This is a genomic window from Pseudomonas sp. S2_F07 (assembly GCF_054668325.1).
Genome location: NZ_CP162758.1, coordinates 3,322,672 through 3,380,342 on the forward strand (window position 1 = coordinate 3,322,672; position 57,671 = coordinate 3,380,342).

Annotated in this window: 51 protein-coding genes, 1 tRNA gene and 1 pseudogene (2 of these 53 only partly in view); 29 read left to right on the forward strand and 24 right to left on the reverse strand. The window is 60.0% G+C overall.

Annotation, left to right across the window (positions count from 1 at the left end):
• Positions 1 to 1,345 carry the 3' portion of a bifunctional diguanylate cyclase/phosphodiesterase gene (locus AB4O40_RS15040; protein ID WP_056726631.1) on the forward strand. It extends 2,402 nt beyond the left edge of the window, so the window shows 1,345 of its 3,747 coding nt (coding positions 2,403–3,747); its start codon lies beyond the left edge, outside the window; its stop codon occupies positions 1,343 to 1,345.
• A gap of 15 nt (positions 1,346 to 1,360) precedes the next feature.
• Positions 1,361 to 1,437 (forward strand) — tRNA-Ile (locus AB4O40_RS15045).
• A 74-nt stretch (positions 1,438 to 1,511) separates the two neighbouring features.
• Here AB4O40_RS15045 and AB4O40_RS15050 read toward each other — a convergent pair.
• Positions 1,512 to 1,817 carry an XRE family transcriptional regulator gene (locus AB4O40_RS15050; protein ID WP_056726630.1) on the reverse strand — a complete coding sequence of 102 codons (306 nt, stop codon included), beginning with the start codon at positions 1,815 to 1,817 and terminating at the stop codon, positions 1,512 to 1,514.
• Positions 1,810 to 2,175, reverse strand: a complete 366-nt coding sequence (locus AB4O40_RS15055) for a type II toxin-antitoxin system RelE/ParE family toxin (RefSeq protein WP_056726629.1) — start codon at positions 2,173 to 2,175, stop codon at positions 1,810 to 1,812. The genes AB4O40_RS15050 and AB4O40_RS15055 overlap by 8 nt, the downstream gene beginning before the upstream one ends.
• Positions 2,176 to 2,754: 579 nt before the next feature.
• Here AB4O40_RS15055 and AB4O40_RS15060 point away from each other — a divergent pair.
• Positions 2,755 to 3,063 (forward strand): DUF3077 domain-containing protein, encoded by a 309-nt coding sequence (locus AB4O40_RS15060; RefSeq protein WP_046039457.1) that lies wholly within the window; start codon positions 2,755 to 2,757, stop codon positions 3,061 to 3,063.
• A 95-nt stretch (positions 3,064 to 3,158) separates the two neighbouring features.
• Here the strand turns inward: AB4O40_RS15060 and AB4O40_RS15065 are convergent, their stop codons facing one another.
• Both AB4O40_RS15065 and AB4O40_RS15070 read right to left on the reverse strand, forming a co-directional pair.
• Entirely contained in the window at positions 3,159 to 3,791 is a 633-nt protein-coding gene (locus AB4O40_RS15065; protein WP_460053938.1) for a zinc metalloprotease, read from the reverse strand.
• Positions 3,792 to 3,904: 113 nt separating this feature from the next.
• Complete coding sequence (locus AB4O40_RS15070) at positions 3,905 to 6,259, reverse strand: glucose/quinate/shikimate family membrane-bound PQQ-dependent dehydrogenase (RefSeq protein WP_460053936.1); 2,355 nt, start codon at positions 6,257 to 6,259, stop codon at positions 3,905 to 3,907.
• A gap of 185 nt (positions 6,260 to 6,444) precedes the next feature.
• Here AB4O40_RS15070 and AB4O40_RS15075 point away from each other — a divergent pair, with 185 nt between their 5' ends.
• The 10 genes from AB4O40_RS15075 (at position 6,445) to AB4O40_RS15120 (ending at position 17,423) form a co-directional block, all read left to right on the forward strand.
• On the forward strand, positions 6,445 to 6,906 hold the full coding sequence (locus tag AB4O40_RS15075; RefSeq protein ID WP_046039454.1) for an Lrp/AsnC family transcriptional regulator: 462 nt from the start codon (positions 6,445 to 6,447) through the stop codon (positions 6,904 to 6,906).
• A 222-nt stretch (positions 6,907 to 7,128) separates the two neighbouring features.
• A complete protein-coding gene (locus AB4O40_RS15080; RefSeq protein WP_414917954.1) occupies positions 7,129 to 8,811 on the forward strand; it encodes a flavin monoamine oxidase family protein in 1,683 nt (560 codons plus the stop codon).
• Between the two features lie 12 nt (positions 8,812 to 8,823).
• Entirely contained in the window at positions 8,824 to 9,618 is a 795-nt protein-coding gene (locus tag AB4O40_RS15085; protein ID WP_056726625.1) for a carbon-nitrogen hydrolase family protein, read from the forward strand.
• 38 nt (positions 9,619 to 9,656) lie between these two features.
• A complete protein-coding gene (gene pqqF, locus AB4O40_RS15090; protein ID WP_223541367.1) occupies positions 9,657 to 12,086 on the forward strand; it encodes a pyrroloquinoline quinone biosynthesis protein PqqF in 2,430 nt (809 codons plus the stop codon).
• Positions 12,087 to 12,243: 157 nt separating this feature from the next.
• Positions 12,244 to 12,318 (forward strand): pyrroloquinoline quinone precursor peptide PqqA, encoded by a 75-nt coding sequence (pqqA, locus tag AB4O40_RS15095; protein WP_003444522.1) that lies wholly within the window; start codon positions 12,244 to 12,246, stop codon positions 12,316 to 12,318.
• An 81-nt stretch (positions 12,319 to 12,399) separates the two neighbouring features.
• On the forward strand, positions 12,400 to 13,311 hold the full coding sequence (gene pqqB, locus AB4O40_RS15100; RefSeq protein ID WP_223541366.1) for a pyrroloquinoline quinone biosynthesis protein PqqB: 912 nt from the start codon (positions 12,400 to 12,402) through the stop codon (positions 13,309 to 13,311).
• Between the two features lie 151 nt (positions 13,312 to 13,462).
• Positions 13,463 to 14,215 carry a pyrroloquinoline-quinone synthase PqqC gene (pqqC, locus tag AB4O40_RS15105; protein ID WP_007993179.1) on the forward strand — a complete coding sequence of 251 codons (753 nt, stop codon included), beginning with the start codon at positions 13,463 to 13,465 and terminating at the stop codon, positions 14,213 to 14,215.
• Positions 14,212 to 14,487: a pyrroloquinoline quinone biosynthesis peptide chaperone PqqD gene (gene pqqD, locus AB4O40_RS15110; RefSeq protein ID WP_015097086.1), complete on the forward strand. Its 276-nt coding sequence runs from the start codon at positions 14,212 to 14,214 to the stop codon at positions 14,485 to 14,487. Before pqqC ends, pqqD begins: the two co-directional genes overlap by 4 nt.
• A gap of 7 nt (positions 14,488 to 14,494) precedes the next feature.
• The gene (gene pqqE, locus AB4O40_RS15115) at positions 14,495 to 15,631 is read left to right on the forward strand and encodes a pyrroloquinoline quinone biosynthesis protein PqqE (RefSeq protein WP_409078225.1); all 1,137 of its coding nucleotides are present in this window, start codon (positions 14,495 to 14,497) and stop codon (positions 15,629 to 15,631) included.
• Complete coding sequence (locus AB4O40_RS15120; protein ID WP_056726621.1) at positions 15,597 to 17,423, forward strand: S9 family peptidase; 1,827 nt, start codon at positions 15,597 to 15,599, stop codon at positions 17,421 to 17,423. The genes pqqE and AB4O40_RS15120 overlap by 35 nt, the downstream gene beginning before the upstream one ends.
• An 80-nt stretch (positions 17,424 to 17,503) precedes the next feature.
• Here AB4O40_RS15120 and AB4O40_RS15125 read toward each other — a convergent pair whose 3' ends face one another.
• From AB4O40_RS15125 to AB4O40_RS15140, 4 genes are all read right to left on the reverse strand, one after another.
• Positions 17,504 to 17,662 (reverse strand): YqaE/Pmp3 family membrane protein, encoded by a 159-nt coding sequence (locus tag AB4O40_RS15125; protein ID WP_003228885.1) that lies wholly within the window; start codon positions 17,660 to 17,662, stop codon positions 17,504 to 17,506.
• A gap of 83 nt (positions 17,663 to 17,745) precedes the next feature.
• Positions 17,746 to 18,066: a helix-turn-helix domain-containing protein gene (locus AB4O40_RS15130; protein WP_046039442.1), complete on the reverse strand. Its 321-nt coding sequence runs from the start codon at positions 18,064 to 18,066 to the stop codon at positions 17,746 to 17,748.
• Complete coding sequence (locus AB4O40_RS15135; protein WP_056726620.1) at positions 18,059 to 18,415, reverse strand: type II toxin-antitoxin system RelE/ParE family toxin; 357 nt, start codon at positions 18,413 to 18,415, stop codon at positions 18,059 to 18,061. The genes AB4O40_RS15130 and AB4O40_RS15135 overlap by 8 nt, the downstream gene beginning before the upstream one ends.
• 251 nt (positions 18,416 to 18,666) lie before the next feature.
• Complete coding sequence (locus tag AB4O40_RS15140; protein ID WP_056726619.1) at positions 18,667 to 19,950, reverse strand: aspartate aminotransferase family protein; 1,284 nt, start codon at positions 19,948 to 19,950, stop codon at positions 18,667 to 18,669.
• A gap of 169 nt (positions 19,951 to 20,119) precedes the next feature.
• Between AB4O40_RS15140 and AB4O40_RS15145 the strand changes: the two genes are divergently transcribed.
• A complete protein-coding gene (locus tag AB4O40_RS15145; RefSeq protein ID WP_056726618.1) occupies positions 20,120 to 21,049 on the forward strand; it encodes a LysR family transcriptional regulator in 930 nt (309 codons plus the stop codon).
• 227 nt (positions 21,050 to 21,276) lie between these two features.
• Here the strand turns inward: AB4O40_RS15145 and AB4O40_RS15150 are convergent, their stop codons facing one another.
• The 10 genes from AB4O40_RS15150 to bioB all read right to left on the reverse strand — a co-directional run bounded on the left by AB4O40_RS15150 (position 21,277) and on the right by bioB (position 33,723).
• A complete protein-coding gene (locus AB4O40_RS15150) occupies positions 21,277 to 23,055 on the reverse strand; it encodes an acyl-CoA dehydrogenase C-terminal domain-containing protein (RefSeq protein ID WP_056726617.1) in 1,779 nt (592 codons plus the stop codon).
• Between the two features lie 174 nt (positions 23,056 to 23,229).
• On the reverse strand, positions 23,230 to 25,026 hold the full coding sequence (locus AB4O40_RS15155) for an acyl-CoA dehydrogenase C-terminal domain-containing protein (protein WP_460053926.1): 1,797 nt from the start codon (positions 25,024 to 25,026) through the stop codon (positions 23,230 to 23,232).
• Positions 25,027 to 25,111: 85 nt separating this feature from the next.
• Positions 25,112 to 26,404 (reverse strand): GGDEF domain-containing protein, encoded by a 1,293-nt coding sequence (locus tag AB4O40_RS15160; RefSeq protein ID WP_460053924.1) that lies wholly within the window; start codon positions 26,402 to 26,404, stop codon positions 25,112 to 25,114.
• 198 nt (positions 26,405 to 26,602) lie between these two features.
• Complete coding sequence (locus AB4O40_RS15165) at positions 26,603 to 28,408, reverse strand: phenylacyl-CoA dehydrogenase (protein WP_095944826.1); 1,806 nt, start codon at positions 28,406 to 28,408, stop codon at positions 26,603 to 26,605.
• Positions 28,409 to 28,687: 279 nt separating this feature from the next.
• Complete coding sequence (locus AB4O40_RS15170; RefSeq protein ID WP_460053921.1) at positions 28,688 to 28,984, reverse strand: pyrroloquinoline quinone biosynthesis protein PqqE; 297 nt, start codon at positions 28,982 to 28,984, stop codon at positions 28,688 to 28,690.
• A 123-nt stretch (positions 28,985 to 29,107) separates the two neighbouring features.
• Positions 29,108 to 29,788 (reverse strand): dethiobiotin synthase, encoded by a 681-nt coding sequence (gene bioD, locus AB4O40_RS15175; protein WP_095944823.1) that lies wholly within the window; start codon positions 29,786 to 29,788, stop codon positions 29,108 to 29,110.
• Entirely contained in the window at positions 29,785 to 30,597 is an 813-nt protein-coding gene (gene bioC / locus AB4O40_RS15180; RefSeq protein ID WP_056726611.1) for a malonyl-ACP O-methyltransferase BioC, read from the reverse strand. The genes bioD and bioC overlap by 4 nt, the downstream gene beginning before the upstream one ends.
• Positions 30,590 to 31,321, reverse strand: a complete 732-nt coding sequence (locus AB4O40_RS15185; protein ID WP_056726610.1) for an alpha/beta fold hydrolase — start codon at positions 31,319 to 31,321, stop codon at positions 30,590 to 30,592. The genes bioC and AB4O40_RS15185 overlap by 8 nt, the downstream gene beginning before the upstream one ends.
• The gene (gene bioF, locus AB4O40_RS15190) at positions 31,314 to 32,492 is read right to left on the reverse strand and encodes an 8-amino-7-oxononanoate synthase (RefSeq protein WP_223541360.1); all 1,179 of its coding nucleotides are present in this window, start codon (positions 32,490 to 32,492) and stop codon (positions 31,314 to 31,316) included. The genes AB4O40_RS15185 and bioF overlap by 8 nt, the downstream gene beginning before the upstream one ends.
• A gap of 175 nt (positions 32,493 to 32,667) precedes the next feature.
• Positions 32,668 to 33,723 (reverse strand): biotin synthase BioB, encoded by a 1,056-nt coding sequence (gene bioB, locus AB4O40_RS15195; RefSeq protein WP_056726608.1) that lies wholly within the window; start codon positions 33,721 to 33,723, stop codon positions 32,668 to 32,670.
• 93 nt (positions 33,724 to 33,816) lie between these two features.
• On the opposite strand from bioB, the pseudogene AB4O40_RS15200 reads away from it, so the two are divergent.
• The 5 genes and pseudogenes from AB4O40_RS15200 (at position 33,817) to rarD (ending at position 39,604) form a co-directional block, all read left to right on the forward strand.
• Positions 33,817 to 34,565, forward strand: a pseudogene (locus AB4O40_RS15200) (phosphoribosyltransferase family protein).
• A gap of 63 nt (positions 34,566 to 34,628) precedes the next feature.
• A complete protein-coding gene (locus tag AB4O40_RS15205; RefSeq protein WP_056726606.1) occupies positions 34,629 to 35,393 on the forward strand; it encodes a TOBE domain-containing protein in 765 nt (254 codons plus the stop codon).
• A 66-nt stretch (positions 35,394 to 35,459) separates the two neighbouring features.
• Positions 35,460 to 37,361, forward strand: coding sequence for a PhoX family protein (locus AB4O40_RS15210; RefSeq protein ID WP_056726605.1), 1,902 nt, complete (start codon positions 35,460 to 35,462; stop codon positions 37,359 to 37,361).
• A gap of 208 nt (positions 37,362 to 37,569) precedes the next feature.
• Positions 37,570 to 38,544, forward strand: a complete 975-nt coding sequence (locus tag AB4O40_RS15215; protein WP_056726604.1) for a serine/threonine protein kinase — start codon at positions 37,570 to 37,572, stop codon at positions 38,542 to 38,544.
• Between the two features lie 172 nt (positions 38,545 to 38,716).
• Entirely contained in the window at positions 38,717 to 39,604 is an 888-nt protein-coding gene (gene rarD / locus AB4O40_RS15220) for an EamA family transporter RarD (RefSeq protein ID WP_056726603.1), read from the forward strand.
• A 215-nt stretch (positions 39,605 to 39,819) separates the two neighbouring features.
• Here the strand turns inward: rarD and AB4O40_RS15225 are convergent, their stop codons facing one another.
• Positions 39,820 to 40,338, reverse strand: coding sequence for a glycine cleavage system transcriptional repressor (locus tag AB4O40_RS15225; RefSeq protein ID WP_056726602.1), 519 nt, complete (start codon positions 40,336 to 40,338; stop codon positions 39,820 to 39,822).
• Between the two features lie 568 nt (positions 40,339 to 40,906).
• Between AB4O40_RS15225 and AB4O40_RS15230 the strand changes: the two genes are divergently transcribed.
• A complete protein-coding gene (locus AB4O40_RS15230) occupies positions 40,907 to 43,084 on the forward strand; it encodes a malate synthase G (RefSeq protein WP_460053915.1) in 2,178 nt (725 codons plus the stop codon).
• A gap of 73 nt (positions 43,085 to 43,157) precedes the next feature.
• On the opposite strand, the gene AB4O40_RS15235 is transcribed toward AB4O40_RS15230, so the two are convergent.
• Complete coding sequence (locus AB4O40_RS15235; RefSeq protein WP_056726600.1) at positions 43,158 to 44,069, reverse strand: EamA family transporter; 912 nt, start codon at positions 44,067 to 44,069, stop codon at positions 43,158 to 43,160.
• A gap of 364 nt (positions 44,070 to 44,433) precedes the next feature.
• Positions 44,434 to 44,892, reverse strand: a complete 459-nt coding sequence (locus AB4O40_RS15240) for a response regulator (RefSeq protein WP_460053912.1) — start codon at positions 44,890 to 44,892, stop codon at positions 44,434 to 44,436.
• 253 nt (positions 44,893 to 45,145) lie between these two features.
• Here AB4O40_RS15240 and AB4O40_RS15245 point away from each other — a divergent pair, with 253 nt between their 5' ends.
• From AB4O40_RS15245 to AB4O40_RS15285, 9 genes are all read left to right on the forward strand, one after another.
• Positions 45,146 to 47,086 carry a putative nucleotidyltransferase substrate binding domain-containing protein gene (locus AB4O40_RS15245; RefSeq protein WP_223541358.1) on the forward strand — a complete coding sequence of 647 codons (1,941 nt, stop codon included), beginning with the start codon at positions 45,146 to 45,148 and terminating at the stop codon, positions 47,084 to 47,086.
• The gene (locus tag AB4O40_RS15250) at positions 47,083 to 47,790 is read left to right on the forward strand and encodes a 3'-5' exonuclease (protein WP_223541357.1); all 708 of its coding nucleotides are present in this window, start codon (positions 47,083 to 47,085) and stop codon (positions 47,788 to 47,790) included. The genes AB4O40_RS15245 and AB4O40_RS15250 overlap by 4 nt, the downstream gene beginning before the upstream one ends.
• 154 nt (positions 47,791 to 47,944) lie before the next feature.
• Positions 47,945 to 48,463 (forward strand): RNA polymerase sigma factor, encoded by a 519-nt coding sequence (locus tag AB4O40_RS15255; protein WP_056726596.1) that lies wholly within the window; start codon positions 47,945 to 47,947, stop codon positions 48,461 to 48,463.
• On the forward strand, positions 48,460 to 49,434 hold the full coding sequence (locus AB4O40_RS15260; RefSeq protein ID WP_056726595.1) for a FecR family protein: 975 nt from the start codon (positions 48,460 to 48,462) through the stop codon (positions 49,432 to 49,434). The genes AB4O40_RS15255 and AB4O40_RS15260 overlap by 4 nt, the downstream gene beginning before the upstream one ends.
• Positions 49,435 to 49,635: 201 nt before the next feature.
• A complete protein-coding gene (locus tag AB4O40_RS15265) occupies positions 49,636 to 52,080 on the forward strand; it encodes a TonB-dependent siderophore receptor (protein ID WP_056726594.1) in 2,445 nt (814 codons plus the stop codon).
• 72 nt (positions 52,081 to 52,152) lie between these two features.
• Positions 52,153 to 53,283 carry a PepSY-associated TM helix domain-containing protein gene (locus tag AB4O40_RS15270; protein ID WP_223541356.1) on the forward strand — a complete coding sequence of 377 codons (1,131 nt, stop codon included), beginning with the start codon at positions 52,153 to 52,155 and terminating at the stop codon, positions 53,281 to 53,283.
• Entirely contained in the window at positions 53,280 to 53,459 is a 180-nt protein-coding gene (locus tag AB4O40_RS15275; RefSeq protein ID WP_223541355.1) for a hypothetical protein, read from the forward strand. The genes AB4O40_RS15270 and AB4O40_RS15275 overlap by 4 nt, the downstream gene beginning before the upstream one ends.
• Before the next feature lie 282 nt (positions 53,460 to 53,741).
• Entirely contained in the window at positions 53,742 to 55,040 is a 1,299-nt protein-coding gene (locus AB4O40_RS15280) for an MFS transporter (protein WP_223541354.1), read from the forward strand.
• 113 nt (positions 55,041 to 55,153) lie between these two features.
• Positions 55,154 to 55,783 carry a glutathione S-transferase family protein gene (locus tag AB4O40_RS15285; protein WP_056726591.1) on the forward strand — a complete coding sequence of 210 codons (630 nt, stop codon included), beginning with the start codon at positions 55,154 to 55,156 and terminating at the stop codon, positions 55,781 to 55,783.
• On the opposite strand, the gene AB4O40_RS15290 is transcribed toward AB4O40_RS15285, so the two are convergent.
• From AB4O40_RS15290 to creC, 3 genes are all read right to left on the reverse strand, one after another.
• Positions 55,780 to 55,968 carry a hypothetical protein gene (locus AB4O40_RS15290; protein WP_056726590.1) on the reverse strand — a complete coding sequence of 63 codons (189 nt, stop codon included), beginning with the start codon at positions 55,966 to 55,968 and terminating at the stop codon, positions 55,780 to 55,782. The two genes, AB4O40_RS15285 and AB4O40_RS15290, sit on opposite strands and share 4 nt — an antisense overlap.
• On the reverse strand, positions 55,965 to 57,335 hold the full coding sequence (gene creD / locus AB4O40_RS15295; RefSeq protein ID WP_056726589.1) for a cell envelope integrity protein CreD: 1,371 nt from the start codon (positions 57,333 to 57,335) through the stop codon (positions 55,965 to 55,967). The genes AB4O40_RS15290 and creD overlap by 4 nt, the downstream gene beginning before the upstream one ends.
• Positions 57,336 to 57,430: 95 nt before the next feature.
• Positions 57,431 to 57,671: the end of a two-component system sensor histidine kinase CreC gene (gene creC, locus AB4O40_RS15300; RefSeq protein ID WP_409078134.1), read on the reverse strand. Its footprint extends 1,178 nt past the window's final position; only the last 241 of its 1,419 coding nucleotides appear in the window; its start codon lies off the right edge, out of view; it ends in the stop codon at positions 57,431 to 57,433.

A 57,671-nucleotide genomic window follows, 5' to 3' on the forward strand; every position in this document is an offset into this window, starting at 1 on the left:
GGCCAAACTCGACTACCAGGCGCACCACGACCCGCTGACCGGCTTGCCGAACCGCACACTGTTCGAAAGCCGCCTGCTGACCGCGCTCAACAGCCAGCAGGAAAACGGTGGCCAGGGCGCGGTACTGTTCCTCGACCTCGACCGCTTCAAGCACATCAACGACAGCCTCGGCCACCCGGTCGGCGACCTGCTGCTCAAGGGCATCGCCGTGCGCCTCAAGGAGCAACTGCGTGATATCGACACTGTGGCGCGCCTGGGAGGTGACGAGTTCATTATCCTGCTGCCGGGCCTGCAACAATCCAGCGACGCCGACCACATCGCCAATAAACTGCTCAACTGTTTCGCCGCGCCATTCCAGGCCGGCGAACACGAGTTTTTCATCAGCGCCAGCATCGGCACCAGCCTCTATCCGAAAGATGGCTGCGACGTTGCCACACTGATCAAGAACGCCGACGCCGCGATGTACCGCTCCAAGGCCAAGGGCCGCAACCGCGTCGAAAGCTACACCCGCGACCTCACCGCCCAGGCCAGCGAACGCGTGGCGCTGGAACACGAACTGCGCCGCGCCATCGAGCGCAACGAATTGCACCTGTGCTACCAACCGAAAATCAGCCTCGAAGACTACAGCCTGGTCGGCGCCGAAGCCCTGATCCGCTGGCACCATCCGACCTTTGGCGACGTACCGCGGGAACACTTCATCCCGCTGGCCGAAGAAAACGGCATGATCCTGCAAATCGGCGACTGGGTGCTGGAAACCGCCTGCCGGCAGATGGCCGAATGGCACAGGCTGTACGAAAGCCCCGGTCCGCTGTCGGTCAACCTGGCCGGCGCCCAACTGCGCCAACCCAACCTGGTGGGCCGCATCGAACAGTTGCTCAAGGACAACGGCCTCAACCCCGGTTTCCTGCAACTGGAAATCACCGAAAACTTCATCATGAGCCAGGCCGAGGAAGCGCTGGCGGTGCTGCATCAACTCAAACAACTGGGCGTGCAACTGGCCATCGACGACTTCGGCACCGGCTACTCGTCCTTGAGCTACCTCAAGCGCCTGCCGCTGGACATCCTCAAGATCGACCAGTCCTTCGTCCGCGGCCTGCCGGACGATCCCCACGATGCCGCCATCGTACGCGCCATCATCGCCCTCGGCCGCAGCATGCAATTCACCGTGATTGCCGAAGGGGTCGAGACCCGGGCGCAACAGCAATTCCTCGCCGCCGAGGGCTGTGAACAAATCCAGGGCTACATCGTCAGCCTGCCCCTGCCCCCCGACGAATTCGCCGCGACGTTTCTTCGTACAACAGTAAAGGCTTTTTCGGATAGCACAGTCGCAAAACCGTCGCTATAATCCGCGACCTACTGAGGGCCTATAGCTCAGTTGGTTAGAGCAGAGGACTCATAATCCTTTGGTCCACGGTTCAAGTCCGTGTGGGCCCACCAAACAAGAAAGCCGCGCATTGCGCGGCTTTTGCGTATCTGAATAGCCCGAAACAGTAGAGCCATTTTTTAATCGTTCAGTTGGCAAAGTTTTCGATCTTTACCTGGCCCTCGGGGAAGGTGGCGATGATTTCCAACTCGCCACCCATGGCGCGGATGTAGTTGCGCAAAGTACTGATGTACATGTCCGTTCGCCGCTCCATCTTGGAGATCGCCGCCTGATTGACATGCAGTGTCCTGGCCAGTGTGTCCTGACTCAACGCTTGCGCCTGGCGCAACTCGTGCAGCGGCATTTGTGCTCGTAGCTTCTGATGCAAGGCCTCAACACGCGCTTGAGACTCTGGAGAGCGACGTGACACCAAATCAGCAAATTTTTTAGCCATTCTCATAGCCCTCTTTCTTCAATGTTTCCAAGTGCTCGTCGTAGAGACGTTCGGCCAGTGGCACGTGTTCCGTATACCAACGCTCCTGGCCGGTTTTATCACCGCCAATCAGCAGAATCGCACTGCGCCGTGGATCAAACGCGTACAGCACACGGTACGGCCTGCCAGCGTGCTGCACTCTTAACTCACGAAGGTTGCCATGCCGTGAACCCTTGATATCGCTGGTATGTGGAAAACCCAAGTGTGGGCCATCCTCGCCCAGCAACATCACTGTGGCCTGAACCGAGTCCTGTTCGAACTCGTTCAGGTGATCCCACCAGGCCTCAAATTCATCCGTGTATTCGACGTCCCATTTCATACAAATATGCCACCAAAGGAATATAACCTCAAAGGAATAAATGTATGAGCTTCAGAGGTGCCCAACCACTCTGACTCCTCTGTCAATTGTTAACGATGGTTACTCGCAGTAGGTTTGCCGTTTCGCCAATTGCTTCAGCGCCCTCATGACAACGTGGGAACCCAGCGCTTGGCTCAACTACTCAGAGGATGCACCGGCCTGGAAAATCGCTCGTCGCGCCAGTCTTCGTTTACAGAGGGTGTCGCAATATCGGATGACGTCCGTAAACCTTGTAGGCAAACTCCGAACCTTGCTTTTGGGCACTTTGCCGCCTTGTTGCGCTTTTCTTTGACGGGATAGTCTCCGGTCGTCGCTGACCATTCAGCGATCGGGCTTGGAAACCCGTCGGATCAAATCGCAGCAGAATCTACCACTACTCCAGTCGTTTTTTACGACTGCGAAACTGTGTTATGGCAGCTGTGCGTGGGACGCTTTCGGGCGTGCCGGTTTCCTTGATCCCCGGTTTTCCAACCTGCGTACAGCTGCCACCCATTCGCTTGGAAACGAACGTGGCGGCTTCTTGGATTAAGGAGTTACATCATGAGCAAAACCATCTCGCACGATCCTTCAGAACTGAAAACCATCGGCTTCACCCCCTTCCTATATCTCTCGGATCAACCACTGTTCCACGTCTGCCGTGACGTCCCCATCGCCGACGCTCTGGCCCAAGCCTCCGACCTGCTGTTCCTCGCCAAGTCCCTCACCGTGGACGCCGCCTACGCCCAAGATTCCGACCGTCACGCCTGGGCCGCGCATTACCTGACGACGATGAGCAAAGCGGTGATTGATGATGTGGTGAAGGTACTGACGCGCAAACCTGCTCAAACGAGAGCACAAGCAGATCAATAAAACACACAGAGCCTCAAAGCTCCCAAATAGGGACCGAGCGTTCCCTTTTTGGGGCTGATTAGAGCCAAATGCTTCGGCTATTCAGTTCAAACACATCATGAAGGCATGGCCTGCATGGCTAGCCGCCGCTCCAGCTCCTGCCCCGTCAGCATGCCCTCATACGTATCCGCCGGCCGTCCCCACTGCTCCACGATGACCATGCCGTCCACCAGCGCCACAGCCAATTCGGCAATCGTCTCGGCCTGATCTACTATGATTTTTTGCGTCCGCAGCCACAGCCGACCTGTCATCTCTTTAAGCTCCGCCGTTATCCGCTCACCCGACGCAGGATCAGTGTCCGGGTAGACGATATTTCGCAGCAGATGCTGAAGCTCCCTGATTTTTGCGTAATCCTGTTCCGCCCCCTGCTTGCCTTTGAGGATGGCGGTGGCCTTGGGCTTATCGACGCGTTTGGCGGCTGAAGGTTTTGAAGGCAGGGTCTGCGCCATTGAGCCAGCCAGGAGCACCATCATCCGGGCTTCCAGATGTTCCTTCATGGCTTCCATCGACGAAATCGGGCGCACCAAGGTAATGGAGGCCCCTCCCTGGTGCCGCAAATCCTTGCTCACTGTCAGGGTCACGCCGCCCGTTTCAAACCCCAGGGCGCGGGCCACCACGTAGTGCCCCATTTCGTGATGGGCGATCTGCAAGGCACGTTCCCGTACAGCAGCAGGTAGCTTCATTGTCATGTTCTTCGCCTCGCACCCTCGACTGCCTCAATCCTAGCCGATTTCCACACAGGCTCTTTCGCCCAAGAAAAAGCCGCGCAATGGCGCGGCTATCCTGACTGAAGTTTCAGCCCTTATTTGGGCAAGGCGTAGGCAATCACATAATCCCCACGATCCGTCGACTGACGCGCACCGCCCACCGTGAGCAGGATGTACTGCCTGCCGGTTTTCGGTGAAACGTAGGTCATCGGCCCGGACTGACTGCCCACCGGCAAGCGCGATTTCCAGATTTCGTTGCCGTTGCCGGTGTCGAAGGCGCGCAGGTAGAAGTCCTGGGTGCCGGCGAAGAACAGCAGGCCCGACTGGGTGGCCAGCGATGCGCCGAGGGTCGGCATGCCGATCGGGATCGGCAAGTGCATGCGGATGCCCAGCGGGCCGGTGTCCTGCACGGTGCCGACAGGAACTTGCCACATCAGTTTGTGGGTCTTGAGGTCGATGGCGGACATGGTGCCGAACGGTGGTTTCTGGCACGGAATACCGACCGCCGAGAGGAAACGTTCGCGCATGGCGCCGAACGGCGTGCCTTCCTGGGGTACCACGCCCATTTCGATACCGCTGGCCCCGGCTTTGATCTTGTCGCGCGGGATCATGTAGTTGGCCAGGCCCAGGCGCATGTCGTTGACGAACATGTAATTGGTGTTCGGATCAACCGAGACGCTGCCCCAGTTCATGCCGCCCAGCGAGCCCGGGAATTGCAGGGCGCGGTCCATGCCCGGTGGGGTGTAGACGCCTTCGTGGCGCATGCCTTTGAACTGGATGCGGCACATCAACTGATCAAACGGCGTGGCGCCCCACATGTCGGATTCGGTCAGGGTCTTGTTGCCGATTGACGGCATGTCCACCGAGAACGGCTGGGTTGGCGAGTAGCGTTCACCGGGCACCTTGCCTTGCGGCACCGGGCGCTCTTCGACGCGGGCAATCGGCACGCCGGTTTCGCGGTTGAGCAGGAAGATCTCGCCCTGCTTGGTGACTTGCGCCAGGGCTGGCTGGGTGCCGCCCTTATCGTCCGGCACGTCGTACAGCAGCGGCTGCGCCGGCAGGTCGAAGTCCCACAAGTCGTGGTGGGTGGTCTGGTAGTGCCAGCGTACCTGCCCGGTTTTCACATCGATGGCGACGATGGACGAACTCCACTTGTCGTCGAGCTCGGTGCGTTGACCGCCGAAGAAGTCCGGGGTGGCGTTGCCGGTTGGCAAGTAAACCAGACCGAGCTTGGCGTCGTAGGACATGGCCGACCACACATTCGGCGTACCACGGGTATAGGTCTCACCGGTCGGTGGGCGTTTGGTGGTGTTCGGGTTGCCCGGATCCCACGCCCACATCAGCTCACCGCTGCGCACGTCGTAGGCACGCACCACGCCCGGCGGTTCGCCAGTGGAATAGTTATCGGCCACGCGGCCGCCGACGATCACCACGTCTCCTGCGACCAACGGGGTCGAGGTTTGCTGGTAGTAACCGGGCTTCACTTCGCCCATGTCAGTGGTCAGATCGACAGTGCCGTGGTTACCGAACTCTTCGCAGGGCTTGCCGGTGTCGGCATTGATAGCGATCAGGCGCGCATCGCCGGTCGGCAGAAACAGACGTTTCGTACAGGCGGTTGGCTGATTGTCCGAAGACGCCGGAGTTTCGGAATAGCCCAGGCCACGGCAACGCTGCCAGTTGGGCGCGGTGCCTTGGGGGTCGAACTTCCAGCGCTGGGCGCCGGTGTCGGCATCCAGGGCGAAGACTTTGCCGTAGGCGGTGCAGGTGTAGACCGTGTCACCGATTTGCAGCGGAGTGTTCTGGTCTTCGGCGCCGGCACCGGTGCTTTGCGGGATGTCGCCGGTGCGGAAGGTCCAGGCGACCTGCAACTTGTCGATGTTGCCCTTGGTGATCTGGTCCAGCGCGGCAAAGCGGTTGCCGGCAGTGGTGTTGCCCCAGTGGGCCCAATCTTTCTGTTCGGTGCCCGGAGTGACCGGCGTTACCGTAGGTACGGTGGCGTTTTTGACCACATGGGTCGGCACGAACATGTAGGCCATCGTGGCAACGACGCCCACGCCCAGAATGCCAGCCAGACCGTAGGCGCCACGCCCACCGGTCGCGCCCGAAGCACGGACCAGGGTCGGATAGATCAACGCCACCACCAGACCGATCACGGCGAAGGTCAGTACCCGCGAGACCAGCGGCCAGTACTCGAGGCCCGCATCCCAAACGGCCCAGATCGCAGTGAGGAGCAATGCCACAGCATACAGCCAGGCGCCGAGCGGCTTGCGCCGGGCAATCATCAACCCGGACGCCAGCATTGCCAGCCCCATCAGCAGGAAATACCAGCTGCCACCCAGCGCGATCAGATAGCCACCGCCACCGGCCAGGCCGAGCCCGATCAGTGCAATCAGCACACCCAGCCCCGCCAGCAACCATTTGCTGCCGGCGGCAGCCCCAGAATTATTCATGTCGGAAATTTTCCCCATTTGTGACATGGGCGGAATAATGTACTACCTAGTTACTTATGGCAATTTGTCGCAGGCAAAAATGTCATGAACGGTATTGAGGCTAGATCAAATCGCCGTCGCGAGCGTCCTGCAGGAACTGCCTGTAACATGCTTGCGCACTGATCCATGCCCCTGGAGATAACCCCTTGCCTGACACTCGCACGCCCGTTCTCGATGAAATCGACCGCCAATTGATTGCCGCCCTGCAGATCAACGCCCGCGAGAGCGTGGCCATGCTCGCCCGACAACTGGGCATCGCCCGTACCACCGTCACTTCGCGCCTGGCGCGGCTGGAAAAGGCCAAGGTGATCACCGGTTACGGCGTGCGCCTCGGCCAGCGCGTGGTGGATGGCGGGTTGCAGGCGTATGTGGGGATCACTGTGCAACCGCGTTCCGGCAAGGAAGTGTTGCGACGCCTGAGCGCAATGGCGCAGGTGCAACAGCTGTGCGCGGTGAGTGGCGAATTTGATTATGTGGCGTGGTTGCGCACCGATTCGCCGGAGCAACTCGATCAGTTGCTGGATCAGATTGGCAGTGTGGATGGGGTGGAGAAGACCACGACGTCGATCATCTTGAGTAGCAAGATTGATCGGGGGCAGCCGGTTTGAGTTTTCAGGCCTGGGTTCATCCGTGACTGAACTGGCGCTATCGCGAGCAAGCTCGCTCCCACAGTGGTCAGTGTGCATTGATAGTTCGTCATATCGATCAAACAAACATCAAAATGACGACACTTTGCGTCTTAATAACGTGTTCTGCGCTCTCTAGAATGGCTGACATCTTTTCCTATACTCAGATGCGCATCCCGCGTCGGGTCGCCAGCAAGGTCAGCCATGAACAAGAACAATCGCCATCCTGCAGACGGTAAGAAACCAGTCACCATTTTCGGCCCGGATTTTCCTTTCGCCTTCGACGACTGGATCGAACACCCCGCCGGGCTGGGCAGTATTCCCGAGCATAATCACGGTGCCGAAGTGGCGATTGTCGGCGGCGGGATTGCCGGCCTGGTGGCGGCGTATGAGCTGATGAAGCTGGGCCTGAAACCGGTCGTCTACGAAGCTTCGAAAATGGGCGGCCGTCTGCGTTCCCAGGCGTTCAATGGCGCCGAAGGCATCATTGCCGAGCTGGGCGGGATGCGCTTCCCGGTGTCGTCCACCGCGTTCTATCACTACGTCGACAAACTGGGTCTGGAAACCAAACCTTTCCCTAACCCGCTGACACCCGCGTCGGGCAGCACGGTGATCGACCTCGAAGGCCAGACCCATTACGCACAGAAGCTGTCGGACCTTCCTGCACTGTTCCAGGAAGTGGCTGACGCCTGGGCCGATGCCCTGGAAGCCGGCTCGCAGTTCTCCGATATCCAGCAAGCCATCCGCGACCGTGATGTGCCACGTCTGAAAGAGTTGTGGAACACCCTGGTTCCGTTGTGGGACGACCGCACCTTCTACGATTTCGTCGCCACCTCCAAGGCGTTCGCCAAGCTCTCGTTCCATCACCGCGAAGTGTTCGGCCAGGTCGGTTTCGGTACCGGTGGCTGGGATTCGGACTTCCCCAACTCGATGCTGGAAATCTTCCGCGTGGTGATGACCAACTGCGACGATCACCAGCACCTGGTGGTTGGCGGTGTGGAACAGGTGCCCCAGGGCATCTGGCGTCATGTACCGGAGCGTTGCGCGCATTGGCCAGCGGGCACCAGCCTCAGCTCGCTGCACAACGGCGCACCGCGCACCGGCGTGAAGAAAATTGCCCACGCGCCGGGCGGCCGTTTCGCCGTCACCGACAACTGGGGCGACACCCGCGAATACGCGGCCGTGCTGACCACCTGCCAGAGCTGGCTGCTGACCACCCAGATCGAATGCGACGAAACCCTGTTCTCGCAAAAAATGTGGATGGCTTTGGACCGTACCCGCTACATGCAGTCGTCTAAAACTTTCGTGATGGTCGACCGCCCGTTCTGGAAGGACAAGGATCCGGAAACCGGCCGCGACCTGATGAGCATGACCCTCACCGACCGCCTGACCCGTGGCACCTACCTGTTCGACAACGGCGACGACAAGCCGGGGGTGATCTGCCTGTCGTACTCGTGGATGAGCGATGCGCTGAAAATGCTCCCGCAGCCCGTGGAAAAACGCGTGAAGCTGGCCTTGGATGCGTTGAAGAAGATCTACCCGAAGGTCGATATCGCCGCGCGGATCATCGGCGATCCGATCACCGTTTCGTGGGAAGCCGACCCGCATTTCCTCGGCGCGTTCAAAGGCGCCCTGCCCGGCCACTACCGCTACAACCAGCGCATGTACGCGCACTTCATGCAGGACGCCATGCCAGCCGAGCAGCGCGGGATTTTCATCGCCGGCGACGACGTTTCGTGGACGCCTGCCTGGGTTGAGGGCGCGGTACAGACCTCGCTCAACGCGGTATGGGGCATCATGAAGCACTTCGGCGGTGCAACTCACGCCGAGAATCCGGGTCCAGGAGATGTATTCAACGAGATCGGACCGATCGCCCTGCCCGAGTAAGAGGAATCCGAAATGCGCGTAGCCCTTTACCAATGTCCGCCGCTGCCTCTGGACGTCGCTGGCAACCTGCAACGCCTGCATCAGTTGGCGCTGGAAGCCAAAGGCGCCGACCTGCTGGTGCTGCCGGAGATGTTCCTGACCGGCTACAACATCGGCGTCGATGCCGTCAGCGTGCTGGCGGAGGTGCATAACGGTGAGTCGGCACAGCAGATTGCGCGCATTGCCAAGACTGCCGGGATCGCCATTTTGTATGGCTATCCCGAGCGCACCGAGGACGGGCAGATCTACAACGCCGTGCAGTTGATCGACGCTAACGGCGAGCGCATCTGCAATTACCGCAAGACCCATCTGTTCGGCGATCTGGATCACTCGATGTTCAGTGCAGGTTCCGATGAGTTTCCCGTCGTTGAACTCAACGGCTGGAAACTCGGTTTCCTGATCTGCTACGACCTGGAGTTTCCGGAAAACGCCCGACGCCTGGCCCTGGCCGGTGCCGAACTGATCCTGGTGCCGACCGCGAACATGATTCCGTTCGATTTCGTCGCCGATGTCACCGTGCGTTCCCGCGCCTTCGAAAACCAATGTTATGTGGCTTACGCCAACTACTGCGGCCATGAAGGCGATATCCACTATTGCGGTCAAAGCAGCATCGCTGCGCCGGATGGCAGCCGCATCGCTCAGGCAGGCCTTGATGAAGCATTGATCGTCGGCGAGCTGGATCGACAGTTGATGGTCGACTCCCGCGCCGCCAATCGCTACCTGATCGATCGTCGTCCCGAGCTTTACGGCGAGCTGAACAAGTCCTAATCCGCTAGCATTGGCACTTCACTGTTCTGGAAGTGCCCATGCCCGCGTTGAATCCCCTTCGCCCCCACACTGAAACTCTGGCCAACGGCCTGCGGGTGACGCTGCGTCATGCCCCGAATTTGAAGCGTTGCGCAGCAGCGTTACGGGTCGCCGCGGGTAGCCATGATGTGCCGCTGGCGTGGCCTGGCCTGGCGCATTTTCTTGAGCATTTGCTGTTTCTGGGGACTGAGCGTTTTCCTGCCGGGCAAGGGTTGATGGCCTACGTCCAGAGTCATGGCGGCCAGGTAAACGCGCGGACCAGCGAACGCACCACAGACTACTTTTTCGAACTGCCGCCCCAGGCGTTTGCCGGTGGGCTGGAGCGTTTGTCAGACATGCTCGCCCATCCGCGTATGAATCCGGACGACCAGCAGCGGGAACGGGAAGTGTTGCAGGCGGAGTTTGTCGCCTGGTCGCAGGATGCCGAGGCGCAGCAGCAGTTTGCGCTGTTCAATGGACTGGCCGAGGCTCATCCGCTAAGGGGTTTTCATGCTGGCAATCGCGACAGTCTGCCACTGCAACAACCGGAGTTTCAGCAGGCGCTGCAGGGTTTTTATCAGCGCTATTACCAGACCGGGCAAATGACCCTGAGCCTGGCCGGACCGCAGGGCCTCGATGAATTGAAAGCGATGGCAGAAGCCTTTGGCAGCGTCATTGCCAAAGGCGAAACAGTCACGCAGCAAGCGCCGATACCGCTGATGGATGCGCCAGATAAAAGTTATCAACAGGCTGACGAACGACGTCTGGACCTGCTGTTTGCCCTCGAAACACTGCCTGACAACTCTGCCGAAGCGTTGGCGTTCCTGTGCCATTGGCTGAACCAGGTAAAACCCGGCGGCTTGTTGGCGGACCTGCGCGAGCGCGGGCTGGCCGATCACCTGAAAGCCCAGCCGCTGTACCAGTTCGCCGGGCAAGCCTTGCTGCATATCGAATTCACCCTGCCTGCCACAGTCTCGGCAACAGGCATCCGCGGACGCCTGCTGGACTGGCTCGGTTTCTTTGCCGAGCAAGACTGGAACCGATTGCGCGAAGAGTACGCCACCCTGCTCCAGCGCCAGCAGCAAATCAGCAGTGCCTTGCAACTGGCCCGCCTGGACAGCGAACAACGCGAAGTCGGGTTATCCGAACCGGGTGTAACAGCCCTCAAGCAAATCCTTCAACAAATCGGCGCTGTGGATAACTTCAACGGCCCATGGCAATTGCCAGAACCTAATCCGTTCCTGTGCGCCGAAGCACCAACACCTAACGCCGGATTGATTCGCGGCCAGACCAGCGCCCACCGTGGCCTGCGCACGTTTGCCCAGGATCGCTCGCGCAGCCGTCGTGAACGCTCGCCGATGCAGTTCAGTCAGGCATGGCCGGACAACGGTGCTGAAGGTGCGATTTATCTGCGCTGGCGTCTGGACCCGGCCCCCGGCAGCCAGCTTCAATCACGGCTGGAAAACCACCTGCAACCGTTGCGCGAAGACGCGCGCCAGGCTGGTGTGGATATTTCCTTCAGTGCGTCGGGCAACGAATGGCTGCTCAAACTGAACGGGCTACAGGAGCCGATGCCCAGCGTCCTGGAGCATGTGCTCAAAGAACTGACAAAACCCGATGCCGCTGTCTCACAAGCCGAATCGACCAGCGTTGCGTTGATTCCGATTCGACAACTGCTCAAGGCATTGCCCGATCACTGCCTCGGGCACACCGCGAACTCGGACGACGTGCAGCCACTCTGGTCGAGTGCGCGCTGGGATGGGCTGGCCATCGGGTTATCGGCTCAGGCTCAGGCAGCCATGGGACTGGCCTTGAGCCGCATACCCGGCACGCCGGACAATCAACTGACGCCGCGCTCTTCTATCCTTGCACAGCACCTGTGGAGCAATGTCGATACCGCCTCCAGCGAGCACGCGTTGCTGCTGTTCTGTCCGACAGCCACCCAGGAATTGGCCGACGAAATTGCATGGCGTTTGCTCGCGCATGTCTGTCAGACGCCGTTCTACCAACGCCTGCGGGTGGAACTGCAACTCGGCTATGCGGTGTTCAGCGCCCTGCGGCAGATTCACGGACAAACCGGGTTGCTGTTCGGCGTGCAATCGCCAAGCGTTGCGCCGGTGGAGCTGCTGCAACACACCGAGCAATTCCTGAATCGATTGCCGGAACTGATCCACGCACTCGACGACACTAGCTTCAACGCTCAACGCCAGGCCCTGGCGGATCAGTTTTCCAGCGCTGCGCTCACTACGGCGCAAGCGGCCGAATTGCTTTGGCAGGGCAAGCTGGCCGGCCGTTCGTCGGATTATCTGACGCAATTGCCCGAGGCCATAGTGCGCATTGACCGGACCGCTCTACTGGCTGCGGCCCAACGCCTGAATCAGGCCGAAGGCGGCTGGCTGTGCCTTGCCAACAGCGCTTCGCCAGGCGCGCCATGGCAAGCGGCAAAATGATCATTACCGGGGCTGCAAGGAGCTTTCTCAAAGTTTCACGGGCAATTTCTTTGAAATTTTGAGTAACATAGCAACCTAACTATCTGGAACATCTCTGACTTGAGGTGGACTATACCTATAGATAGCGCTGTCCCACCTTACCTGAGGAGTTCAATTTATGGCCTGGACCAAACCTGCCTACACCGACCTGCGTATTGGCTTTGAAGTCACCATGTACTTCGCAAGCCGCTAATCTCAGCTTTGACAGAGATGCAGCACAACGCCTCGGTTATCCGAGGCGTTTTATTTTCAGCGTTGAAATGATGGAGCGTCCATGTTTGTCCAGATTCTAGGTTCCGCTGCTGGCGGCGGCTTCCCCCAGTGGAACTGCAACTGCGTGAACTGCGCGGGATTTCGCAACGGCAGCCTGCGGGCCAAGGCGCGGACGCAATCGTCCATCGCGATTTCCGACGACGGCGTGAACTGGGTGCTTTGCAACACTTCCCCGGACATCCGCGCCCAACTCCAGAGCTTCGCCCCGATGCAGCCGGGCCGCGCCCTGCGCGATACCGGGATCGGCGCGATCATCCTGATGGACAGCCAGATCGACCACACCACCGGCCTGCTCATGCTGCGCGAAGGCTGCCCGCATCAGGTCTGGTGCACCGACATGGTCCACGAAGACCTGAGCACCGGTTTCCCGCTGTTCACCATGCTCAACCACTGGAATGGCGGGCTGACCTGGAACCGGATCGAACTCGATCAAAGCTTCAGCGTACCGGCCTGCCCGAATTTGCGCTTCACCCCGCTGCCTTTGCGCAGTGCCGCGCCGCCCTACTCGCCACATCGCTTCGACCCGCATCCGGGCGACAACATCGGCCTGATCATCGAAGACCTCAACACCGGCGGCAAACTGTTCTACGCACCGGGCCTGGGCAAGGTGGATGCAGAACTTCTGGAAATCATGGCTGGCAGCCATTGCCTGCTGGTCGACGGCACGCTGTGGGACGACGATGAAATGCAGCGTCGCGGCGTTGGTACCCGCACCGGTCGCGAGATGGGACACCTGGCGCAGAACGGCCCCGGTGGGATGCTTGAAGTCCTTGAGCAATTGCCCAACCAGCGCAAGGTGCTTATCCACATCAACAATACCAACCCGATTCTCGATGAGGATTCGTCGGAACGGGCGGAGCTGGATCGGCGCCAGGTTGAAGTGGCGTATGACGGCATGAGTATTGTGTTGTAGCGGAGGGCCCCTTCGCGGGCAAGCCCGCTCCCACATTGGATCTGTGGCGTACACAACCCCTGTGGGAGCGGGCTTCTCGGATCGCCGCACCGCCGCGAAAGCGTCCGACCAGACACCCAAGATTTCAACGGTTGTACACCGGAGAACCGCAATGACCGACACCCCAATGTCCCCCGCCGAATTCGAAGCGGCCCTGCGCGCCAAGGGCGCCTATTACCACATCCATCACCCCTATCACGTGGCGATGTATGAAGGCCGGGCCACCCGCGAACAGATCCAGGGCTGGGTCGCCAACCGTTTCTACTATCAGGTGAACATCCCCCTGAAGGACGCGGCGATCCTCGCCAACTGCCCTGACCGCGAGATCCGCCGCGAATGGATTCAGCGCCTGCTCGACCACGACGGTGCGCCCGGTGAAGACGGCGGCATCGAAGCCTGGCTGCGCCTGGGCCAGGCCGTGGGCCTCGACCCGGACCAACTGCGCTCCCAGGAACTGGTGTTGCCCGGCGTGCGCTTCGCCGTGGACGCCTATGTCAATTTCGCCCGCCGCGCCAGTTGGCAGGAAGCCGCAAGCAGCTCGCTGACCGAACTGTTCGCCCCGCAGATCCACCAGTCGCGCCTGGACAGCTGGCCCCAGCATTACCCGTGGATCGACCCGGCCGGCTACGAGTATTTCCGCACGCGCCTGGGCCAGGCACGGCGTGATGTCGAGCATGGTCTGGCGATCACGCTGCAGCACTACACCACCCGTGAAGGCCAGGAGCGCATGCTGGAAATTCTCCAGTTCAAACTGGACATTCTTTGGAGCATGCTCGATGCCATGAGCATGGCCTACGAACTGAAACGCCCGCCGTACCACAGCGTGACCGGGGAACGGGTCTGGCACAAAGGAATCACCTTATGAGTTTCGATCGCAGCAAGACCCCGACCTGGCGCCCTGGCTATCGCTTCCAGTACGAACCGGCGCAAAAAGGCCATGTGCTGCTGTACCCGGAAGGCATGATCAAGCTCAACGAAAGTGCCGCGCTGATCGGCGGTTTGATTGACGGTGAACGGGATGTCGCGGCCATCATCAATGAGCTCGATCAGCAGTTCCCTGGCGTGCCCGAGCTCGGTGACGACATCGAGCAATTCATGGAGGTTGCCCGTGCGCAGCACTGGATCGAACTTGCCTGATTCATCGGTGCAAGTACCGCCCAAACCTGAAATCGGCCTGCCGCTGTGGCTGCTGGCCGAGCTGACCTATCGCTGCCCGCTGCAATGCCCGTATTGCTCCAACCCGCTGGATTTCGCCGAGCAAGGCAAAGAGCTGAGCACCGAGCAGTGGCTCAAGGTGTTTCGCGAAGCGCGGGAAATGGGCGCGGCGCAACTGGGCTTTTCCGGTGGCGAGCCGCTGGTGCGTCAGGACCTCGCCGAGTTGATTGCCGAGGCCCGAAAGCTGGGTTTCTACACCAACCTGATCACCTCCGGCATCGGCCTCACCGAGCAGAAAATCAGCGACTTCAAGAAGGCCGGGCTCGATCACATCCAGATCAGTTTCCAGGCCAGCGACGAGCAGGTGAACAATCTGCTGGCCGGTTCGAAAAAGGCCTTCGCGCAGAAACTGGAAATGGCCCGGGCGGTGAAAGCCCACGGCTATCCGATGGTGCTGAACTTCGTCACCCATCGGCACAACATCGACCAGATCGACCGCATCATCGAGCTGTGCATCGCCCTGGAGGCGGACTTCGTCGAGCTCGCCACATGCCAGTTCTACGGCTGGGCGCAACTCAATCGCGTTGGGCTTTTGCCGACCAAAGAACAACTGGTGCGCGCCGAACGCATCACCAACGAATACCGCGCCAAACTGGAAGCCGAAGGGCATCCGTGCAAGCTGATTTTCGTCACGCCGGACTATTACGAAGAACGCCCGAAAGCCTGCATGAATGGCTGGGGCAGTATTTTTCTGACGGTCACGCCAGACGGAACCGCCCTGCCCTGTCACGGTGCCCGACAGATGCCGGTGCAATTTCCCAACGTGCGCGACCACAGCATGCAGCACATCTGGTATGACTCGTTCGGCTTCAACCGCTTTCGCGGTTACGACTGGATGCCCGAGCCGTGCCGCTCTTGTGACGAGAAAGAAAAAGACTTCGGCGGCTGCCGCTGCCAGGCGTTCATGCTCACGGGGGACGCCAGCAACGCCGACCCGGTGTGCAGCAAGTCGCCACAACACGGCGTGATCCTCAAGGCCCGCGAAGAAGCCGAGAGCGCCACTCAGACCATCGACCAACTGGCCTTTCGCAATGAACGAAACTCACGCCTCATCGCCAAAAGCTGAACCTTTCAGCGCTGCCAAAGCCGTGGCCGCCGGTATCGACTTTGCCGAACTGCAGGTCGGGCGGCAGGGCCTGTTCTGGAACGAGTACCGCCCCGAAGACGCGGCGTGCCGGATCTGGCACTGGCGCGATGGTGCAGCGAAATGCCTGACGCCACCGGGGTTCAGCGCGCGCAGTCGGGTGTACGAATATGGCGGCGGCGCGTTTTGTCTGACGGACGACGGTATCGTTTTCGTCAACGAGGCCGACCAGCAGTTGTATCGGCAATCACTGCAAGACGAAGCGCCCGAAAGGCTGACCTCCGGTGCGTGCCGATATGGCGATCTGCAGTTCGCCAACGGACAAGTGCTGGCGGTCGAGGAGCATCGCGATCAACACCGGCTGGTGGCAATCGATCTGTTGGATGGCGCACGTCACCTGCTGGCCGAAGGTGCTGATTTCTACTCGGCGCCGACGCTGAGCCCTGATGCCCGGCGCCTGGCCTGGATCGAGTGGAGTCGTCCGGATCAGCCATGGACAGCGACACGTTTGATGGTTGCTGAAGGCCTCGCCAACGGTGGCTTTGCCGAGGCTCGTTGTGTGGCCGGCGACGGCGTTCAAGAGTCTGTGCAACAACCGCGGTTCGATGCCGACGGTCGCTTGTATTGCCTGACGGATCGCGCAGGTTACTGGCAGCCATGGAAAGAAACTGAAAAAGGCTTGAGCCCATTGCCAAGTGCGGCCGCCGACCACGGCCCCGCGCCTTGGCAACTCGGCGGCAGCACCTGGTTGCCGCTGGGCGACGACAGTTATCTGGCCAGTTGGACCGAGGGTGGCTTTGGCCGACTGGGCATAGGCGGCGATTCCAGCGCCGATTTCACCGGCGACTACAGCCGCTTTCGCCATCTCGCCGTGGATGAGCAGTTCATCTATTGCATCGCGGCGTCGCCCGTCAGCTCAACTGCCGTCATCGCCATTGACCGCCAGAGCCGGCAAGTGCAAGTACTGGCCGGCGGCATCGCACCGCTTGCTCCCGAACAGATCAGCCGCCCGCAAACCTTGCGCTACCCAAGTGGCTCAGGCGAAGCCCACGGCTTCTTCTACCCGGCGATGACCGGCGCGGCGAAACCGCCATTGGTGGTGTTCGTCCATGGCGGCCCGACCTCGGCGTGCTACCCGATGCTCGATCCGCGTATCCAGTACTGGGCACAGCGGGGCTTCGCCGTCGCCGACCTCAACTACCGCGGCAGCAGCGGCTATGGCCGGGCCTATCGCCAGGCACTGCACCTGAGTTGGGGCGACGTGGATGTGCAAGACGCTTGCGCCGTGGTGAGTTACCTCAACGACCGTGGCTTGATCGACGGCGAGAAGGCATTCATTCGCGGCGGCAGCGCTGGCGGCTATACCAGCCTGTGCGCCCTGGCTTTTCACAACGTGTTCCGCGCTGGCGCCAGCCTGTATGGGGTCAGCGACCCGGTGGCGCTGGGGCGCGCGACCCACAAATTCGAAAGCGACTATCTGGACTGGCTGATCGGCGATCCGCAACTGGATGCCGAACGCTACGCCGCCCGCACGCCGCTGCTGCATGCCGGCAACATCCGCGTGCCGATGATCTTCTTTCAAGGAGAACTGGATGCCGTGGTCGTCCCGCAACAAACCCGCGACATGGTCACGGCGCTGCAAGACAACGGTATCCTGGTCGAAGCGCATTACTACGCCGATGAACGCCATGGCTTTCGCAAGGCCGGTAACCAGGCCCATGCGCTGGAGCAGGAGTGGTTGTTTTATCGGCGGGTGATGGACTCAGTGAACTGAAGCCTGCGCTCATTGCCGAAACGGTGGCGCCTCAATCGCGAGCCCTGCTCGCGAAGGCGGTCTACCTGCCGACGTTCTACTCAGCGCTTGGCGATGATGTACACCGCATGCACGATCCCCGGAATGTAACCGCACAACGTCAGCAGAATATTCAGCCAGAACGCCCCGCCGAATCCTACTTGCAGAAACACACCCAGTGGCGGCAACAGGATGGCGATGATGATGCGAATGAAGTCCATGGGGCAGCTCCTGATTGGGGTGGACTCGTTCGAGCCCTACAGCTAATCGACCTGTACCGTTTGTCAGGGTTCAGCCCGATTTCTCAGGCGAGTATCTCCAGACCGTGTTTGCGCACGATACTCAGCAACTTCAGCGCCATGCCACTGGGGTGCTTATCCCCTGCTTCCCATTGCTTGACCGTGGAAGCACTGGTGTTCAGGTAGCGCGCAAACACAGGTTGACTGACATTGTTGCGCTCGCGCAATGCCTTGATCTCCTGCGCGGGAATCGCATCCGGCACCCTTGCAAGGCAGGATTCATCGAATTCACGCATGGTCGCTTTGCTGATTGCACCTATGGCATACAAGGCACTGGCCGATTCGTGGATCGATTCCGATAGCTCACTTTTGAATTTTTTACTCATTTGGTATCTCCACAAACTCCTTTGCATCCAGCAAACGCTGAATTTGCATTTCGGTCAGTCCACCATATGTCTTGGCCAACTCTCGCAAGTCGAGCAGATGCCTGGGACTGATATTGCTCTGATCTTTTTTTGCGTACAGGAACTGATAGACCCAATGAGCACCGCCCTTGGCCAGGATAATCGAGCGATGGCGGTTGGCATTCAAACGCTTCTTCCAGACCCCGCCACCCAAATTGTCAGCCTGACCATTGAGCATTTCGGTGAATGCCTCCCGGAGTTCGTCATCACCGATCCAGGCCTTGGCGGCCTGCATTGCGAAGCGCTTTGTCTTGAACAACCTTGGTGACATCGGCATCCCTTCCATAAAACATACCACCCAGTGGTATAGAAATCAAAACCAACGCGAAGGTAATACAGTTTCGCTGGCACCGGCACTCCCTGCCGATGCACGCTAGAAAGCCATTGATGTGCTAACCGCTCAAGCCGAAATTGCCTTTGGAAAAGGCCGGCCACAAAAAAACGCCCCACGCCAAAAGTGTCGGGCGTAGGGCGTGCGTATTACCGCGAGACGGTTCTGGAATGTGTGCAGGGCGCGCCGGATCAGACGGCAATCCCTTTGCGGCACTGCAATTGCGCGGTGCGTACTCGGGAGAAGGCACGCGCCAGGCGCAGGAGCATTTCATCGATGTTGGCGTTGCTGACATTGAGCGCAGGGGTAAAGCGCAGGCAGTCGGGTTGTGGTGCATTGAGCAACAAGCCTTCATACAGCGCGGCCTTGACCACCGCGTCGGCGGAATCGTCCGACAGCGTCAGCCCCCAAAGCAGCCCTTGTCCGCGCAACTCGCCGTGACCGTAACGATGGGCCAGACGCTCCAACCCTTCACGCAGGTGTTGACCGGCTTCTGCAATGTGTTTGAGGAAAACCTTGTCCTGCACGGTATCGAGCACCGCAAGTCCCGCCGCCGTCATCAACGCATTACCGTGATGAGTGCCTGTCACCTCGCCAATGTCGAAGCAGCAAGCCTTGCCCCTCGCCAGCAATGCGGCCAATGGCACCCCGCCGCCCAAGCCTTTGCCAAGCACGACGATATCCGCCGTGACGCCACAGGACTGTTCCGCGAGCAAGGTGCCACAACGGCCGATGCCGGTTTGCACTTCGTCAAGGATCAGCAAAATGCCGAGTTCACGGCACAAGCGTTCGACGCCCTTGAGGTAGTGCGCGGTGGCCGGGATCACGCCGGCTTCGCTCTGGATCGGCTCGAGCATGATCGCTACGGTCCGTTCATCCACGGCCGCATGCAACGCTGGCAGATCATTGAACGGGACACGACTGAAGCCTGGCAATTGCGGCTCGAAACGGTTGGCCAATGTCGAACTGTCCGACGCCGAAATCGTCCCCAGGCTGCGGCCATGGCAACCGTTGTTGGCCACGATGATGCGCGACGCACCACCGCGATGCTGTTGACCCCATTTGCGCGCCAGTTTGATCGCCGCCTCACAGGCTTCGCTGCCGGTATTGAGCAGGTAGGCCTGATCACTGCCGGTGCTGGCACACAGATGTTCGGCGAGGCTGAGCATGCCGCGATTGTGCAGGCCGAAACCCGGATTGATCAGCAACTGAGCCTGGGATGTGATTGCATTGACCAGTACCGAAGGGCTGTGACCAAGGCTGTTGGCCCCGCCGCCCTGGGAAAAATCCAGGTACGCACGGTCATCGCTGTCCCACAACCATGAACCCTGGCCACGCACAAATATCTGTTTCGGCCGCTCGACACTGGGCATCAAGTACTCGCTGGAAAGGTTATCGCCTTGGGATGGCAGGAAGGCGTCCATGACCAGATCATCAAGACTGGGTGGACTGCGGCGCAGACTGAACAGATTCATCTGACAAAACCTCTGATGAGGTTTTTTGCCTTACCTATGTAAATACCATCGAAGCAAAGGGTATTCATCGCACTCTGTGGCCCTGTAAGCCCTGTGAATGCGGTTAGACTAGGCTCAGGCGAGGCGTTCAGCCATTTCGATTTCCCAGCATTTTCGATAAGCATTACTTATGGATTTCAAGCAACTGCGTTATTTCGTCGCGGTTTACGAAGAAGGCCACGTGGGCCGGGCCGCCGAGCGTCTGTCCATCTCCCAGCCGGCGCTGTCCCAGCAAATCCGCCACCTCGAGCAAAACCTCGAGGTGAGCCTGTTCGAGCGCAGCAGCAAACGCCTGTTGCCGACCCTCGCGGCGCACACGCTGTACAACCACGCACTGCCTTTGCTCGATGGTCTGCAACGGGCACGGGAAGCGCTCGGCAACTTTAAGGGGCAGGCCCTGCGCACCCTGGCCATCGGTGTGTTGCAGACCGTGCACACCAGCCTCGTTCCGCAGATGCTCGAACGGGTGCGCAAGGCGCAGCCGCATCTGGTGGTGCAGATCTATGAACTGACCGGCCTGGAAATCGAGCGGCGACTGCTCAACGGTTCTCTGGATATCGGCATCGGCTACCTGCCGCCCCGCCAGCCTGGCTTGCATGGCGTGATGCTGTACGAAGATGAACTGACCCTGGTCATCCCGGCAGAGCATCCGCTGCGTGAATTCAAGAAAGTGTCCATGAGTCAGGCGGCCGAACTGCCGATGTTGCTGCTGGGCGAAGAATTTCAGATCAGGCAGATCTGGCAGGCACAGCTGACAAGCCTTGGTCGTCGCCCACAGGTGCAAGCCGAGTTGAACAACATGGCCGGCATCCTCGACAGCCTGCCCCACACGCGCCTGGCGACGGTATTGCCCGGTCGCTCGCAAAAGACCCATGGCAACCACGAACTGCTGTGGAAGCCCCTGAGCGAACCCCGGGTACCGCTGAAGGTCGGTCTGGTGTGTCGGGATGTGCAACGGCAGCAGGCCTCGCTGGCATTGCTGCGGACATTGCTGGAAGAGGTGATAAACGGCCCGGACGGGCGCTTGAACAGCGCGCAGGCTCTGGATGGGACAAGCTGAAAACTTTTCTTCAGGCAAAAGAAAACCCCGCCGAAGCGGGGCTTTGCAGACTGTTTCCCTGACATCCATTTCACTCCGCCGTCCTGGCAGAATCCTACGTGTCCCTGTTGTTGCTTTGCGCTTCCTGCGCTACGTCCATGAGAAGTAGATTAGCTGTGGATCCAATTTGCATCTATGGGAGAACAGCAGCACGTTATGTAAGAGAATGCTTACATAACGTTACTTCATCAGAATTGTCCTGCATCCAGCAGAAACAACGATTCGCTACCGGCCTTCACCGACGCGCTCAACGAGTGAATGCGCGGCAGCAGGCGGGCGAAATAGAAGCGAGCCGTACCCAATTTGCTGGCGTAGAAATCGTCTTGCGCTTCCTTGCCGAAAGCCGCCTTGGCCATCAGGGCCCACATGTAGGCGTATGCCACGTAACCGAACACCTGCAGATACTCGACCGACGCCGCGCCGATTTCGTTCGGATTGCTCTTCGCACGGTCAAGCAACCACGCGGTCAGTTCATCGAGGGTGGTTACGGCGTCGTTCAGTGGCTTGGTGAACTCGGCGAGGTCCGCGCTGGCGGTTGCCGTGAAGTGGCGAATCTCGTCGGCGAACAGATTGTAGAACGCCCCGCCGCTGCCCACGATCTTGCGTCCGACCAGGTCCAGCGCCTGAATGCCATTGGTGCCTTCGTAGATCTGGGTGATGCGCACGTCACGCACCAGCTGCTCCTGGCCCCACTCACGGATGTAACCGTGGCCGCCGAAGATCTGCTGGCCGTGTACGGTGGTTTCCAGGCCGAGGTCGGTCAGGAACGCCTTGGCCACCGGGGTCAGCAATGCCACCAGGTCTTCCGCACGCTTGCGGGTGGTTGCGTCTTCGCTGAACTTGGCGGTGTCCAGTTGCATCGCCACGTAGGTGGAGAACGCACGGCCACCTTCGTTCGAGGCTTTCATGGTCAGCAGCATGCGACGCACGTCCGGGTGGACGATGATCGGGTCAGCCACTTTGTCCTTGTTCTGCGCGCCCGTTGGCGAACGGCTTTGCAGACGGTCGCGGGCGTATTCCACGGCGTTCTGGTACGAGCGCTCGCCAGTGGCCAGGCCCTGGATACCGACGCCCAGACGCTCGTAGTTCATCATGGTGAACATCGCCGCCAAGCCCTTGTTCGGCTCGCCGACCAGGTAACCCACGGCTTCGTCGAAGTTCATCACGCAGGTCGCGGACGCCTGGATGCCCATCTTGTGTTCGATCGAACCACAATTCGCCGGGTTGCGCGCGCCCAGGCTGCCATCGGCATTGACCATGAACTTCGGCACCAGGAACAGCGAAATACCTTTCGGCCCCGCCGGTGCGTCCGGCAGTTTGGCCAGTACCAGGTGAATGATGTTCTCGGTCAGGTCGTGTTCGCCGCCGGTGATGAAGATTTTGGTGCCGCTGACTTTATAGGAACCGTCAGCCTGAGGCTCGGCCTTGGTACGGATGATCCCCAGGTCAGTACCGGCGTGCGGCTCGGTCAGGCACATGGAACCGGCCCATACACCGGCGTACATGTTTGGCAGGTACGCCGCTTTCAGCTCTTCGCTGGCGTGGGCGTTGATCGACAGGCAAGCACCGGCGGTCAGCATCGGGTACAGGCCGAACGACAGGCTCGCGGAGTTGACCATTTCTTCGACCTGCGCCGAAACCGCCTTGGGCATGCCCATGCCACCGTAGGTCGGATCGCCACCGACACCGACCCAACCGCCTTCAGCGTAGGTCTGATAAGCCTGTGGGAAGCCTGCCGGAGTGGTGACGGCACCGTCGGCCCAATGGCAACCTTCTTCGTCAGCGGCACGGCTCAGCGGTGCGATGCTTTTGCTGGTGACTTTGCCGGCTTCTTCCAGAATGGCTTCGACCGTTTCTGCATCCACGGTTTCAGCCAGTGCAGGCAGTTCGGCCCAGAGTTTGGCAACCTCGAAAACTTCATTGAGGACGAAGCGCATATCGCGCAGGGGCGCTTTGTAGTCAGCCATGGCAAACCTCGCAAGATCTATACAGATGATTCACAGGAAGAGTGTTTTCGTTGGGTCGAGTGTAACCCAACAACTTTTGCGACACATAGGGTCAACTCATGACTGTTTTGTTATTTTTAGTCATCAACAAAAAAGCCCGCGCAAGGCGAGCTTCTTTGTAACGGACTTTTATGACTAAAGCGCAAACAACTCCGCCGGCAACTGCATCAGGCAATCGCTACCCGCCTCTATGGCTGCCCGATGAGCGGCAGTGCGTGGCAGCAGACGCTTGAAGTAAAACTCGTTGGTCGCCAGTTTGCCCCGGCAGAAGTCGCCATCGCCGCTGCCGGCATCGAGTTGCGCCTGAGCCACCAGCGCCATGCGCAACCACAGGTAGCCAAGGATGATGTAACCGCTGTACATCAGATAATCCACCGACGCGGCACCGACTTCGTCCGGGTTTTTCATCGCCGCCATTCCGACCTTGGTGGTCAACTCACCCCACTGCTGGTTCAGTTGATTGAGCTGCGCCACATACCCGGCCAGTTGTGGATGCTCGGCGTTCGCCGCGCAGAACTTATGGACGATTTTGGTGAAGCCGCGCAGCAGCTTGCCCTGGCTGCCGAGTACCTTGCGCCCGAGCAAGTCCAGCGCCTGAATGCCGTTGGTGCCTTCATAGATCGGTGCGATCCGGCAGTCACGGACCAGTTGCTCCATGCCCCATTCGCGAATGAACCCGTGGCCGCCAAACACCTGCATGCCATGGTTGGTCACTTCCAGCCCGGTGTCGGTCATGAAGGCTTTGCAGATCGGCGTGAGGAACGCCAACAGGTCTTCGGCGTCCTGGCGCGCCGTTTCATCCGGGCACAGGTGTGCAACGTCGAGCAACTGCGCGGTGAAATAGGTCAGCGCGCGGTTGCCTTCGTTGAAGGCTTTCATGGTCAGCAACATCCGCCGCACATCAGGGTGCACGATGATCGGGTCGGCGGCTTTTTCCGGCGCTTTCGGGCCGGTCAGCGAGCGCATCTGCAAACGCTCGTTGGCGTACTTTATCGCGCCCTGGAAGCTCGCCTCCCCCAGACAAAGCCCTTGCATGCCAGTGCCCAGCCGCGCGTGGTTCATCATGGTAAACATGCAGTTGAGTCCCTTGTTCGGCTCGCCGATCAGGAAGCCCTTGGCCTCGTCGAAGTTCAGCACGCAGGTGGCCGAGGCCTTGATGCCCATTTTGTGTTCGATCGAGCCGCAGGACACGCCGTTGCGCTCGCCCGCTTCGCCCGTCGCATCGGGCAGGAACTTGGGCACGATGAACAGCGAAATGCCCTTGGTCCCGGCCGGTGCGTCCGGCAATTTGGCCAGCACCAGGTGAATGATGTTGGCGCTCATGTCGTGCTCGCCGGCGGAGATGAAGATCTTGCTGCCGGAGATCGCGTAGCTGCCATCGGCCGCAGGTACGGCGCGGGTCTTGATGATGCCCAGGTCAGTGCCGCAATGGGCTTCGGTCAGGCACATGGTGCCGGTCCATTGGCCAGCGGTAAGCTTCTTCAAATAGGTCTGCTTCTGCGCCTCGGTACCATGGGCGTGGATCGCCGACATCGCACCGTGGGTCAGGCCGGGGTACATGCCCCATGAGGTGTTGCTGGAACCCACCATCTCGCTGATCACCAGGCCCAGGGAGATCGGCAACCCTTGACCGCCGTAAACCGGATCCGCCGCCAGGCCATGCCAGCCGCCCTCGACATATTGGGCGAATGCCTGCTTGAAGCCCGCGGGGGTGGTGACCACGCCATTGTCGAAATGGCAGCCTTCTTCATCACCACTGCGGTTGAGCGGCGACAGCACGTTTTCGCAGAACTTCGCCCCTTCTTCGAGGATCGCATTGACCATGTCCGGGCTGGCATCGGTGGCCCCCAGCGCGGCGTAATTGCGGTGAAAGTCGAAGACGTGGTCGATCAGAAAGCGCATGTCGCGCAAGGGAGCTTTGTACTCGGGCATGGTCATTCTCCGTCGGCAGATTTCTCCAACCTACTGCTGCCGACCACGCCTCACAATCATTTTGCGCTCGCTGAATGCGCCATCATCACTCAACCGTAGCGGTGTCCATGCGCACGGCGCCACGGCGGTTCTGCCCGAACGCCATCACGCAGTTGCGCCCGGCGCCCTTGGCGCTGTAGAGCGCCTGGTCAGCGGACTTGAGTACCTCTTCGGGGGTGCGTTGGTCGATCCGCTCCGCAACACCGATACTGACCGTCACCGACACACTCGACGCACCGGAACCGGCACGCCGCTGACGCCCCTGACTATCGTCCTGCGGGCGATTTTCCTGATTGCGCAGCTGAATGTTGTAAGTGGCGATGGACTCGCGGATGACCTCCAGGTGCGGCAGGCACTCTTCGAGGGTCCTGCCTGCAAACACCAGGGCAAATTCCTCGCCGCCATAGCGATACGCCTTACCGCCACTGCCGATTTTCGACAGCTTGCTGGCCACCAGCCGCAGCACCTGGTCACCGACGTCGTGGCCGTGGGTGTCGTTGAATTTCTTGAAGTGGTCGACGTCGCTCATGGCCAACACGTAGTTGCGCCCCAACCGTTGCAGGCGTTCATTCAGCGCACGACGGCCCGGCAGTCCGGTCAGTTCGTCGCGGAAGGCCATTTGATAGGCTTCGTGGGCAACGGCGGCGGCGATCATCAGCATCACCTGGCTACACATGATGTTCAGCGTGAACGGCAGGATGAAGGTTTTCGGCAACATCCAGAACAACCCGAGCAGCCCCACCCATTGCGCGGCATGCAGCGGTCGCGGGTTGCGCCAGTATTGCCAGGCCAGCAGCAGGAACGCAGCGATGAACACCGGATAGGACAACTGGATCAGGCTCATCCAGGCGCCATGCAAGGCAGGCCAGCGTATCTCCGACAGCCAGATCAGTAGCGCGTGTGGATAACTTTGCTCAAGCCCCAGCGCTACGCTGCCGACCGCGAGCAAGACCGCGAAGCGCGCCACCATGTCCTGGAACAGATGGGTGCGTTCCTGCCATGCCGCGAACACGCCAAACAACAGCGGCAGCAGCAGGCAACACAAATGAAAGACCACGGCGGCATCGTCACGCACCTTGCCGTTGTCGCGGTAATAGTCGGTCTGGGTGTCGAGCAGGAAGTAGGCGATGTACACCGTGACCATCAGAAACAGTTCACGCTGGCGTCGGTACACCGCGCAATAGGCGCCCCCGAGCAACAACACCAGGGTGGGCAACACGTTGAACAGCGACGTGAAGAAGACGTTCAGATCCTTGATGTAAGCAGCCGCAAGCCCCGCCAGTAACAGCACTAATGACGGCAGGAAATGACTGAAACGTACAGCAGATGAGCGCGGCAAGGGTAAAGCTCCGACCCGTCAAATCAATAGATGGCAATGTGCCCACTACTGTAACGGCAGGAAGCCCGAGTTGCTGAGTGAATTACTGAGGTATTTTTCAAAGGCCGTTCCAACCATTCATTTCACCGGCAACCTTTAAAGCAAAAAAAGCCGCTGCTCCCGAAGGAGCAGCGGCTTTTTCAAGTACTTCGTTAAGGCTTAGTAGCCCAGGTCGAAGTTCTCTTCTTTCATGTCCATCAGGTTGTTGGCGCCCGACAGCATGGTTACGACGTGAGTGCGGGTACGCGGCAGGATGCGCTGGAAGTAGAAACGCGCAGTCTGCAGCTTGGCGGTGTAGAACGCCTCTTCGGAAGTGCCGGCAGCCAGTTTCTCGGCAGCCAGACGCGCCATGTCAGCCCAGAAGTAGGCCAGGCAGGCGTAACCGGAGTACATCAGGTAATCCACGGAGGCCGCGCCGACTTCTTCGCGGTCTTTCATGGCGGCCATACCGACCTTCATGGTCAGCTCGCCCCACTCCTTGTTCAGTGCGGCCAGCGGAGCGACGAACTCCTGGACCGCTTCGTTGCCTTCGTTGGTCTGGCAGAACTTGTGGACGATCTTGGTGAAACCTTTGAGGGCCTCGCCTTGGGTCATCAGCACTTTACGGCCCAGCAGGTCGAGTGCCTGGATACCGGTGGTGCCTTCGTACAGCATCGAGATGCGGCTGTCGCGGACGTTCTGCTCCATGCCCCACTCGGCGATGAAGCCGTGGCCACCGTAGATCTGCACGCCGTGGTTGGCCGATTCGAAACCGACTTCGGTCATGAAGGCTTTGGCGATTGGCGTCATGAACGCCAACAGTGCGTCGGCTTTCTTCTTCTCTTCTTCGTCCACACCGTACTTGACGATGTCGACCTGCTTGGCGGTGAAGTAAACCATTGCACGGTTGCCTTCGGCGAATGCCTTCATGGTCAACAGCATGCGGCGTACGTCAGGGTGCACGATGATCGGGTCAGCGGCTTTGTCCGGCGCTTTCGGGCCAGTCAGCGAGCGCATCTGCAGACGGTCGCGAGCGTATTTCAGGCCGCCCTGGAAACCGACTTCAGCGTGGGCCAGGCCTTGCAGCGCAGTACCCAGGCGTGCGGTGTTCATAAAGGTGAACATGCAGTTCAGGCCTTTGTTCGCCGGGCCGATCAGGAAACCGGTAGCGCCGTCGAAGTTCATCACGCAGGTAGCGTTGCCGTGGATGCCCATCTTGTGTTCCAGGGAACCGCAGGACACAGCGTTACGCGCGCCAACCGAACCATCGGCGTTCGGCATGAACTTCGGCACGATGAACAGGGAGATGCCTTTGGTGCCAGCCGGTGCATCCGGCAGGCGGGCCAGAACGATGTGGACGATGTTGTCGGCCATGTCGTGTTCACCGGCCGAGATGAAGATCTTGGTGCCGGAAACCTTGTAGGAACCGTCGGCCTGAGGCTCGGCCTTGGTGCGCAGCATGCCCAGGTCGGTGCCGCAGTGCGGCTCGGTCAGGCACATGGTGCCGGTCCACTCGCCGGAAACCAGCTTGGTCAGGTAAGCCTCTTGCTGTTCAGGGGTGCCGTGCTCGGAGATGGTGTTCATCGCACCGTGCGACAGGCCTGGGTACATGCCCCACGACCAGTTGGACTCGCCAACCATTTCGCTGATGGCCAGACCCAGGGACTCCGGCAGACCTTGGCCACCGTGCTCTACGTCGTGAGCAAGGCTCGGCCAGCCACCTTCGACGAATTGCTTGTAGGCTTCCTTGAAGCCAGTCGGGGTCTTAACGCCGGACTCGCTCCAGGTGCAGCCTTCGAGGTCGCCCACGCGGTTCAGCGGAGCCAGTACCTGCTCACAAAACTTGGCGCCTTCCTCAAGAATGGCGTCAACCATGTCCGGAGTTGCGTCGGCACAAGCCGGAAGGCTCTGATAGTGCGCTTCGTAGCCGAGCAACTCGTCACGAACGAAGCGAATATCACGCAAGGGGGCCTTGTAGTCAGGCATAGCGATAAACCTCTGCTGATGTAACCGGGAATGAACGACCGCATTGATTTGTTGTTGCGATCAAACAGTTGTTTGAAACATACGTTTACGCCCAAATCTTGTCAAGCGTCGATCTTTTGCCGTTCGTCATCGCAGGATTGGACACACAGGCACGCGACAACGCAGCCGCGCTCGCGAAGCAGCCCGCCGCACCGAAAAGATTAGTTGAACAAGAAAGACTTACGCAGAAAAACGCCGCGAACAGGCGCGGCGCTGGAGGGTGCAAATTTCTTTAAAGAATCAGGCGTAGGTATCGATCAACGTCCCGAGCACTTCGTCGGCTGCCTTGGCGATTTTCACGCCCAGCTCCGCCTGAATCTTGCCTTGGGCCATTTCGACCACGTTGCTGGCCAGGTCCGATTGCCGGCTGCGATCAACCGATCGCAGACGATCGGCCTGCGCCTCGGAGGACTGGCTGGTGACCGAACGCTCAATAGTGGTGTTGGCGATCTGCCCGGCGGCTTGATCGACGCGGTTCTGCCCTGTCTGAAGGGTGCTCAGACCGGCATAAAAAGCGGTGTTTCCTGAGATTTCCATGGGAAAACTCGTCCTTTCAAAGGATCAACAGCGGCCATTGAAGCAGAGTGGCCGGCAAAACACTCGACAAAAACACTAATGGCACAGTGCCCCATCATAGGCAAAGCCCGCATGCGACCAACCTCAGTCCAACAGGTCCAGTTGCAAGTGCTCGGCCACTGCCTCGGCCGTAACGGCCTTGAGTTTAGGCACACGCCCCAGGCACGGTGCCGGGATGCGCTCGGCAAGGGTGGCCAGGTTTTCTTCCAGCCGCGAGGTCTTGGGGTCGATAATGTTGGCCACCCAGCCCGCCAGTTGCAAACCGTCCCGGGCAATCGCCTCAGCGGTCAGCAAGGCATGGCTGATGCACCCCAGCCGCACGCCGACCACCAGGATCACCGGCAGCTTCAAAGCGATGGCCAGGTCCGACAGATTGTCCTGATCCGCCAAGGGTACGCGCCAGCCGCCAGCGCCTTCGATCAGGGTGAAGTCCGCCTGCATGCCCAGGATCTGCCGCATCGGCGTCAGCAACGACTGCACCGTCAGCGCCACGCCCGCCTCTCGCGCCGCCAGATGCGGGGCAATGGCCGGTTCGAAGGCCATCGGATTGACCTGCGTGTAGGTCAGCGGCAGCGAACACTCCGCCAGCAAGGCCAGCGCATCGGCGTTGCGCAGGCCCTTGGGCGTCACATCGCAACCGGACGCGACCGGCTTGCCCGCCGCCGTGCTCAATCCCGCCGAACGCGCCGCATGCAGCAGCCCCGCAGCGACCGTTGTTTTACCGACATCGGTATCCGTGCCGGCGATGAAATAGGCTGCGCTCATAAGGGCTTCTCCAAAACGGCGTACACCACTTGATAAGTCGCCGGCAGGCCCTGGGCTTGACGAAACTGTTCGTAAGCTTCAATCAGACCCAAAATCCGTGCCCGGCCGGTCAAGCCACCCGGCCGCCCGGGATTGAGATTGTGCGCACCCAACGCCTTGAGTTCATGGGTCAGGCTGCGCACATCCGGGTAATGCAGCACATGCGCAAGGTTTTGCAGACTGACCACATTCAAGGCGCTGGCCGCACACAACTGCTGATAAACACCAAACTCCCGGAAGCGGTTGACGTGCACCATGCCGTCGACTTCGCGCCAGCTGTCGCGCAATTCAAACAACGTCCCTACACACAGACTAGCAAACGCGAAAATGCCACCCGGTTTCAGTACTCGAAAGGCTTCACTGAGCACCGAGTCGAAGTCCGCGCACCACTGCACCGCCAGGCTGGAGAAGATCAGGTCGCAGGTCGAATCCTGCAGTGGCAAGCGCTCGGCATCGCCGGCCACGAAGTGTGTGGCGCCGCCCAATGGCCGGGCGTGGTTGAGCATGCCCTCGGCGATGTCCAGCGCCACACCGTGACTGCCCGGAAATTGCTCATCCAGGGCACGACTGAAATGCCCAGTGCCACAGCCAAGGTCCAGCCAGCGCTGCGGTACGAAGTCTTGCGGCATGCGCCCGAGCAATTGTCTGCCCACATCCCGCTGCAACTCGGCCACGCTGTCGTAGCTGGCCGCCGCGCGGGAGAATGAAGCGGCTACCTGACGTTTGTCAGGCAAGGCGCCGGGCAGGTTGGGAAGGGATAAATCAGTCATCGCCGGACTCATGCAAAAAGGCCTGGATCGCCCCCGCCACACCGTGGGGATCCTCCAGGAGAAACGCGTGGCTGGCCTGTTCAATCAGACCGATTTCGACATCCGGCAGCAATGCCAGTAACTCGCCCGCCGCTTCCACCGGCACCAGCCCGTCGAGGCCGGCGAACAGATGCAGTTGCGGACCGCGGAACGATTGCAGAGCCTGTCGTGTATCCAGTTGTGCGAGCACCTGCAGGCCACTGAGCAGCACTGGCGCGGCGGTATTCGGGGCGCCGCCGAGCAACAACCGCGACAGTCCGCGGGAGTCTTCGGCGCCTTGGGCGCAGAGTAGTGAAAAGCGTTTCAAGGTCGCGCGCGGATCGGCTTCGCATCCCGCCAGAAACGCGTCGAAGGTTTCTCCGGGCATCGCGCTTGACCATTGATCATGGGCGACAAAAGAAGCGTTGCTGGCCAGGGTGAACACGCCACAGCAGCGATCGCCACGCCGGGCCGCCAACTCGCAAGCGAGCATGCCGCCCAATGACCAACCACCTAGCCAGACGTCTTGCGGCAAAGTCGAATCAAGCTCATCGAGCCACTCTTCAAGATCGCTCGACTCCAGCTCCGGCAACGGCTCTATCTCGACATGCAGGTGCTCATCCAGGCCACGCAAGGCCGCCGCCAGAGGCTCCAGCGGTGAAACGCCAAGGCCCCAGCCGGGCAGCAGAATCAAACGATCACGCATGGCTTGGCTCCGGCTTCAGTTGCTGAAAACAATCGGCCAGTCCATTTAACAATAGCTGTACCTGGGCTTCGCTGTGGGCAGCCGTCAGCGTGACCCGCAGCCGGGCGCTGCCGGCGGGTACGGTCGGCGGGCGAATCGCGGTCACCATCAACCCGCGTTCACGCAACATCTGCGAAAGGCGCACCGCGCGCCCGGCGTCACCGATCATGATCGGCTGGATCGGCGTGAAGCTGTCCATGAGTTCCAGGCCAATCTGCTCGGCACCTTTGCGGAACTGGCGGATCAGCGTCTGCAAATGCTCGCGGCGCCAGTGTTCGCTGCGCAGCAGTTCCAGGCTTTTCAACGTGGCGCAGGCCAGCGCAGGTGGCTGACTGGTGGTGTAGATGTAGGGACGGGCGAACTGGATCAGGCTTTCGATCAGTTCTTCGCTGCCAGCCACAAAGGCACCCGCCGTACCGAACGCCTTGCCAAGGGTGCCGACCAGCACCGGAACGTCATCCTGGCTCAAGCCGAAGTGTTCGACGATGCCGCCACCGTTGGCGCCCAGCGGTCCAAAACCATGGGCATCGTCGACCATCAACCAGGCGCCTTTGGCCTTGGCCTCTCGGGCCAGCGCTGGCAAGTCGGCGATATCACCGTCCATGCTGAACACGCCGTCGGTGACCACCAGCGTATTGCCAGTGGCTTTTTCCAGGCGCTTGGCCAAACTCACCGGGTCGTTGTGCAGGTAACGATTGAACCGCGCGCCGGACAACAGCCCCGCGTCGAGCAGCGAAGCATGATTGAGCCGGTCTTCGAGCACCGTATCACCCTGCCCCACCAGCGCCGTGACCGCGCCGAGGTTGGCCATATAGCCGGTGGTGAACAGCAACGCGCGCGGGCGACCGGTCAGGTCGGCCAACGCTTCTTCCAGGGCATGGTGCGGGGAGCTATGGCCGATGACCAGATGGGATGCCCCTCCGCCCACCCCCCACTTCGACGCACCGGCACGCCAGGCTTCGATCACTTGCGGATGATTGGCCAGGCCCAGGTAGTCGTTGTTACAGAACGCCAGCAACGGCTGGCCATCGACCACTACTTGCGGCCCCTGCGGGCTTTCGAGCAGCGGGCGCTGGCGGTAGAGGTTTTCGGCACGACGGGCGGCAAGGCGTGCGGCGAGATCGAAAGACATGCAGGCCTCGACTATCAAATGACACATGTCCCCTGTGGGAGCGGGCTTGCTCCGGGCGGCGATCCGACGAATACGGACTGACATTCAACATTGATGTCGACTGGACTGACGCCTTCGCGAGCAAGCCCGCTCCCACAGGGGGTTTCGCACTCCTTCAGAGGAACCGGAGCGAATTTCAGATGGCCGCGTTATAGAACTGCTCGCTGCTCTTCTGCTCCACCAGGGCCTGCTCGATCGCCGCCTGATGCACCTCGTCGGCGTGCTCTTCGCGGGCTTCCGGCAGGATGCCCAGGCGAGAGAACAGTTGCATGTCCTTGTCAGCCTGCGGGTTGGCGGTGGTCAGCAGTTTTTCGCCGTAGAAAATCGAGTTGGCGCCGGCAAAGAACGCCAGGGCCTGCATCTGCTCGTTCATGGCTTCGCGGCCGGCGGACAGGCGCACGTGGGATTGCGGCATCAGGATGCGCGCGACGGCGAGCATGCGGATGAAGTCGAACGGGTCGACGTCATCGGCATTTTCCAGCGGCGTACCGGCGACTTTCACCAGCATGTTGATCGGCACCGACTCCGGATGCTCCGGCAGGTTGGCCAGCTGGATCAGCAGGTTGGCGCGGTCGTCCAGCGACTCGCCCATGCCGAGGATGCCACCGGAACAGATCTTCATCCCCGACTCACGCACATAGGCCAGGGTTTGCAGGCGCTCGCTATAGGTGCGGGTGGTGATGATGCTGCCGTAGAACTCCGGCGACGTATCGAGGTTGTGGTTGTAGTAGTCAAGGCCGGCCTTGGCCAGCGCTTCGGTCTGATCCTGATCCAGGCGACCGAGGGTCATGCAGGTTTCCAGGCCCAGGGCTTTCACGCCTTCAACCATCTTCAGAACATAAGGCATGTCCTTGGCCGACGGGTGCTTCCACGCCGCGCCCATGCAGAAGCGGGTCGAACCGATGGCCTTGGCGCGAGCGGCCTCTTCGAGGACCTTCTGCACTTCCATCAGTTTTTCTTTTTCCAGGCCGGTGTTGTAGTGACCGGACTGCGGACAATATTTGCAATCTTCCGGGCAGGCGCCGGTTTTGATCGACAGCAGGGTCGACACCTGGACGCGGTTGGCGTCGAAATGCGCACGGTGCACCGTCTGCGCCTGGAACAACAGGTCATTGAATGGCTGAACGAAGAGTGCTTTGACTTCGGCCAAAGTCCAGTCATGACGCAGGGTTGCAGTGGTGCTGGCGCTCATGGGCGTTTCCTTTGAATTATGCTTTGGCATGCGGCTGGGTAATGGAATGTCACAGCCGCTTCACAGATGTTTCGGCATATTTAAGGAAGAGCGATGCGCTGTCAACCACGATACGAAGGGCAGGTTTACATCTGGTCAAAAAACAAACAATCGTGCCTTTTGTGCGATGAACCGGCCGACGGTATCCCTCCTGTCTGCACAGCCTGCGAAATCGAGCTGCCCTGGCTCGGCGATCACTGTCTGGCCTGCGCCCTGCCGCTCCCGGCCCCGGGCCTCACCTGCGGCCATTGCCTGAAGCAGCCACCGGCCTTTGAACAGGTGATTGCGCCTTGGACCTACAGCTTTCCGGTAGACAGCCTGATCACCCGCTTCAAACACAACGCCAAGTGGCCGTTTGGCCGCCTGCTCGGCGAACTTCTTGCTCAATACCTGCAACATCGCTTCGAAGACGACCTGCCGCGCCCCCATGCGCTGATTCCGGTCCCGTTGGCCATCCGACGCCTGCGCCAGCGCGGGTTCAATCAGGCGGCGATGCTGGCTAACTGGCTAACTGGCTGAGTGCGAGTCTCGATATCCCTTGCGACGAACGGTTGCTGCTACGCCACCAGGACACCGACGCCCAACAGGCCTTGAACGCCCAAGCCCGCCGAAAGAACCTGTGCAACGCTTTCTCCCTGGCACCCGGCGCCGTCGTCAAAGGCTTGCACCTGGCGCTGGTCGACGATGTACTGACCACCGGCGCCACGGCCCAGGCCCTGGCTCGCCTGCTGATGGACGCCGGTGCGGCGAGGGTCGACGTCTATTGCCTGGCCCGTACGCCCAAACCCGGCGAAACACCCTGACTTGACTCGCGCGACCCAAGCGGCCAACTTCCTGACCATCGTCACCACTCAAAGCGACTTGTCATGTCTTTGCCCACCTTGCTGTCCCAGCACATCGTCCGCCGTCCGCAGCGCATCGCCCTGTTGCAGCACATCGCCGAACAAGGCTCGATCACCCGGGCGGCCAAAAGCGCGGGCATGAGCTACAAGGCCGCCTGGGATGCGATCGATGAGCTGAACAACCTGGCGCAGAAACCGCTGGTGGAGCGGATTGTCGGCGGCAAGGGCGGCGGCGGTGCGCGATTGTCCAACGAAGGCGAGCGGGTGTTGCGCCTGTACCAGAAGCTGCAAGCCTTGCAGACCCAGGTGCTGGAAGCCGCTGAAGACGCGAGCGATCTGGACCTGCTCGGGCGCCTGATGCTGCGCACGAGCGCGCGCAACCAGTTACACGGCAAGGTGGTGGCGATTGAACCTCAGGGGCGCAACGACCTGATTCGCCTTGAAGTCGCCGAAGGCCTGATCGTCACCGCGCAAATCACCCACGACAGCACCGAGCGCCTGGAGCTGCAAATCGGCACCGATGTCGTGGCATTGATCAAGGCCGGCTGGCTCGACGTACTGCAAACTGACACCGTCGAAACGCCTGGAAACAATTGCCTCAGGGGCATCATCGAAAAAGTCCTCGACGCCGACGACGGCCCCAGCGAAGTGCGCATCACCCTGGCCAACGGTCTGACCCTATGCGCCCTGGTCGAACCGAGTCTTCTGCAAGCATCGGAGTTGACCTGCGGCAAGCCGGTGCGCGTGGAGTTCTCGCCGTCCCGGGTTCTACTGGGCACGCCGCTTTAAGCAAACTGCAACAAAAGGTTCATTACTCATCTTTAAGGTGTCTGCAAAATCCGCAGGGAGCCTGAAATGAGCCTATTAGAAGAAAACCAGTCCACCGACCTCGAAAACATGGTCGGCCTCAGCCGTCGCGGCTTCATCAGCGCAGGTGCCCTGTGCGGCGCTGCGATGTTCCTCGGCGGCAATCTGCTGAGCCGCAGCGTAATGGCCGCCAGTGTCAGCGCCGGTAACAGCCAGTTGTTGGGCTTCGACAGCATTGCCGCCGCCACCAGCGACTCCATCACCTTGCCACCTGGCTACAAGTCCTCGGTACTGATCAGCTGGGGCCAGCCTCTGCACAAGGACGGTCCGGCGTTCGACCCGAGCGGCAACGGCAGCGCCGAACATCAGGAAGTCCAGTTCGGCGACAACAACGACGGCATGAGCCTGTTCGAATTTCCGGGCGAAAAAGACCGGGCGCTGATGGCGATCAACAACGAATACACCAACTACCGTTACCTCTACGCCCACGGCGGCATGCCGCAATCGGCCGAAGAAGTGCGCAAGGCGCTGGCCTGTGAAGGTGTGTCGGTGATTGAAGTGCAGCGCAAGAACGGCCAATGGCATTTCGTCCAGGGCTCGCGCTACAACCGCCGCATTCACGGCAACGCACCCATCACCCTGAGCGGCCCGGCCGCCGGACATGCCCTGCTCAAAACCAGCGCCGATCCACAGGGCAAGAATGTCCTGGGCACCTTCCAGAACTGCGCCAACGGCAAGACACCGTGGGGCACCTATCTGACCTGTGAAGAGAACTTCACCGACTGCTTCGGCAGCAGCAACGCCGAGCAGAAATTCGACCCGGCGCAAAAACGCTACGGCGTGGTGGCCACCAGCAAAGAGATCAACTGGCACCAGTACGACGAGCGCTTCGACATGGCCAAGAACCCCAACGAGCTGAACCGTCACGGCTGGGTGGTGGAGATCGATCCGTTCGATCCGAAGTCGACGCCGGTCAAACGCACGGCCCTGGGCCGCTTCAAACACGAAAACGCCGCCCTGGCCGAAACCGCCGACGGTCATGCCGTGGTGTACATGGGCGACGATGAGCGCGGTGAGTTCATCTACAAATTCGTCAGCCGCGACAAGATCGACCACAAGAACCCCAAGGCCAACCGCGACATCCTCGACCACGGCACCCTGTACGTAGCGCGTTTCGATGCCGGCGACGGCAACGTCGATCACCCGAAAGGCCAGGGCGAATGGATCGAACTGACCCATGGCAAAAACGGCATCGATGCCAGCAGCGGCTTTGCCGATCAGGCCGAAGTGCTGATCCACGCCCGCCTGGCTGCCAGTGTGGTGAAAGCCACCCGCATGGACCGCCCGGAATGGATCGTGGTCAGCCCCAAGGATGGCCAGGTTTACTGCACGCTGACCAACAACGCCAAACGCGGCGAAGACGGGCAACCGGTGGGCGGGCCGAACCCGCGCGAGAAGAACGTCTACGGGCAGATCCTGCGCTGGCGCACCGAGCGTGACGATCACGGCTCGAAAACCTTTGCCTGGGACCTGTTCGTCGTCGCCGGTAATCCGGGGGTTCACGCCGGCACACCCAAAGGCGGATCGTCGAACATCACGCCGCAGAACATGTTCAACAGCCCGGACGGCCTGGGCTTCGACAAGGCCGGACGCTTGTGGATTCTCACCGACGGCGATTCGAGCAACGCCGGAGACTTTGCCGGCATGGGCAACAACCAGATGCTCTGTGCCGACCCGGTAACCGGCGAGATTCGCCGCTTCATGGTTGGCCCGGTAGGTTGTGAAGTGACAGGGATCAGCTTCTCGCCGGACCAGAAGACCCTGTTTGTCGGGATCCAGCATCCGGGTGAAAACGGTGGTTCGACCTTTCCCGAGCATCTGCCCAATGGCAAGCCGCGGTCTTCGGTGATGGCGATTTCTCGGGAAGATGGCGGGATCGTCGGCGCCTGACAGGGCCTCTTCGCGGGCAAGCTCGCTCCCACTTTGGATTGTCGGCGTGCATGCGATCGGCGGCACACCAGAGATCTCCTGTGGGAGCGAGCTTGCTCGCGATGGCGTCAGCCCAGACACCACACATCTCAGTCCAACCACTAAAACCGCGCCGTCTGCGCTACCATGCCTGGCCGGACGCAGCAGCCTGCTGCGCGCAGGAGTCAGCATGGCCCACCCGTTTGAAACCCTCACCCCAGACCTCGTGCTCGATGCCGTTGAAAGCATCGGCTTTCTCAGCGACGCGCGCATCCTGGCCCTCAACAGCTACGAGAACCGCGTCTATCAGGTCGGTATCGAAGACGCCGAGCCGCTGATCGCCAAGTTCTACCGGCCGCAACGCTGGAGCAACGAAGCGATTCTGGAAGAGCACCAGTTCACCGCCGAACTCGCCGACTGCGAGGTGCCGGTCGTGGCGCCGTTGATCCACAACGGTGAAACCCTGCACGAACACAAAGGATTCCGCTTCACCCTGTTCCCCCGTCGTGGCGGCCGCGCACCGGAACCGGGCAACCTCGACCAGTTGTATCGCCTGGGCCAGTTGCTCGGACGCCTGCATGCGGTCGGCTCGACTCGGCCGTTCGAGCACCGTGAAGCGCTGGCGGTAAAGAACTTCGGCCATGACTCGCTGGCCACGTTGCTCGATGGCAACTTCATCCCCCGCAGCCTGCTACCGGCCTACGAATCGGTGGCCCGCGATTTGCTCAAGCGTGTGGAAGATGCCTACAGCAACACGCCGCACCAGAACATCCGCATGCACGGTGACTGCCACCCCGGCAACATGATGTGCCGTGACGAGATGTTCCATATCGTCGACCTCGACGACTGCCGCATGGGCCCAGCGGTGCAGGACATCTGGATGATGCTCGCCGGCGACCGTCAGGATTGCCTGAGCCAGTTGTCGGAACTGATGGACGGCTACAACGAGTTCCACGACTTCAACCCCCGTGAACTGGCCTTGATCGAACCGCTGCGCGCCTTGCGCCTGATGCACTACAGCGCCTGGCTCGCCCGCCGCTGGGAAGACCCGGCCTTCCCCCGCAGTTTCCCTTGGTTCGGTACCGAACGGTATTGGGGGGATCAGGTGTTGGCGTTGCGCGAGCAATTGGCGGCGCTCAATGAAGAGCCGTTGAAGCTGTTTTAATCGAAAATCAAAAGATCGTCCGAACGCGGCCCGAGCCTTCGGCAGCTCCTACAGGGCGAATATGTTTTCTCTGTAGGAGCTGCCGAAGGCTGCGATCTTTTTTCTGACACGACACATCTATACAACCACCTTACAATCCCTTCTTTGTTAGCTGCCTAAGCAAGGATTCTGCATGCAAGCCGCCAACCCGCGTCGCGGGTACATTCTAGGCCTGAGTGCCTACATCATCTGGGGACTTTTCCCCCTCTACTTCAAAGCCATCGCCAGTGTGCCCGCCGTGGAAATCATCATTCACCGGGTACTGTGGTCGGCGCTGTTCGGCGCCTTGTTGCTGATGGTCTGGAAGCATCCCGGCTGGTGGCGCGAACTGCGAGAAAACCCGCAGCGGCTGGCGATCCTGGCCCTGAGCGGTGCGCTGATCGCAGCCAACTGGCTGACCTACGTCTGGTCGGTGAACAACGGACGCATGCTGGAGGCCAGCCTGGGTTACTACATTAACCCCTTGGTGAACGTGTTGCTGGGCATGCTGATTCTTGGCGAACGGCTGCGGCGCATGCAATGGATTGCCGTCGGTCTGGCGGCTGTCGGTGTGGCGCAACAGGTCTGGCAAGTCGGCAGCCTGCCATGGGTGTCGCTGGTGCTGGCACTGACCTTCGGTTTCTATGGCCTGATTCGCAAGCAGGCGCCCGTCAAGGCGCTGCCGGGGCTGGTGGTGGAAACCTGGATGCTAGTGCCGATTGCACTTGGCTGGTTGCTGCTCAATCCGACGGCCAGCAGCGCCCAGGCCGAATTCTGGACCACGTCCCAGGCCTGGTGGCTGGTCGCCGCCGGCCCGATCACGCTGGTGCCGCTGGTCTGTTTCAACGCTGCTGCAAGGCATTTGCCCTACACGACACTGGGCTTTCTCCAGTATCTGGCCCCGACACTGGTGCTACTGCAAGCAGTCCTGCTGTTTGGCGAACACCTGTCGTCCAGCACCTTGGTAGCGTTCATGTTTATCTGGGCCGGCCTGGCGGTTTACAGCATCGATGCGTGGATAAGTTTGCGCCGCCGCAGCTGATCAAAAAACGCACAAAAGCCTGCAGGCCACGTCTTCCGTGGCCTGCATCATTCCTTCCCAAGGTTATCCACAGCGTGATCCCCGCCGTTTGTGCGCAAGTATCTGAAACTGCTGGTTTTTTGATCAGAACCTGAAAACCCCCGGTCGGCGTGGCCTGGCGATGTGTCTCTACAGGTTATCCACAGGCCGGTGCACGTTTAACTTGGATAACCTGATCAGGGTTCACTGCGCAGCACCAACTCGACCATCAGGTCGTCAGCCAGGGTTTCCAGGCGCGATTGCAGTACGTCCAGCGACAGCGTCAGCGGGACCGCGAGAATCGCTTCGGCATGGAACAGCGGCTCGCTGCTCATCGGTGCCGGACGCACTTCGGTGACCAGCCGTTCCAGATTCACCCCCTGCTCGCTCAGCAAGCGCGTAATGTCACGCACGATCCCCGGGCGATCATTGCCCACCAGTTCCATGGCAATCGGTTTCCAGGTGCAGGATTGTTCGATACCGCTTTCTGCGATCAATACGCGAATGCCATGAGCGGACAAGCTCTGCAAGGCATCGACCAGTTCGTCGTAGGCCTCGGCCGGCACCCCCACCCGAAGAATCCCGGCGAATTGTCCCGCCATACGCGACATGCGGCTTTCCAGCCAGTTGCCGCCGTGCTCGGCAATGCATTGGGCAATGCGCTCGACTTGCCCGGGTTTGTCCGGAGCAAAAACAGTGAGTACGAGGTGGTCCATGGCACAGCCCTCTTGTCATGACTTTTGTTATAGAGAACCAAGTATAGGCAAGGGTTGGATGGTGCCTGGGCAGATCCGAAATCAAAGGTGTATCGACTGGCCTCTTCGCGGGCAAGCCCGCTCCCACAGAGTCATGCGCTGTCCTTGTGGGAGCGGGCTTGCTCGCGAATGAAGGCACCGCCGATCTGACTGACCCAACAAATCGTGTACAACTTTTGATATTTAGCTGGAACAATCCAATAGTTTTTTGAGAACATCACGCTCCCCGACGTGACCGCAATGCGTCATGGGGTCGCAGAACGACGTAATTAGTCTAATTTTCACAACCGCAATTCATCATGTAGTATGCCGCAGCGCGCACTACATAACGTTGGATCGATGTCTGCCGCAGGCACGTTCGCAACCCTGAAAGCCCTGTCAGCAAGGCCCCAAGCCGTTGATTGGTCCCAACCCAGCCGCCTGTCATGGGCATGTACTGGTAGAGGGGTTTGTGGTTTAAATGGCCAAAGGCTTCATTGTTAAATTGAAGAGCTGAAAAGCGAAATAGCTGAGCAGAGTGAGGCAAGCAATGACTGAACACGTTCAAGTCGGTGGCCTGCAGGTCGCCAAAGTCCTGTTCGACTTCGTGAACAACGAAGCCATTCCCGGAACCGGCCTCACCGCCGATCAGTTCTGGGCCGGTGCCGACAAGGTCATTCATGACCTGGCGCCGAAGAACAAAGCCCTACTCGCCAAACGCGATGATTTCCAGGCTCGCATCGATGGCTGGCACCAATCCCGTGCCGGTCAAGCGCATGACGCCGTGGCCTATAAAGCCTTCCTGCAAGAGATCGGTTATCTGCTGCCAGAAGCGGCCGATTTCCAGGCAACGACGCAAAACGTCGACGAAGAAATCGCCCGCATGGCCGGCCCGCAGCTCGTGGTGCCGGTGATGAATGCCCGTTTCGCCCTCAATGCCTCGAACGCCCGTTGGGGTTCGCTGTATGACGCGCTCTACGGCACCGACGCCATCAGCGAAGCTGACGGCGCGGAAAAAGGCAAAGGCTACAACAAAGTTCGCGGCGACAAGGTCATCGCCTTCGCCCGTGCCTTCCTCGACGAAGCGGCGCCATTGGCGGCCGGCTCCCACGTCGATTCCACCGGCTACAAGATCGTTGACGGCAAACTGGTGGTCGCCCTTAAAGGCGGCAGCAACACCGGCCTGCGCAACGACGCACAACTGATCGGTTTCCAGGGCAATGCCTCTGCACCGACCGCGATCCTGCTGAAAAACAACGGCCTGCATTTCGAAATCCAGGTCGACGCCAACACCCCGGTCGGCCAGACCGACGCGGCCGGCGTCAAAGACATCCTGATGGAAGCCGCACTGACCACCATCATGGACTGCGAAGACTCGGTTGCCGCCGTCGACGCCGATGACAAAGTGGTGATCTACCGCAACTGGCTCGGCCTGATGAAGGGCGATCTGTCGGAAAACGTCGCCAAGGGCGGTCAGACCTTTACCCGTACCATGAACGCCGACCGTACCTACACCGCTGTCGATGGCAGTGAACTGAGCCTGCACGGTCGTTCGTTGCTGTTCGTGCGCAACGTCGGTCACCTGATGACCATCGATGCGATCCTGGACAAAGACGGTAACGAAGTGCCGGAAGGCATTCTCGATGGCTTGGTGACTTGCCTGGCATCGATGCACAACCTGAACGGCAACACTTCGCGCAAAAACACCCGCACCGGCTCGATCTACATCGTCAAGCCGAAGATGCACGGCCCGGAAGAAGCGGCGTTCACCAACGAGCTGTTCGGTCGCATCGAAGACGTGCTGGGCCTGCCGCTCAACACCCTCAAAGTCGGGATCATGGACGAGGAGCGTCGTACCACGATCAACCTCAAGGCCTGCATCAAGGCGGCGAGTGAGCGTGTGGTGTTCATCAACACCGGTTTCCTCGACCGCACCGGCGATGAAATCCACACCTCCATGGAAGCCGGCCCGATGGTGCGCAAGGCGGACATGAAGGCGGAAAAATGGATCGGCGCCTACGAGAACTCCAACGTCGATATCGGTCTGAGCACCGGCCTGCAAGGTCGCGCACAGATCGGTAAAGGCATGTGGGCCATGCCTGACCTGATGGCGGCGATGCTCGAACAGAAAATCGCTCACCCGATGGCCGGTGCCAACACCGCCTGGGTACCATCGCCGACCGCTGCTGCGCTGCACGCGCTGCACTACCACAAAGTTGACGTGTTCGCCCGTCAGGCCGAACTGGCCAAGCGTGCCCACGCTTCGGTGGACGACATCCTGACCATCCCGCTGGCGGTGAACCCGCAGTGGACCGCCGAACAGATCAAGAACGAACTGGACAACAACTCCCAGGGCATTCTCGGTTACGTAGTGCGCTGGATCGACCAGGGCGTCGGCTGTTCGAAAGTGCCGGACATCAACGACGTCGGCCTGATGGAAGACCGTGCCACGCTGCGTATTTCCAGCCAGCACATCGCCAACTGGCTGCGCCATGGCATCGTCACCGAAGACCAGGTCATGGAAAGCCTCAAGCGCATGGCGCCGGTGGTTGATCGTCAGAACGCCGGCGATGCGCTGTACCGTCCGCTGGCCCCGAACTTCGACAGCAACATTGCCTTCCAGGCGGCGGTTGAACTGGTGGTCGAAGGCACGAAGCAGCCGAACGGCTACACCGAGCCGGTCCTGCACCGTCGTCGTCGCGAGTTCAAGGCGAAGAACGGGTTGTAACCAGCTGTCTTCACAGCAATCCCCCGGTTGAAAAACCGGGGGATTTTTGTTTCAGCTTCCAGCAAATGCAGGGCTACCTCCTGTAACGCAACGCGTTTGCAGCGATGCAATGGCCTATTCTCGACGCATTCATGAACAAGGCAATTCCGAGGACCGTGATTACGAGAGCAAACAGTTTTTCGCCACCAATGGGTTCGTCGAGTACATACCACGAGGTCAAGATGCCCGATATCGGAACAATCACTGACAACGGTGCAACCTGGCTCGCCGGATACTTCTCAATCATTCGGTTCCACACCCAATACCCGAATACCGTCGCCACATAGGCCTGAAACAGGACAGATGCCAGCACCGGAGCGGTCATGTCCGTTAGCAACGACTGGAAAGGGGCTGCGCCTTTGACCCAGTAAGTCATCAGATATAGAGGAGGTGTTGCATACAGACTCGACCAAACGACAAAGGAAAATATATCAACAACTTTGCTTCTCTTGACCAACACATTGCAAAGACTCCAGAACAATGCGCCGAGCAATACCAGAAAAAGTCCAAAGCTTTCGGCATCGCCGTCCGTTACATGAATTATAAACATCAGCCCAACCAACGCCATGAGAATGCCAGCCACCTGTATTGCCGTCATTTTCTCGCCAAACAGAAGTACTCCCCAGATGACTGTGAAAAAAGCACTGAATTGCAAGAGCAAAGATGTCACGCCGGCACTGACACCAAGAAACATGCCATAGTTCATCAACCAGCACATTCCGACACCAAACAACAAACCGTAGACGATAGTTACAAATGTACTGATACCCTTGGGTTTGGGGAGGAAAAACACCAACGGTAATGCACAGAAAGTAAAACGCAATGCTGTCAATATGAAAGGATCGATACCGTCAAGACTGATACCAATTACCGTAAAATTGCTACCCCACATCACTGTCACACCGATAACAAGTACAAGATCGCGAAACTCCATTTTCTTTATCATATCGTCCTCATTGTGATACACAGCCACACAATCCAGGAAGAGTAATGACCTGACCTTTACCGGAGTTTTATCCACAGGAATTAGCCGAAGCCTGAATACACGACTGCCATCGGCATACTCAAGCCGCTAATATTTAAGAGTCAAACTGGCAACCTGGATAGTGCTACGACAGATTTTATTGAACCAAGCGCGACATCAAATAAATGCCTGCATTAGCCCTCAAGAACTGAACGATAACTGAAACACAGGAAGAAAAAACAAGCTATTTGTGAGTAGCTTTTTCGCGGGCCAGTTAGATAAGTTAAATTACAAATAAAAACCAACAAAACAACTCAAGCCTGTAATTAATAACTACAGGCTTGAGTTACTTAATGCCCAGCTCGCGTTTTACCAGTGTCACCAGATGGCTGGCATCAATCGGCTTGAGCAAAAAATCCACCACGCTCATATGCATCGCGGCGATCGCATCCTTCACGTCGGCGTCACCCGAGACAATGATGATCGGCAATGCCGCCCTTACCGATTCGCGTACCTGACGAATCAGTTCCAGACCGTCAATGTGGCCCATTCGCAAGTCGGTGATCATTAAACCGATCGAGGTTTTTTTGATCTCAGCCTCGGTCACCAGCATCTTGAGTGCCGCTTCTCCGCTGGCCGCCGTTATGCAGTTGATGCCCTCCAACGCGAGGATCTCTGACAGCAGTTCCCGGGCGTCTTTATCGTCGTCGACGATCAGCACTCGTTGCAGCGGCAGGTCAGGCTCCAGCATGACGGCACTCAGCGCTTCGCGCTCGGCGTTGCTCAAAATATCGTGGTCGGACATGGCGTTCTCTACATGTTCAATTCAATTCCCTAGCACAGTTAAGAGACATCGCTAAGCTGACCACCAATGTGCACTCCGGCAGATAATTTTCCAATAGGGGAGCAGAGAGGTTTTTCGCACACTTGCGTAGGCTTCTTCCGACATTTCAGGGCGCTAACCGCCTACCTAGACTTACGTCCAATGGGCACCCCGACCGTAGGGGTCGACCATGTCCATGTCACCCGACCACAACAATTCAAAAAAGACTGCGGTAATGGTTATGAGTAAAGCGGACGCCTTCACACAGGCAGGGAAAACCGCGGTGTTGCAGAACATCCAGGGCACGTTGCAATTCCTTCAGCGCTTCCCGCCCTTCAACCAGATGGAACACGCTCACCTGGCGTATCTGGTCGAGCAATGTCAACTGCGTTTTTATGCCCCCGGCGAGAGCATCATCAAACCCGCCGACGGGCCGGTCGAGCACTTCTATATCGTCAAGCAAGGCCGGGTCGTGGGCGAGCGTCCGCATACGGCAAAAGGTGGCACCGAAACGGTCTTCGAGATCACCACCGGCGAGTGTTTCCCCCTCGCGGCGTTGCTGGGTGAACGGGCGACCCGCACCGAGCACCTGGCCGGCGAAGACACCTTCTGCCTGCAACTGAACAAGCCGGCGTTCATCCGCCTGTTTTCGCTATCGGACACTTTCCGCAACTTCGCCCTGCGCTGCGTCAGCAGTCTGCTGGATCAGGTCAACCAACAAGTGCAGCAAAAAGCCGTGGAAACCCTCGGCACCCAATATTCGCTCAATACCCGTCTGGGCGAGTTGGCTATGCGTCACCCGGTGACATGCACCCCGCAGACACCATTGCGCGAAGCCGTGACGTTGATGCACGAACAACAGGTCGGCAGCATCGTGGTGGTCGACGAACACAAGGCGCCACTGGGGATTTTCACCCTGCGCGACCTGCGTCAGACCGTAGCCAACGGCAGCAGTGATTTCAACGAAGCCATCGAAGGGCACATGACCCGGGCGCCGTTCTTCCTGTCGCCGGATCACAGTGCATTCGACGCGGCGATTGCCATGACCGAGCGTCACATCGCCCATGTCTGCCTGGTCAAGGACCAGCGCTTGTGCGGCGTGGTTTCCGAGCGCGACCTGTTTTCCCTGCAACGGGTCGACCTGGTGCACCTGGCGCGCACTATCCGCAATGCCCAGAAAGTGGAAAACCTGGTGGCGCTGCGGGGCGAAATCGGTCAACTGGTCGAGCGCATGCTGGCCCACGGCGCGTCTTCGACGCAGATCACCCACATCATCACCTTGCTCAACGACCACACCGTGTGCCGGGTGATCGAACTGACCCTCGCCGAAAAAGGCGACCCCGGTGTGCCGTTCAGCTGGCTGTGTTTCGGCAGCGAAGGCCGTCGCGAGCAGACCCTGCACACCGATCAGGACAACGGCATTCTGTTCGAAGCCAGCGACGCGGCACAAGCCGCCGAGATTCGCGGCAAGCTGTTGCCCATTGCCCAGCAGATCAACCAGAGCCTGGCGCTGTGCGGCTTCACCTTGTGCAAGGGCAATATCATGGCCAGTAACCCCGAACTGTGCCTGTCCCGCGCCGAATGGGCGCGGCGCTTTGCGGCGTTTATCCGCGAGGCAACCCCGGAAAACCTGCTGGGTTCGAGCATTTATTTCGATTTGCGCGTGGTCTGGGGCAGCGAACAAGGCTGTGAGCAGTTGCGCCGGGGCATTCTCGACCAGGTCGGCGACAACCGCTTGTTCCAGCGCATGATGGCCGAGAATGCGCTGCGCAATCGACCGCCCGTAGGACGTTTCCGCGACTTCGTGCTGGCGCGCAAAAATGGCGAGAAGGCCACCCTGGACCTGAAGACCCAGGGCCTGGCACCCTTTGTCGACGGCGCCCGGTTGCTGGCCCTGGTCCACGGTATCGAAGCGAACAACACGCTGGAGCGCTTTCGCCAGTTGGTCGACAAGGAGGTCATTGATCCCCTGGACGGCGCCGCGTACGAAGAGGCCTATCACTTCATCCAGCAAACCCGCATGCAGCAACACCAACTACAGACCCGGGAGAATTTTCCTTACTCGAATCGGGTCGATCCCGACAGCCTCAATCATCTGGACCGACGCATCCTGCGTGAGTCCCTGCGCCAGGCACAACGCCTGCAAAGCAGCCTGGCCTTGCGGTATCAGTTATGAGCCTGTTTTCGTGGCTGCGCCCGCCGAGCCTCACCCTGCCCGCCCACCTGCAATATCGGCTGGAGCAATTACCGACGGCGGCCGACCTGACTGAGTCCAGCCTGCGCGAACAGCGCTGGGTGGTGCTCGATCTGGAAACCACCGGCTTGAACCTGAACAAGGACCACGTGGTGTCCATCGGCGCGGTGGTGATCGAGGACGGGGCCATCGACTTTCGCCAAATGTTCGAACGCACCCTGCAATATCCGCAAGTGAAACTCGGCCCCAGCGTGCTGATCCATGGCATTGGCCCCAGCGCCATTGCGGCGGGCAGCGAACCGGCAGAAGCACTGCTCGACCTGATGGAGTACATCGGGGACAGTCCGGTACTGGCCTTCCACGCGCCGTTTGACCAGCACATGCTCGGCCGTGCATTGAAAGATCACCTGGGTTTCAAATTGCAGCATCCGTTTCTGGATGTGGCGGATATTGCGCCGCTGCTATGTCCCCAGGCGCACATTCGCGAGGCCGGGCTGGACGACTGGATCGACTGGTTCAAGCTCGAAGTCTTCGAGCGCCACCACGCCAGCGCCGACGCCCTGGCCACCGCCGAACTGATGATGATCCTGTTCAGCCGTGCGCGACAGCAGCAGATTCACAGCCCGTTGAACCTGCAACAGCGCTTGAATCAGTGGAAACGCCGGCAGCAGGCGCCGTCCTTCTGACCCATACGCCATCCCTGTAGGAGCGAGCCTCCTCGCGCCTACAGGGGCCGTCGCAAATGTCCCGCCCGACCAACGCCAATTGCTTACCTCCCTCGCCTCTGCCACAATCGCGAACAATTCTCGTTAGTTAATACTTCCCAATCGGTGATGCGGCGTGTCGTCAGTCCCAAGCCCCCAAAGTGAGCTCGTCGGCGCGTTATATCGCGACCATCGCGGTTGGCTATTGGCCTGGCTTCGACGCAACGTCGCCTGCCCGCAGCGGGCCGAAGACCTGAGCCAGGACACTTTCGTGCGTTTGCTGGGCCGTGAAGAACTGAAGGTACCGCGCGAGCCCCGGGCGTTCCTGGTGGCGATCGCCAAGGGCCTGCTGTTCGATTATTTCCGCCGTGCCGCGCTGGAACAGGCCTACCTCACCGAGCTGATGCTGATTCCCGAAGCCGAACAACCGTCGGTGGAAGAACAGCAAATGATCCTCGAAGACCTGAAAAACATCGACCGCCTGCTCGGCAAGCTTTCCAGCAAGGCCCGGGCGGCGTTCCTCTACAACCGTCTCGACGGCCTCAGCCATGCAGAAATCGCCGAGCGCCTCGGTGTATCGGTGCCGCGGGTGCGCCAGTACCTGGCTCAAGGCATTCGCCAGTGCTACATCGCGCTGTATGGTGAGCCGACATGAATCCGCTCGGTTCCAAACCGGTATCGGCCAACGTGCTGGACGCGGCGATTGCCTGGCAGTTGTCCATGGACTGCGCCAACCCGATAGAACGTGAAGAGTTCGCCAAGTGGCACGCGGCCCACGAAGAGCACGCCCGCGCCTGGCGCCAGTTGGGTATGCTCGACCAGCGTTTCAGCGTGGCCAGCGGCCCGGCCCGCACGGCCTTGCTGCAATCGCGCGAAGGCATCCGCCGGCGAGTGCGCAAGCTTGGCAACGGTTTCGCCAGTATCGTTGCCATGATCGGCCTGGCCCTGTTCGCCGGGGATCGTTACCTGCCGATCGACTATTGGCTGGCCGACCAGCGCACCGCCGTTGGCGAGCAGCGCACCCTGCGTCTGGCTGACGGCACGCTGATCAATCTCAACACCCACAGCGCACTGGATGTGCGTTTCGATGAAAAACAGCGGCGCGTTGTGCTTCAGGAAGGCGAAATCCTGGTCGAAACCGGCCATGGCGATCCCCGGCCGTTCATCGTAGAAACCCGTGAAGGCAGCATGCGTGCGCTGGGAACGCGGTTTCTGGTCAAGCGCGAGGAAGACGGAACGCGCTTGAGCGTATTGCAGTCGGCGGTGGCGGTTCACCCTGAGTCCAATCCTGACGAACAGATTCTGCACGAAGGCCAGCAGGTGCTGATCCGCAACAACGGCCTGGGCCCGATTCTGGCCGTCAACCTCGGCGCGGATGCCTGGGCCCGCGGCATGCTGGTGGTGGACAACACGCGGCTGGAAGATTTGGTGCATGAAATCGGCCGCTATCGAAACGGTTACGTCGGGGTCGCCCCTGAAGTGGCCGACCTGCGCATCACCGGCAGCTTCCCGCTACGCGACACCGACCTGGCACTCAACGCCCTGTTGCCGACCCTGCCGGTGCAGATCGAACAGCACACGCAATGGTGGGTGAAAGTCGTGGCCAAGGCTGATACCAAGCCCTGAAAAGCTTTTTGTCTGATCAACCGTCATCGCGAGCGAGCTTGCTCGCGATGGCGGCGTTCGACTCCCCGCAAAAACCGTTTTGACCCAATACCAGCCGCAACCGACTTCTGAATCGAAATTATTTTCATCCAGCCCTATCACTTTTTTATTTTCGTTCGGCACACAGGCAATTGAGAAATGTTTCCATTCAGGAGCCGCTGTATGCCTCGTTCGCTAGACTCCCTGTTGCGCCGCAGTTTGCTGGCGGTCGCCATTGCCCTTTGTACCCCGTTGGCCAGCAGCCAACTGGTCGCCGCTGAACAGACGTCCAGCGTCCGCGCCTACAACCTGCCGGCCGCGCCACTGGTCAACACTCTGAACCAGATTGCCAGCCAGGCCGGTCTGGCCCTGTCATTGAATCCATCCCTCGCGGCGGGCAAGACCTCGGCGCCGGTCAAAGGCCAGTTCGACGCACCCGACGCCCTGCGCGAAGCCCTGCGTGGCACCGGCCTGCAACTGGAGCAGAGCAGTGCGGGCACCTATACCCTGGTGGCCGTGCCAGAAGGGGTGATGGACCTGCCGGCCACCAGCGTGATCGGCGTGCAAGACACTGAAAGCGCCTGGGGCCCGGTACAGGGCTACCTGGCCAAGCGCACCGCCGCCGGCACCAAGACCGACACCGCGCTGGTCGAGGCGCCGCGTTCGATTTCGGTCGTCACTCGAGAGCAGATGGACGACCGCAACGCGCACACCCTCGACGATGCCGTGCGCTACTTGCCGGGCATCACCTCCAGCAGCTTCGGCAGCGACACCCGCGCCGACTGGTTGCGCGTGCGGGGGTTCGAGCCGACTCAATTCCTCGACGGCCTGCCACTGCCAAAAGGTGTGTACTCCAACCCGAAACAGGAAACCTGGAACCTCGACCGACTGGCGCTGCTGCGCGGCCCGGCTTCCTCGGTGTACGGACAGACCCCGCCGGGCGGCCTGCTGGACATGGTCAGCCGTCGCCCAAGCGCTGAAGCCAGCAGCGAGATCCAGCTGCAATACGGCAGCGACAATCATCGCCAGATCAACTTCGCCAGCACTGGCAAGATCGATGAGGAAGGCCAGTTCCTGTACAGCCTCAGCGGCGTGCTGCGCGACGGCGGCACGCCCATCGACCACATCGATGACAAGCGCTACAACATCGCGCCCAGCCTGACCTGGAACATCGACGAAGACACCAGGTTCACCCTGCTTACGCAGTTCACCCGTGACGATACCGGTATCACCAGTCAGTTCTATCCGATCCAGGGCACCAAGATCGACATGCCGTTCGGCGATATCTCCCACCACAAGAACCTGGGTGACCCGGACTACGACTACTACGACCGCACCTACTACGCGCTGGGTTATGCCTTCGAACACCGCCTGAACGATGTCTGGCAGTTCCGGCAGAACCTGCGCTACACCAAGTCAGAGCTATCGTTCCAGGCCGTGACCGTCAATAGCTACAACCCCGACTTTGCCGATCTCGGGTTTGTCGTTGACGATCAAGGCAACACCGGCCGCGGCACCACCAATGTCGACGAAGACATCGCACAGTTCGCCGTGGACAACAACCTCCAGGGCGACTTCGTCACCGGCGACGTCAGTCACACCTTGCTGATCGGCCTGGATCACCAGCGCAACACCACCAACTACCTCTCGATCTTCGGCACCGCGCCGGGCATCAACGTCAACGACCCGATCTATGGTTTGCCGATAACCCGTCCGCCACGCTCCACGGCGTTCTACGACTACGAACAAAAGACCCAGCAGACCGGCCTGTACATCCAGGACCAGATGGCCCTCGGCCAATGGCGCCTGACCCTCGGCGGTCGTGAAGACTGGGTCCACACCGGAACCACGTTCTTCAACAAGGGCGATGCCACCAACACTGAGCGCGACAAGAACTTCAGCGGCAACGCGGCGATCAGCTACGTGTTCGACTCGGGCTTCGTACCCTACCTGTCCTACGCTGAATCGTTCCAGCCGACCAGCAATGCCGTCGCCTCGCCGACCGAGTCGTTCAAGCCGACCGAGGGCAAGCAATGGGAACTGGGGATCAAGTACCAGCCACCGGGCAGCAACACCCTGCTGACGGCGGCTGTGTATGACCTGACCCAGAAAAACGTTTCCGTCACCAACAACGTGGGCAACGTGACAGTCACCAGCCAGACCGGCGAAGTGAAAGTCAAAGGCCTGGAGCTGGAAGCCGTTTCCGACGTGACCGAAAACCTCAAGGTCACCGCTGCCTACACCCTGGCCAAATCCGAAGTGCAAGAGGGCATCTACAAGGGCAATCGCCTGCAACTGATGCCTAACCAGCAAGCGTCGGTGTGGGGCGACTACACCTGGCACAACGGCGTGCTGGACGGCTTCGGCATCGGTGCCGGTGCGCGCTATACCGGCAATACCTATGGAGACCAGGCCAACACCTGGCTGGGCAAGGCCGACGCCTACACGGTGTTCGACGCAGTGGTTCACTACGACCTCGGTCGCCTGGACAACAGCCTCAAAGGCGCTTCGCTGGCCGTTAACGCGACCAACCTGTTCGACAAGGACTACATCTCGACTTGCGACAGCTACTACTGCTACTACGGCGACCAGCGCAGTGTCGTCGCAAGTGCAACCTACAAGTGGTAACGCTTTGAGCTGACACGCCCAATGACCAGGCCGTCCTTCGTGGGCGGCTTTGGTTTTTCTGAAGGCTTTGAAATGAAAAGTAAAACGATTCGCCGCTGGTCCGCTGTTCATACCTGGACCAGCCTGATTTGTACGGTGTTCCTGTTACTGCTGGCACTGACCGGCCTGCCGTTGATCTTTCACCACGAGATCGACCACTTGCTGGGCGATGCGCCTGAAGTGAAGGAAATGCCGGCGGACACCCCGCACCTGAATTTGCAGCAGCTGGTGGAGACCGCCGAGAAGCATCGCCCCGGTGAAGTCATGCAGTATTTCGGCTTCGAGGACGATGAGCCCAACGCGGTGCTGACCATCATGGCCGCGACGGCGGGCACCGAGCCGAACTCGTCCCACACCTTCATGCTCGACGCCCGTACCGGCGAAGCGCTGGAGACGCCATCGGCCAACGGCGGTTTCATGATGGTCATGCTGCGCCTGCACGTGGACATGTTCGCCGGGCTGCCTGGCAAGTTGTTGCTGGCGTTCATGGGGATTCTGTTCGTGATAGCGATTGTCTCCGGTACGGTGCTGTACCTGCCGTTCATGCGCCGCTTGAAATTCGCCACCGTGCGCCAGGACAAATCCACCCGCCTGCGCTGGCTTGACCTGCATAACCTGATCGGCGTCGTGACCCTGACCTGGGCGCTGGTGGTCGGCGTGACGGGCGTCGTCAGTGCCTGCGCGGACCTGCTGGTTGCCGCATGGCGCAACGACACGCTGACCGCGATGATCGCGCCCTATCGGGATGCACCACCGCTGACACAACTGGCGCCCGCCAACCGTTTGCTCGATATCGCCAGGGAAGCCGCACCGGGCATGCAACCGGACTTCATCGCCTTCCCCGGCACGCGCTTTTCCAGTGAGCATCATTACGCAGTGTTCATGAAGGGCAGCACGCACCTGACCTCGCACCTGCTGACGCCGGTACTGATCGATGCCAGCACCCTGCAAGTCACCGCGGTGGTCGAACGCCCGTGGTACATGGACGTCATGGGCATGTCACAACCGCTGCACTTCGGTGACTACGGCGGCATGCCGATGCAGATACTCTGGGCGACCCTCGATGTGCTGACCATCATCGTGCTCGGCAGCGGGGTCTACCTGTGGGTGGTTCGGCGCAAGGTCGCCAGGCCGGTGCTGGAAAAAGCGGAGAGCGTGGCATGAAACCCCGGCAGTCGAACTTCTGGAAAGTGTTTACCATTCCGACCGTCATCGCGGTGCTCAGCGCGGCAGGGTTGTTTGCCGCGTTGCTCGGGGATGGTGTTTGGGATTCGTTGAGCTGGGTGGGTTTGGGTATCCCTGCTGTGCTAGCCCTGCGTGGCCTCCTGCAACGCCGCTGATCCCTGTGGGAGCGAGCTTGCTCGCGATGGGGCCATGTCAGTCGCCATTGTCGTATCTGACACACCGCCATCGCGAGCAAGCTCGCTCCCACAGGTTCTGCGAAAACCTAAAACCCTGACAGTCATACGACAACACTTCCCCCATCCGTCGCCTCCCCCTGCAAATCCTCTGACATATCTGTTGACAGTTTTACCCTTGCGCTCCTATAAAGACGCACGTTGTACGACAACCTACAACAGATGCAGCACCAAAAATAAATCCAAAAAAATGATGGTGAAGTGATGAAAGTCAAAGGCATCCGCTGGTGGATGGTCGGTCTGGTGACGGCCGGCCTGATGGTCAACTACCTGGCTCGCAATACCCTGTCAGTGGCCGCTCCGACCCTGATGAGCGAAATGAACATCTCCACCGAGCAGTACTCGCACATCGTCGTCGCATGGCAGGTGTGCTATGCGCTGATGCAACCGGTGGCGGGCTACATCATCGATGCCATCGGCACCAAAATGGGCTTCGCGATTTTCGCCTTCGCCTGGTCGATTGCCTGCGCACTGGCGGCCCTGGCGACCGGCTGGCAGGGCCTGGCCTTTGTCCGCGGCCTGCTTGGCCTGACCGAAGCGGCGGGGTTGCCGGCGGCGGTCAAGACTTCCACTGAATGGTTCCCGGCCAAAGAACGCTCGGTGGCCATTGGCTGGTTCAACATTGGCTCGTCGATTGGTGCCGTGCTGGCGCCGCCGCTGGTGGTCTGGGCGATCCTGCACAGCGGCTGGGAACTGGCGTTCCTGATCGTGGGCGGCCTGGGCGTGGCCTGGACCTTCCTGTGGATGGTTCTCTACAAGCACCCACGGGACCAGAAGCGCCTGAGCGACGAAGAGCGCGACTACATCCTCAGCGGTCAGGAAGCACACTTCAAAGACCCGGCGACGAAAAAAGGCAGCTGGAAAAAGATCATCGGCAACCGCAACTTCTACGCCATCGCCAGCGCGCGCATGCTCTCCGAGCCAGCCTGGCAGACCTTCAACGCATGGATTCCGCTGTACCTGATGACCGAGCGGCACATGAACATCAAAGAGATCGCAATGTTCGCCTGGCTGCCGTTCCTCGCCGCCGACCTCGGCTGCGTGCTCGGCGGTTACCTGAGCCCGTTCTTCCACAAGTACTGCAACGTGTCGTTGTTCACCTCGCGCAAAATGGTCCTGCTGTTCGGCGCCTCGTGCATGATCGGCCCTGCGTGCATTGGCCTGGTGGCCAGCCCGTACACAGCCATCGCGTTGTTGTGCATCGGCGGCTTCGCGCACCAGACCCTGTCCGGTGCGCTGTATGCGATCACCTCCGACTCCTTCGGCAAAAACGAAGTGGCCACCGCCACCGGCATGGGCGGCATGTTCGGCTACCTGGGCGCAGCTGCGTTCACCCTGGTGTTTGGCGTGATGGTGACCAGGATCGGCTACAGCCCGCTGTTCGTGGTACTGGCGATTTTCGACATCGTTGCCGCGTTCATCGTCTGGACCGTTGCCCGTGAGATCAAGCCGAAAATAGTTTCGGGGCCTGCCGCTGATCAAACGCTGCAACCTGCGAGCTAAAACACAAAACCTGTAGGAGCGAGCCTGCTCGCTCCTACAAAGGTGTTTGCCATCTTGAGCTATCCCCCCAACACGCTATGCTGCCCGACACTGCCACCGATCGAGACACAGCCATGTCCGCCCCGAGCATGACCCTGTACCACAACCCGCTCTCTCCCTTCGTTCGCAAAGTCATGGTGCTGCTCCACGAAACCGGCCAGCAGAACCGCGTGGCGTTGCAATCCAGCGTACTCACACCGGTCAACCCGGACCTGACCCTGATCGAAGACAACCCCCTGAGCAAAATCCCGGCCCTGCGCCTGGCCGACGGCAACATCATCCACGACAGCCGGGTCATCCTCGACTACCTCGACCACCAGCACGTCGGCAACCCGCTGATCCCCCGTGAAGGTTCAGCCCGTTGGCGTCGTCTTACCCTCGCCTCACTGGCCGACGGGGTCATGGACGCGGCCGTGCTGGTGCGCTACGAAACCGCCCTGCGCGCCCCGGAAAAACACTGGGACGAATGGCTCGACGGCCAGCGCGACAAAATCCGTCGCGCCCTGGCATTGCTGGAAAAGGACGCGATTGCCGAGCTGACCTGCCACTTCGACGTGGCCGCGATCAGCGTGGCCTGTGCACTGGGTTACCTGGACCTGCGCCATCCGGATCTGGACTGGCGCACAGTGAATCCTCAACTTGCAGCGTGGTATTTCGAGGTGAGCCAGCGGCCTTCGATGATTGCGACGATACCGAAGGTTTAGATCTTCGCTGACTGCGTCGCCCCCTTCGCGAGCAGGCTCGCTCCCACCTTTGACTGCGGTCCCATGTGGGAGCGAGCCTGCTCGCGAAAATACCAACGCGGTTCATCCGGCAACCACTGCAAAATCCGCGTCGCCAGCACCTCGCTCCAGCGCTGGTCCTCGCGCAGCCCCACCGACCGGCTCATTGCACCGCTCCAATATCGAAGTCCAATGGTTTTGGCGTTTTTTGCCCAACCCCATACCAGTCCAGCTTGCGGGTCAGCACCATGAACACACCCAACAAACCAAACAGCAGCAACGAGCCCATCAATAGCGCGTAGTCCTCTGCACTCAATAACCCGTAGAGCAGTCCATACAACGCCGCCAATCCCGCGGAAAAGCTCAGCCCGTGTCGCACGCTGCGCAACACGTGGCAAACGTAGAACCCGATCAACAACACACAACCGCTGGCTGACAACAGGTACGCCAGGGCAAAGCCGATGTGCTCGGACAACGACAGCAACAACAGGTAGAAGAATGCCAGCGCCACACCTACCAGTGCATATTGCACCGGGTGTACCGCAAGGCTTTTCAGCACTTCGAACAGGAAGAACCCGGCGAAAGTCAGGACGATGAACAACAACGCATATTTGATCGCCCGATCGCTTTTCAGGTACTGGTCCACCGGGTCGATAAAGCTCACGCCGAAGCTGCGGCCGCTAAAGGCTGTGCAGTCACCGCCGGTGACGCAACTGTTCAAGGCCTCCTGCAAATTGGTAGAGAAGAATGACGCCTGCCAGTTGGCGGAGAATCCCTGATCGGTGACTTTACGCTGGGCCGGCAGATAGTTGCCGATGAAGCTTGGGTGAGGCCAGTCGGCGCTCAGCGAGACTGTGCTGGTTTTACCCACCGGTAAAACCTGTAACACACCCGTGCCTTGCAGGCGCAGGTCAAAACCGAAATCCAGCTCCGTGGCCTTCTCTGTGTTGAGCGTCGGTAGCGCCACATGCACGCCCTCCCCCAGCCATCCGACCTGACTTCCGGGAATGAAGTCCAGACTCTGGCCGTCGAGTTCGAGTTTCAAGGCATTTTCGATACCACGGATGTCGCTGATGCCAATGGCGAGAAACGGCTGGTCGAACCGGTAATCGGCAAAGTCTTCCTTGATACCGAGCTGCGCCGGCAGCGAAAAATGCCCACTGATGCGATTGTCGGCATGAAACAGCCGCGCCTGGTAAATCCCCCGGGAGCGCAACTCAGTCTGCACCTGGCCGTCGAGTTCGAAGCGTTCCGGCAGGAAATACAGTCGACCGCGCTCTTCGCCGATCTCCTGATAACGCTCGTTGGTTTTTTCACGGGTCTTCCAGGTACGCACCACCTTGCGATACGGCACCACCATCAGCGGCCCGCTCAATTGCTGGCTGTAACTGGAACTGCGGGCAATGTCTTCGAGCACACCGTCACGCAGTTGCTGGCGGTCCTGAATCACGCCGTTGATCATCAGCAGTGGAACCAGCAACAACAGAATCAGCAGGGCAATTGCCCCGAGTTTTAGGGTCAGGCTACGGTTCATGGGACTCTCCCTGTTTTGGATGGGGAAAGTCTGGGTTGGCTGTGTGAGGAATGAATGGAGGGAGTGTGGAGACTTTGTGGAGACTGGACCCGGCCCTATGGCAGGTGCACTGTCACTTGCACACCGCCATCGACATTGCCGATGCTCAGGGTGCCGCCATGCAGCTTGACCACCTCCTCGACAAAATTGAGCCCGAGCCCGGTACTTTTGCGCCCACTGTCGGGACGCGGCAACGAGTAGAAACGCTCGCTCAAACGCGGCAGCGCGTAGTCGGGAATAGGCTCTGCCTGATTGAAAAGCTTGAACTCGACCTGCTCGCCTGCCCGTTCGGCGGTA

Coding starts and splice junctions, on each gene's coding strand:
- AB4O40_RS15140 (WP_056726619.1), bottom strand. CDS start 19,950: ATGAATCTGTTCAGTCTGCGCCGCAGTCCACCCAGTCTTGATGATCTG.
- AB4O40_RS15270 (WP_223541356.1), top strand. CDS start 52,153: ATGAAAAGTAAAACGATTCGCCGCTGGTCCGCTGTTCATACCTGGACC.
- AB4O40_RS15225 (WP_056726602.1), bottom strand. CDS start 40,338: ATGGACCACCTCGTACTCACTGTTTTTGCTCCGGACAAACCCGGGCAA.
- AB4O40_RS15165 (WP_095944826.1), bottom strand. CDS start 28,408: ATGCCTGACTACAAGGCCCCCTTGCGTGATATTCGCTTCGTTCGTGAC.
- AB4O40_RS15065 (WP_460053938.1), bottom strand. CDS start 3,791: ATGACAATGAAGCTACCTGCTGCTGTACGGGAACGTGCCTTGCAGATC.
- AB4O40_RS15080 (WP_414917954.1), top strand. CDS start 7,129: ATGAACAAGAACAATCGCCATCCTGCAGACGGTAAGAAACCAGTCACC.
- pqqC (WP_007993179.1), top strand. CDS start 13,463: ATGACCGACACCCCAATGTCCCCCGCCGAATTCGAAGCGGCCCTGCGC.
- AB4O40_RS15120 (WP_056726621.1), top strand. CDS start 15,597: ATGAACGAAACTCACGCCTCATCGCCAAAAGCTGAACCTTTCAGCGCT.
- AB4O40_RS15290 (WP_056726590.1), bottom strand. CDS start 55,968: ATGAGCCGGTCGGTGGGGCTGCGCGAGGACCAGCGCTGGAGCGAGGTG.
- AB4O40_RS15050 (WP_056726630.1), bottom strand. CDS start 1,817: ATGGCTAAAAAATTTGCTGATTTGGTGTCACGTCGCTCTCCAGAGTCT.
- AB4O40_RS15235 (WP_056726600.1), bottom strand. CDS start 44,069: ATGATAAAGAAAATGGAGTTTCGCGATCTTGTACTTGTTATCGGTGTG.
- AB4O40_RS15210 (WP_056726605.1), top strand. CDS start 35,460: ATGAGCCTATTAGAAGAAAACCAGTCCACCGACCTCGAAAACATGGTC.
- AB4O40_RS15285 (WP_056726591.1), top strand. CDS start 55,154: ATGTCCGCCCCGAGCATGACCCTGTACCACAACCCGCTCTCTCCCTTC.
- AB4O40_RS15215 (WP_056726604.1), top strand. CDS start 37,570: ATGGCCCACCCGTTTGAAACCCTCACCCCAGACCTCGTGCTCGATGCC.
- AB4O40_RS15280 (WP_223541354.1), top strand. CDS start 53,742: ATGAAAGTCAAAGGCATCCGCTGGTGGATGGTCGGTCTGGTGACGGCC.
- AB4O40_RS15060 (WP_046039457.1), top strand. CDS start 2,755: ATGAGCAAAACCATCTCGCACGATCCTTCAGAACTGAAAACCATCGGC.
- AB4O40_RS15230 (WP_460053915.1), top strand. CDS start 40,907: ATGACTGAACACGTTCAAGTCGGTGGCCTGCAGGTCGCCAAAGTCCTG.
- AB4O40_RS15250 (WP_223541357.1), top strand. CDS start 47,083: ATGAGCCTGTTTTCGTGGCTGCGCCCGCCGAGCCTCACCCTGCCCGCC.
- pqqF (WP_223541367.1), top strand. CDS start 9,657: ATGCCCGCGTTGAATCCCCTTCGCCCCCACACTGAAACTCTGGCCAAC.
- AB4O40_RS15055 (WP_056726629.1), bottom strand. CDS start 2,175: ATGAAATGGGACGTCGAATACACGGATGAATTTGAGGCCTGGTGGGAT.
- bioF (WP_223541360.1), bottom strand. CDS start 32,492: ATGTCTTTCGATCTCGCCGCACGCCTTGCCGCCCGTCGTGCCGAAAAC.
- AB4O40_RS15240 (WP_460053912.1), bottom strand. CDS start 44,892: ATGTCCGACCACGATATTTTGAGCAACGCCGAGCGCGAAGCGCTGAGT.
- bioD (WP_095944823.1), bottom strand. CDS start 29,788: ATGAGCGCAGCCTATTTCATCGCCGGCACGGATACCGATGTCGGTAAA.
- bioB (WP_056726608.1), bottom strand. CDS start 33,723: ATGAGCGCCAGCACCACTGCAACCCTGCGTCATGACTGGACTTTGGCC.
- AB4O40_RS15170 (WP_460053921.1), bottom strand. CDS start 28,984: ATGGAAATCTCAGGAAACACCGCTTTTTATGCCGGTCTGAGCACCCTT.
- AB4O40_RS15260 (WP_056726595.1), top strand. CDS start 48,460: ATGAATCCGCTCGGTTCCAAACCGGTATCGGCCAACGTGCTGGACGCG.
- AB4O40_RS15130 (WP_046039442.1), bottom strand. CDS start 18,066: ATGAGTAAAAAATTCAAAAGTGAGCTATCGGAATCGATCCACGAATCG.
- AB4O40_RS15155 (WP_460053926.1), bottom strand. CDS start 25,026: ATGCCCGAGTACAAAGCTCCCTTGCGCGACATGCGCTTTCTGATCGAC.
- creD (WP_056726589.1), bottom strand. CDS start 57,335: ATGAACCGTAGCCTGACCCTAAAACTCGGGGCAATTGCCCTGCTGATT.
- AB4O40_RS15135 (WP_056726620.1), bottom strand. CDS start 18,415: ATGTCACCAAGGTTGTTCAAGACAAAGCGCTTCGCAATGCAGGCCGCC.
- AB4O40_RS15145 (WP_056726618.1), top strand. CDS start 20,120: ATGGATTTCAAGCAACTGCGTTATTTCGTCGCGGTTTACGAAGAAGGC.
- AB4O40_RS15150 (WP_056726617.1), bottom strand. CDS start 23,055: ATGGCTGACTACAAAGCGCCCCTGCGCGATATGCGCTTCGTCCTCAAT.
- AB4O40_RS15070 (WP_460053936.1), bottom strand. CDS start 6,259: ATGAATAATTCTGGGGCTGCCGCCGGCAGCAAATGGTTGCTGGCGGGG.
- pqqD (WP_015097086.1), top strand. CDS start 14,212: ATGAGTTTCGATCGCAGCAAGACCCCGACCTGGCGCCCTGGCTATCGC.
- AB4O40_RS15185 (WP_056726610.1), bottom strand. CDS start 31,321: ATGCGTGATCGTTTGATTCTGCTGCCCGGCTGGGGCCTTGGCGTTTCA.
- AB4O40_RS15085 (WP_056726625.1), top strand. CDS start 8,824: ATGCGCGTAGCCCTTTACCAATGTCCGCCGCTGCCTCTGGACGTCGCT.
- rarD (WP_056726603.1), top strand. CDS start 38,717: ATGCAAGCCGCCAACCCGCGTCGCGGGTACATTCTAGGCCTGAGTGCC.
- AB4O40_RS15125 (WP_003228885.1), bottom strand. CDS start 17,662: ATGGACTTCATTCGCATCATCATCGCCATCCTGTTGCCGCCACTGGGT.
- pqqB (WP_223541366.1), top strand. CDS start 12,400: ATGTTTGTCCAGATTCTAGGTTCCGCTGCTGGCGGCGGCTTCCCCCAG.
- AB4O40_RS15265 (WP_056726594.1), top strand. CDS start 49,636: ATGCCTCGTTCGCTAGACTCCCTGTTGCGCCGCAGTTTGCTGGCGGTC.
- AB4O40_RS15275 (WP_223541355.1), top strand. CDS start 53,280: ATGAAACCCCGGCAGTCGAACTTCTGGAAAGTGTTTACCATTCCGACC.
- AB4O40_RS15245 (WP_223541358.1), top strand. CDS start 45,146: ATGGTTATGAGTAAAGCGGACGCCTTCACACAGGCAGGGAAAACCGCG.
- AB4O40_RS15205 (WP_056726606.1), top strand. CDS start 34,629: ATGTCTTTGCCCACCTTGCTGTCCCAGCACATCGTCCGCCGTCCGCAG.
- bioC (WP_056726611.1), bottom strand. CDS start 30,597: ATGACTGATTTATCCCTTCCCAACCTGCCCGGCGCCTTGCCTGACAAA.